At 61.8% G+C, this 56,222-nt stretch carries 52 protein-coding genes (2 of these 52 running past the window's edge); 19 read left to right on the forward strand and 33 right to left on the reverse strand.

Annotated elements, in window-relative coordinates:
• Together ACP7BX_RS25700 and ACP7BX_RS25705 are read right to left on the reverse strand one after the other, a co-directional pair.
• A protein-coding gene (locus tag ACP7BX_RS25700) for a DUF726 domain-containing protein (protein ID WP_426127863.1) crosses the window boundary here: on the reverse strand, positions 1-808 show its 5' portion. Its footprint begins 746 nt before the window's first position; the window shows 808 of its 1,554 coding nt (coding positions 1-808); the start codon lies at positions 806-808; its stop codon lies off the left edge, out of view.
• A 103-nt stretch (positions 809-911) separates the two neighbouring features.
• The gene (locus ACP7BX_RS25705) at positions 912-1,709 is read right to left on the reverse strand and encodes an AraC family transcriptional regulator (protein WP_177110818.1); all 798 of its coding nucleotides are present in this window, start codon (positions 1,707-1,709) and stop codon (positions 912-914) included.
• Positions 1,710-1,816: 107 nt separating this feature from the next.
• Between ACP7BX_RS25705 and ACP7BX_RS25710 the strand changes: the two genes are divergently transcribed.
• The 5 genes from ACP7BX_RS25710 to ACP7BX_RS25730 all read left to right on the forward strand — a co-directional run bounded on the left by ACP7BX_RS25710 (position 1,817) and on the right by ACP7BX_RS25730 (position 7,032).
• On the forward strand, positions 1,817-2,602 hold the full coding sequence (locus ACP7BX_RS25710; protein ID WP_177110817.1) for a crotonase/enoyl-CoA hydratase family protein: 786 nt from the start codon (positions 1,817-1,819) through the stop codon (positions 2,600-2,602).
• 80 nt (positions 2,603-2,682) lie between these two features.
• Positions 2,683-3,642: a diiron oxygenase gene (locus ACP7BX_RS25715; RefSeq protein WP_033901590.1), complete on the forward strand. Its 960-nt coding sequence runs from the start codon at positions 2,683-2,685 to the stop codon at positions 3,640-3,642.
• 45 nt (positions 3,643-3,687) lie between these two features.
• Positions 3,688-5,592, forward strand: a complete 1,905-nt coding sequence (gene asnB / locus ACP7BX_RS25720) for an asparagine synthase (glutamine-hydrolyzing) (RefSeq protein WP_269133733.1) — start codon at positions 3,688-3,690, stop codon at positions 5,590-5,592.
• Positions 5,593-5,645: 53 nt separating this feature from the next.
• The gene (locus ACP7BX_RS25725; protein ID WP_038850783.1) at positions 5,646-6,548 is read left to right on the forward strand and encodes an EamA family transporter; all 903 of its coding nucleotides are present in this window, start codon (positions 5,646-5,648) and stop codon (positions 6,546-6,548) included.
• 82 nt (positions 6,549-6,630) lie between these two features.
• Complete coding sequence (locus tag ACP7BX_RS25730; RefSeq protein WP_426127859.1) at positions 6,631-7,032, forward strand: RidA family protein; 402 nt, start codon at positions 6,631-6,633, stop codon at positions 7,030-7,032.
• On the opposite strand, the gene ACP7BX_RS25735 is transcribed toward ACP7BX_RS25730, so the two are convergent.
• Positions 7,022-7,918 carry a LysR family transcriptional regulator gene (locus ACP7BX_RS25735; RefSeq protein WP_426127857.1) on the reverse strand — a complete coding sequence of 299 codons (897 nt, stop codon included), beginning with the start codon at positions 7,916-7,918 and terminating at the stop codon, positions 7,022-7,024. The genes ACP7BX_RS25730 and ACP7BX_RS25735 overlap by 11 nt on opposite strands.
• A 32-nt stretch (positions 7,919-7,950) precedes the next feature.
• Positions 7,951-8,256: an XRE family transcriptional regulator gene (locus tag ACP7BX_RS25740; protein WP_177076812.1), complete on the reverse strand. Its 306-nt coding sequence runs from the start codon at positions 8,254-8,256 to the stop codon at positions 7,951-7,953.
• A gap of 186 nt (positions 8,257-8,442) precedes the next feature.
• On the opposite strand from ACP7BX_RS25740, the gene ACP7BX_RS25745 reads away from it, so the two are divergent.
• Positions 8,443-10,251, forward strand: coding sequence for a monovalent cation:proton antiporter-2 (CPA2) family protein (locus ACP7BX_RS25745; RefSeq protein WP_177110811.1), 1,809 nt, complete (start codon positions 8,443-8,445; stop codon positions 10,249-10,251).
• Between the two features lie 72 nt (positions 10,252-10,323).
• The gene (locus tag ACP7BX_RS25750) at positions 10,324-10,878 is read left to right on the forward strand and encodes a hypothetical protein (RefSeq protein ID WP_177110810.1); all 555 of its coding nucleotides are present in this window, start codon (positions 10,324-10,326) and stop codon (positions 10,876-10,878) included.
• 11 nt (positions 10,879-10,889) lie between these two features.
• Here the strand turns inward: ACP7BX_RS25750 and ACP7BX_RS25755 are convergent, their stop codons facing one another.
• The 15 genes from ACP7BX_RS25755 to ACP7BX_RS25825 all read right to left on the reverse strand — a co-directional run bounded on the left by ACP7BX_RS25755 (position 10,890) and on the right by ACP7BX_RS25825 (position 25,473).
• Positions 10,890-11,609: an alpha/beta hydrolase gene (locus tag ACP7BX_RS25755; RefSeq protein WP_426127854.1), complete on the reverse strand. Its 720-nt coding sequence runs from the start codon at positions 11,607-11,609 to the stop codon at positions 10,890-10,892.
• Between the two features lie 11 nt (positions 11,610-11,620).
• Positions 11,621-12,376: a precorrin-6A synthase (deacetylating) gene (gene cobF, locus ACP7BX_RS25760; protein ID WP_426127852.1), complete on the reverse strand. Its 756-nt coding sequence runs from the start codon at positions 12,374-12,376 to the stop codon at positions 11,621-11,623.
• A gap of 45 nt (positions 12,377-12,421) precedes the next feature.
• Positions 12,422-12,976, reverse strand: a complete 555-nt coding sequence (locus tag ACP7BX_RS25765) for a histidine phosphatase family protein (RefSeq protein WP_426127850.1) — start codon at positions 12,974-12,976, stop codon at positions 12,422-12,424.
• Positions 12,977-13,080: 104 nt separating this feature from the next.
• Positions 13,081-14,067: a LysR family transcriptional regulator gene (locus ACP7BX_RS25770; protein WP_314532288.1), complete on the reverse strand. Its 987-nt coding sequence runs from the start codon at positions 14,065-14,067 to the stop codon at positions 13,081-13,083.
• A 51-nt stretch (positions 14,068-14,118) separates the two neighbouring features.
• The gene (locus ACP7BX_RS25775) at positions 14,119-15,060 is read right to left on the reverse strand and encodes a peptidylprolyl isomerase (RefSeq protein WP_426127848.1); all 942 of its coding nucleotides are present in this window, start codon (positions 15,058-15,060) and stop codon (positions 14,119-14,121) included.
• A complete protein-coding gene (locus ACP7BX_RS25780; RefSeq protein WP_080642458.1) occupies positions 15,057-15,509 on the reverse strand; it encodes a YbjN domain-containing protein in 453 nt (150 codons plus the stop codon). Before ACP7BX_RS25780 ends, ACP7BX_RS25775 begins: the two co-directional genes overlap by 4 nt.
• 20 nt (positions 15,510-15,529) lie before the next feature.
• On the reverse strand, positions 15,530-16,156 hold the full coding sequence (locus tag ACP7BX_RS25785) for a DNA repair protein (RefSeq protein ID WP_426127846.1): 627 nt from the start codon (positions 16,154-16,156) through the stop codon (positions 15,530-15,532).
• 18 nt (positions 16,157-16,174) lie between these two features.
• A complete protein-coding gene (locus ACP7BX_RS25790) occupies positions 16,175-17,875 on the reverse strand; it encodes a putative porin (protein ID WP_033901607.1) in 1,701 nt (566 codons plus the stop codon).
• Between the two features lie 42 nt (positions 17,876-17,917).
• Entirely contained in the window at positions 17,918-18,622 is a 705-nt protein-coding gene (locus ACP7BX_RS25795) for an energy transducer TonB family protein (protein WP_033901608.1), read from the reverse strand.
• A 3-nt stretch (positions 18,623-18,625) separates the two neighbouring features.
• On the reverse strand, positions 18,626-19,051 hold the full coding sequence (locus tag ACP7BX_RS25800; RefSeq protein WP_016980095.1) for an ExbD/TolR family protein: 426 nt from the start codon (positions 19,049-19,051) through the stop codon (positions 18,626-18,628).
• Between the two features lie 11 nt (positions 19,052-19,062).
• Positions 19,063-20,862, reverse strand: a complete 1,800-nt coding sequence (locus ACP7BX_RS25805; protein ID WP_426127843.1) for a DUF2341 domain-containing protein — start codon at positions 20,860-20,862, stop codon at positions 19,063-19,065.
• A gap of 24 nt (positions 20,863-20,886) precedes the next feature.
• Positions 20,887-22,470 carry a ShlB/FhaC/HecB family hemolysin secretion/activation protein gene (locus tag ACP7BX_RS25810; RefSeq protein ID WP_426127841.1) on the reverse strand — a complete coding sequence of 528 codons (1,584 nt, stop codon included), beginning with the start codon at positions 22,468-22,470 and terminating at the stop codon, positions 20,887-20,889.
• Positions 22,471-22,529: 59 nt separating this feature from the next.
• Positions 22,530-23,123 (reverse strand): transposase, encoded by a 594-nt coding sequence (locus ACP7BX_RS25815; RefSeq protein WP_028619777.1) that lies wholly within the window; start codon positions 23,121-23,123, stop codon positions 22,530-22,532.
• A gap of 464 nt (positions 23,124-23,587) precedes the next feature.
• The gene (locus tag ACP7BX_RS25820) at positions 23,588-24,142 is read right to left on the reverse strand and encodes a UPF0149 family protein (protein WP_426132084.1); all 555 of its coding nucleotides are present in this window, start codon (positions 24,140-24,142) and stop codon (positions 23,588-23,590) included.
• A gap of 74 nt (positions 24,143-24,216) precedes the next feature.
• Positions 24,217-25,473: a chloride channel protein gene (locus ACP7BX_RS25825; RefSeq protein ID WP_426132083.1), complete on the reverse strand. Its 1,257-nt coding sequence runs from the start codon at positions 25,471-25,473 to the stop codon at positions 24,217-24,219.
• Positions 25,474-25,665: 192 nt separating this feature from the next.
• On the opposite strand from ACP7BX_RS25825, the gene ACP7BX_RS25830 reads away from it, so the two are divergent.
• Both ACP7BX_RS25830 and nudC read left to right on the forward strand, forming a co-directional pair.
• Positions 25,666-26,478 (forward strand): crotonase/enoyl-CoA hydratase family protein, encoded by an 813-nt coding sequence (locus tag ACP7BX_RS25830; RefSeq protein ID WP_033898316.1) that lies wholly within the window; start codon positions 25,666-25,668, stop codon positions 26,476-26,478.
• Positions 26,479-26,483: 5 nt separating this feature from the next.
• On the forward strand, positions 26,484-27,317 hold the full coding sequence (nudC, locus tag ACP7BX_RS25835) for an NAD(+) diphosphatase (protein WP_426132082.1): 834 nt from the start codon (positions 26,484-26,486) through the stop codon (positions 27,315-27,317).
• Here nudC and ACP7BX_RS25840 read toward each other — a convergent pair.
• From ACP7BX_RS25840 to ACP7BX_RS25850, 3 genes are all read right to left on the reverse strand, one after another.
• Positions 27,285-28,064 (reverse strand): TSUP family transporter, encoded by a 780-nt coding sequence (locus ACP7BX_RS25840; protein WP_033898325.1) that lies wholly within the window; start codon positions 28,062-28,064, stop codon positions 27,285-27,287. The two genes, nudC and ACP7BX_RS25840, sit on opposite strands and share 33 nt — an antisense overlap.
• Positions 28,065-28,243: 179 nt before the next feature.
• Positions 28,244-28,963 carry a phosphatidylcholine synthase gene (gene pcsA / locus ACP7BX_RS25845; RefSeq protein ID WP_269133981.1) on the reverse strand — a complete coding sequence of 240 codons (720 nt, stop codon included), beginning with the start codon at positions 28,961-28,963 and terminating at the stop codon, positions 28,244-28,246.
• Between the two features lie 149 nt (positions 28,964-29,112).
• A complete protein-coding gene (locus tag ACP7BX_RS25850; RefSeq protein WP_426132081.1) occupies positions 29,113-30,027 on the reverse strand; it encodes a class I SAM-dependent methyltransferase in 915 nt (304 codons plus the stop codon).
• Positions 30,028-30,218: 191 nt separating this feature from the next.
• On the opposite strand from ACP7BX_RS25850, the gene mdeB reads away from it, so the two are divergent.
• Positions 30,219-32,885: an alpha-ketoglutarate dehydrogenase gene (gene mdeB, locus ACP7BX_RS25855; protein WP_426132080.1), complete on the forward strand. Its 2,667-nt coding sequence runs from the start codon at positions 30,219-30,221 to the stop codon at positions 32,883-32,885.
• A 120-nt stretch (positions 32,886-33,005) separates the two neighbouring features.
• Here the strand turns inward: mdeB and ACP7BX_RS25860 are convergent, their stop codons facing one another.
• Positions 33,006-33,494 carry a DUF1289 domain-containing protein gene (locus tag ACP7BX_RS25860; RefSeq protein ID WP_426132079.1) on the reverse strand — a complete coding sequence of 163 codons (489 nt, stop codon included), beginning with the start codon at positions 33,492-33,494 and terminating at the stop codon, positions 33,006-33,008.
• A gap of 53 nt (positions 33,495-33,547) precedes the next feature.
• Positions 33,548-34,798 (reverse strand): ribonucleotide-diphosphate reductase subunit beta, encoded by a 1,251-nt coding sequence (locus ACP7BX_RS25865; RefSeq protein WP_005788524.1) that lies wholly within the window; start codon positions 34,796-34,798, stop codon positions 33,548-33,550.
• Positions 34,799-35,099: 301 nt separating this feature from the next.
• Between ACP7BX_RS25865 and fae the strand changes: the two genes are divergently transcribed.
• From fae to ACP7BX_RS25885, 4 genes are all read left to right on the forward strand, one after another.
• Positions 35,100-35,612, forward strand: coding sequence for a formaldehyde-activating enzyme (fae, locus tag ACP7BX_RS25870; protein WP_033899609.1), 513 nt, complete (start codon positions 35,100-35,102; stop codon positions 35,610-35,612).
• 10 nt (positions 35,613-35,622) lie between these two features.
• Positions 35,623-36,657, forward strand: a complete 1,035-nt coding sequence (locus tag ACP7BX_RS25875; RefSeq protein WP_033899610.1) for an aldo/keto reductase — start codon at positions 35,623-35,625, stop codon at positions 36,655-36,657.
• Positions 36,654-38,087 carry an NAD-dependent succinate-semialdehyde dehydrogenase gene (locus ACP7BX_RS25880; RefSeq protein ID WP_426132078.1) on the forward strand — a complete coding sequence of 478 codons (1,434 nt, stop codon included), beginning with the start codon at positions 36,654-36,656 and terminating at the stop codon, positions 38,085-38,087. Before ACP7BX_RS25875 ends, ACP7BX_RS25880 begins: the two co-directional genes overlap by 4 nt.
• A 73-nt stretch (positions 38,088-38,160) precedes the next feature.
• Entirely contained in the window at positions 38,161-39,537 is a 1,377-nt protein-coding gene (locus ACP7BX_RS25885) for an MFS transporter (RefSeq protein WP_426132077.1), read from the forward strand.
• Here ACP7BX_RS25885 and ACP7BX_RS25890 read toward each other — a convergent pair.
• From ACP7BX_RS25890 to ACP7BX_RS25915, 6 genes are all read right to left on the reverse strand, one after another.
• Complete coding sequence (locus ACP7BX_RS25890) at positions 39,484-40,359, reverse strand: LysR substrate-binding domain-containing protein (RefSeq protein ID WP_426132076.1); 876 nt, start codon at positions 40,357-40,359, stop codon at positions 39,484-39,486. The two genes, ACP7BX_RS25885 and ACP7BX_RS25890, sit on opposite strands and share 54 nt — an antisense overlap.
• 133 nt (positions 40,360-40,492) lie before the next feature.
• The gene (locus tag ACP7BX_RS25895; protein WP_426132075.1) at positions 40,493-41,662 is read right to left on the reverse strand and encodes a hypothetical protein; all 1,170 of its coding nucleotides are present in this window, start codon (positions 41,660-41,662) and stop codon (positions 40,493-40,495) included.
• 84 nt (positions 41,663-41,746) lie between these two features.
• Positions 41,747-43,387, reverse strand: a complete 1,641-nt coding sequence (locus ACP7BX_RS25900; protein ID WP_426132074.1) for a dipeptide ABC transporter ATP-binding protein — start codon at positions 43,385-43,387, stop codon at positions 41,747-41,749.
• 2 nt (positions 43,388-43,389) lie between these two features.
• Entirely contained in the window at positions 43,390-44,226 is an 837-nt protein-coding gene (locus ACP7BX_RS25905; protein ID WP_033899617.1) for an ABC transporter permease, read from the reverse strand.
• Positions 44,223-45,176 carry an ABC transporter permease gene (locus ACP7BX_RS25910; RefSeq protein WP_426132073.1) on the reverse strand — a complete coding sequence of 318 codons (954 nt, stop codon included), beginning with the start codon at positions 45,174-45,176 and terminating at the stop codon, positions 44,223-44,225. Before ACP7BX_RS25910 ends, ACP7BX_RS25905 begins: the two co-directional genes overlap by 4 nt.
• Positions 45,177-45,238: 62 nt before the next feature.
• Positions 45,239-46,882 (reverse strand): ABC transporter substrate-binding protein, encoded by a 1,644-nt coding sequence (locus tag ACP7BX_RS25915; protein WP_426132072.1) that lies wholly within the window; start codon positions 46,880-46,882, stop codon positions 45,239-45,241.
• Between the two features lie 235 nt (positions 46,883-47,117).
• Between ACP7BX_RS25915 and ACP7BX_RS25920 the strand changes: the two genes are divergently transcribed.
• Positions 47,118-48,047: a LysR substrate-binding domain-containing protein gene (locus ACP7BX_RS25920; RefSeq protein ID WP_426132071.1), complete on the forward strand. Its 930-nt coding sequence runs from the start codon at positions 47,118-47,120 to the stop codon at positions 48,045-48,047.
• Between the two features lie 372 nt (positions 48,048-48,419).
• On the opposite strand, the gene ACP7BX_RS25925 is transcribed toward ACP7BX_RS25920, so the two are convergent.
• Entirely contained in the window at positions 48,420-49,724 is a 1,305-nt protein-coding gene (locus ACP7BX_RS25925; RefSeq protein ID WP_426132070.1) for an ATP-binding protein, read from the reverse strand.
• Entirely contained in the window at positions 49,721-50,461 is a 741-nt protein-coding gene (locus ACP7BX_RS25930) for a response regulator (RefSeq protein WP_426132069.1), read from the reverse strand. Before ACP7BX_RS25930 ends, ACP7BX_RS25925 begins: the two co-directional genes overlap by 4 nt.
• Positions 50,462-50,742: 281 nt before the next feature.
• Between ACP7BX_RS25930 and ACP7BX_RS25935 the strand changes: the two genes are divergently transcribed.
• Positions 50,743-52,164, forward strand: coding sequence for a serralysin family metalloprotease (locus ACP7BX_RS25935; RefSeq protein ID WP_426132068.1), 1,422 nt, complete (start codon positions 50,743-50,745; stop codon positions 52,162-52,164).
• A 1-nt stretch (position 52,165) separates the two neighbouring features.
• Here the strand turns inward: ACP7BX_RS25935 and ACP7BX_RS25940 are convergent, their stop codons facing one another.
• Positions 52,166-53,569, reverse strand: coding sequence for a PLP-dependent aminotransferase family protein (locus ACP7BX_RS25940; RefSeq protein ID WP_426132067.1), 1,404 nt, complete (start codon positions 53,567-53,569; stop codon positions 52,166-52,168).
• A 123-nt stretch (positions 53,570-53,692) separates the two neighbouring features.
• On the opposite strand from ACP7BX_RS25940, the gene ACP7BX_RS25945 reads away from it, so the two are divergent.
• The 3 genes from ACP7BX_RS25945 to ACP7BX_RS25955 all read left to right on the forward strand — a co-directional run.
• The gene (locus ACP7BX_RS25945) at positions 53,693-54,325 is read left to right on the forward strand and encodes a LysE family translocator (RefSeq protein WP_426132066.1); all 633 of its coding nucleotides are present in this window, start codon (positions 53,693-53,695) and stop codon (positions 54,323-54,325) included.
• Positions 54,326-54,405: 80 nt separating this feature from the next.
• Positions 54,406-55,464 (forward strand): diguanylate cyclase, encoded by a 1,059-nt coding sequence (locus tag ACP7BX_RS25950; RefSeq protein WP_426132065.1) that lies wholly within the window; start codon positions 54,406-54,408, stop codon positions 55,462-55,464.
• 47 nt (positions 55,465-55,511) lie between these two features.
• Positions 55,512-56,222 carry the 5' portion of a M20/M25/M40 family metallo-hydrolase gene (locus ACP7BX_RS25955; protein WP_426132064.1) on the forward strand. The gene runs 519 nt beyond the window's last position, so only the first 711 of its 1,230 coding nucleotides appear in the window; its start codon is at positions 55,512-55,514; its stop codon lies beyond the right edge, outside the window.

Here is a 56,222-nt window from a genome sequence, read left to right on the forward strand (position 1 = left end):
TGCGCTGGTCGGAGCGGATCATGCCGCGCCGCTCGTGCAGTAGGTCGGTGTACTGCACCACCGTCTGCAGCTGCGGCCAGTAAGCGGCGTGATCGAAAGTTGCCAGGTGCACATTGGTGACCTTGGCCTTGAGCGCCGGCGTTACCGGAATGGCATAGCGGCCGATGCAACGCTCAGTATCCGGTTTCAGGGCCAAGGCCCAGTCTTTGCTGGAGTGGCAATTGATCACACGGCCTTTTAGCGGCGCGGACACGTCATCCCACGGGCTGGACGTGCAGATCGCCCCACCCATCAACAGCAGGTTGTCCAACGGCAGCTCGCGGGCGGTATCAGGGCTGGCCAGCAAACTCTTGACCAGGATGCGCGCACCCAGGGAATGGCCGATCAGGTTGATGCGCCGCACTTCAAGGGATTCACCGTGCAGGTAGGCGGCCAGCTCCGGCAGCAGGCTCCTGGCAACTTCATCTACCCGCGCCTCGACGCTTTTATAGTGGTCGAGAAAGTAGGCAATCGCCTTGCCGACGCCCACGGTAGCCGCGCCCAGGCTGCCGCCGCCGAGCATCGCGCCGATCACGTCCTTGAACGGCGCGAACAGGTTTTCCAGGAAATGCCCCGCTGGCCAGAACAGCATCAGGTTGGTCGAGCCTTCGATGCCCGCCAACTGTGCCTTGAAGCTGCCCAGCTGTTGCCGATTGAAGAACGCCGAATAACCGTGGACATAGAGATTAAGCACATCACCCTGGGGCTCACCACACATCAAGAACGTGGGCTTGCGGGTGCGGTGCATTTCATCCCACTGGTGCTGCATGGGGCAATGACTCCTGGTGACAAGGGACGGCGATAGTAACAAAGGCCGGGGTTCAACGTGGTACCGCTGGGGGAAAAGGCACCGCATTGGCCTCATCATCCTTTCAAAACAGAGAGGCCGCCTTGGACTTGGCCAGGTAGCGCGCCGGTGAATCGCCCAGGTTGCGGCGGAACACTGAAGTGAACGCGCTGGAACTGCTGAACCCCAACTCAAACGCCACATCGGTGATGGACGAGCCATGACTGAGCCGCGCCGTCGCCTCCAACAGGCACACCTGTTGGCGCCAGGACACAAAGGTCATGCCGGTGCATTCACGAAAGTTACGGGTAAAAGTGCGCCGGCTCATGCTCGACCAGTCGGCCATCTCGCCGATGGAGATCTTCTGCGTCGGCGCCTCAAGGAAGCGCTGACAAGAACGGGCCAGACGCGCTTCGGAGGGCAACGGCGCACTGAGGGGCAACTCGGGCATGGCGCCGATTTCATCGATCAACAGGGTCAACACGCAACGGTCACGCACGCTGGGCGAGGCTGATGGCCCAATCGCCAACGCCGCTTCCAGCAGATGGCGCAACAGGGGCGAGACACCAAATACCTGGCAATAGTCCTGCAACCCTGCGCGCTGAGCGGCGTCGTCGTCCAGGTAAGTATTGAGCATCACCACATCGCCGCGCATGTGCATCTCATGGGAAATCCCGCCCGGCACCCAGATGGCGCGCTGCGGCGGTACGACCCAATTACCGAGGTCAGTGAACATTTTCAACGCGCCCGTGGATGCATACGCGAACTGCCCACGACGATGGGTATGACGCGGAAACACCGTACCGGACGGGTACTCGCGCAGCGTCACCACCGCTTCGGGGCTGTCGGGTTCGTAAGGAGAATAGGTAAAGGTCGGCGGCATGGCCCGATTTTGTCAAAGTATGACCTGACATAGCAAGCGGGCCACTACTCTGCCACCTAGAATCGTCGCTCCCCAAGTTGGGTTCATATCGAAGGGATATTCGGAAAATGAGTGTCAAAAACTACTTGGACGTACGAGTAGACGGCGCCGTTCTGATGGTGGGTCTCAACCGCCCGCAGAAGCGAAACGCCATGTCTCTGGAAGTCATGCACGAACTGCGCGACACCTTCACCAACATACCCGAGGGCATTGGTGCCGCCGTGCTCTACAGCACCAGCCAACATTTCTGCACGGGGTTGGACTTGTCGGAAATCCGCGACCAGTCGGTGATCGATAACGTCCAAGCCTTCCGCGAATGGCACAAGACCTTCGAACTGATCCAGTTCGGCAAGGTGCCCGTCGTCGCCGCCATTACCGGTGCCGCCATCGGTGGTGGCCTGGAGATCGCCACCGCTTGCAGCCTGCGCGTGGTGGATGACAGCGCCTTCTTCTCGCTGCCCGAAGCCATGCGCGGCCTGTATGTGGGTGTCGGCGCCTCGGTGCGTTTTCCACGCATCGCCGGCATCGCCCTGATGACCGACATGATGCTCACCGGCCGCACGCTCTACGCCAAGGAAAGCTATGAGCGCGGCGTGGCCCAGTACCTGGTGCCGGTCGGCCAGGCGGTGCTCAAGGCCACCGAGTTGGCGCACAAGATCGCCGGCAACCTGCCCATGACCAACTACGCAGTGACCCACGTGCTGCCGCGTATTGTCGATCAAAGCCAGCAGGACGGCCTGATGACGGAAGCCTTGATTGCCGCCGTGGTGTCTTCCGACATCCGCACACAGGATCGCCTGGCGGACTTCCTGGATCGCAAGAAGGACAAGATCCAAACCGCGCCTGCGGTGTAACTCCCGGTCGTGAACGTTGCCGAGCGCACCTCGGCAAACCATGGATGGCCTTCACAACTCACTCTCAACCCGGTGAAACCATGTTTCAGCACAGCACTCAAGACGATCTTTATCGCAGCAATGACGCGACCGATGAACGATTGATCAAAATCGAACGCAGCTGGCACAAACGCGCACAGATCAAGCTCGATTCCCAGCGCCCGGATATCCAGCTTGACCTGCAGGCGCCGGACTTTCTCGAGGCCCTGTTACCTTTCGCCCATGATCCGCATTACCAGCAATACCCCCACGCCCTGAAGCTGCTGATCCTGTCGGCCGGCTGGGTGATCTACAACCAGAAAACCATCGCCATCGAAACCGAAATCATCTGCCCGTCCTGCATCGACCTGCTGCAGCTCGGCTCGCGCCTGAGCTCCGCCAGCGCCGCGACGATTTCCGAAACCCTGGCGGATGAGGCTTATCACACACTGTTTTCGATCAACATGTGTGAACTGGCCATCACTCAGCGCGGCATGCGCATCAAATGGCCGGAGCTGGAACTGACCCGCCACCTGAGCCAGGCCCAGGCCACCCTGTCCGAGGCGGACTTCAAGATCTACCGCCTGGCCTTCTCGCTGGTCTCGGAGACGTTTATCAGCGACTACCTGGCCGACCTCAGCGACGCGCCAGACATCCAGCCGGTGTTCCGCCACGTGGTGGCCCTGCACAAAAAAGACGAACTGGTGCACAAGCACATCTTCCCGCTGTTCGTGCAGCAGGTGGTCGGTGACTTCACCGCGCAGCAAACCGCCTTGTTCACCCGCGGCATCGCCAACTCGATCCGAATCTTCCCGATGCGAGAGATTTCGGCGTGGCGAATCATCCTGCCGCAACTGCTCGAAGTGTTCGGCGATCAATCGCTGCTGCTACCGACTCAATTTACCGAGACCGGCGAAGCGGACTACTCGGCCATGCCCGAGATCCTCAGCTCCATTGGCATACACCCCGAAGCGGTGCTGCCCGAGCTGCCAGTGATGAGCGAACCGGCCACCACCGTTTAAAACCAGCGTGCTGCTGACCAATACAAATTCAATAGAGTAATTGTCATGTGTGGATACATTGGCGTCTTTGCCAAACAACCTCGTGCGTTCAACCCGAACATGTTCGATGCCGCCCTGCGTGCCATCCACCATCGCGGCCCGGACAGTTCCAGCCAATGGTTCGACCCCAACGGCCAGGCCGCCTTTGGTTATGTGCGCCTGGGCCTGGTAGGCCTGGGTAACGGCACCCAGCCTATCGTGGCCGACGAAGGCGACCTGGTGATGATGGTCAACGGCGAGTTCTATGACTATCAACGCATCCGCGCCGAACTGGAAAGCTATGGATGCCGCTTCAAGACCTCGTCCGACAGCGAAATCGCCATGCACCTGTACCGTCGCCATGGCGTACGTGGCCTCAAGCAACTGCGCGGCGAGTTCACCATCCTGATCTTCGATCGCCTGCGCAAAAAGCTGTTTGCCGTGCGTGACCGGGTGGGCGTCAAGCCGCTGTACTACACCGAGCATGAAGGTGCCTGGTACTTCGCCTCCGAAATCAAAGCCTTGCTCGCCGCCGGCGTGCCCGCACAGTGGGACCACGAAGCCTACGCCAATCGCGGTTTTATCCTGCGTGACCGTACCGTCTTCAACAACATTCGCAGCGTAAAGCCGGGTTGCTGGATCATCGCCGATGAAAGCGGCCTGCAGACCGAGCAGTACTGGGACTGGGACTTCCCGGATGCCCAGGACACCGAACAGCGCAGCGAAGCCGAGATGATCGAGTCCCTGCGCAGCACCATCGAAGAGTCCGTGCGCCTGCGCCTGCATGCCGATGTACCCGTCGGTGTGTGCCTCAGTGGCGGCCTCGATTCATCGGCCATGCTGGGAATTGCCACCGAGCTGACCGGCCAGCCATTGCAGGCATTCCACCTGTCCTTCGAAGGCGAGCAGGCCTACGACGAGCGCCAATTCGCTGAAGTGGCCGCCCGACATAACCGTGCCCACCTCAACGTGCTGTCGGTGAACTCTTCCGACATGGCGGATAACTTCGAAAATGCCCTGTGGCACGCCGAAATGCCCTTCGCCAACGCCCATAGCGTGGCCAAGTACCTGTTGTGCAAATACGTGCAGAACCAGGGCATGCGCGCCGTACTCACTGGCGAAGGTGCCGACGAAGTCTTCGGCGGCTACCCGCACTATCGTCGCGACATGGTGTTGTACAACCACGAAAACCAGGACCCGACGGCGATTGCCGAACTGACCCGGCGCCTGCATGCCAGCGAGGACCGCTACCTGCCCGGCGGCAAAAATGATGTGAAATGGGTGCAGGACGAACTGGGCCACGGCGTGTCCTGGTTGCAAACCCAGTCGGCGTTGTTCGGCCCCCTGGCGCAGTTGTACAGCGATGACTTCCGTGAGCGCTTCAGCAATACCGATGCCTATCGCGAATTCTACGACCGCCTGAGCCCACGGGCGCTCAACGGCTGGGAACCGGTCAACCGTTCGTTGTACATGGTCGCCAAGTCCAGCCTGCCCAACGTGGTGCTCACCTCCCTGGGCGACCGCATGGAAATGGCCGGCAGCCTGGAGGGCCGTCCACCGCTGCTCGATCACCAAGTGATCGAGGCGGCGTGCCGCCTGCCGGTGAACATGAAAGTGCGCGGCGCCACCGAGAAATACGCCTTGCGCGAAGCCATGCGCCCTTACGTGCCGCAGGCTGTACTGGACCGCAAAAAGCAATACTTCCGCGCTCCACCGGCCTCCGAAAGCCCGCAATCGAAGCTGTATGAAATGATCAACGACGTGTTGAGCGGCCCGGCATTGCACAACGTGCCGTTCTTCGATCCGCGTAAAGTACGCGCCTTGCTGGCAACCCTGCCAAGCTTGTCCACCGCCCAACGCGCTTCGGCAGATAACCTGCTGATGGAAATCGCCGGGCTGTGCCTGATGCAAAAACGCTTCGCCTTGAATTGACTTCCCGGCGGCACCTCGCGATTGCGGTGTGCCGCCTGACCCAAGGAGGGTCCATGCTGAAAAAACATCTGTCTCTTGCCGTGCTCGTCACCCTGGTATGGGGGGTCAATTTCCCCATCACCAAGCTCGGCCTGCGTGCCATCGACCCGTTTGTACTCACGGGTATCCGCTTCGCTCTTGCCGCCCTGCCCCTGGTGTTCTTTATCAAGCGCCCCGCCGTCAAATTCAGCTACGTGGCGGCCTATGGCTTTATCTTCGGGCTGGGCATGTGGGGCGTGATCAACTATGGCATCCAAGTGGGCGTGAGCCCCGGTATCGCCTCTTTGATTATCCAGCTCAGCGTGTTCTTCACCATGGGCTGGGGCTTTGTGCTGTTCAAGGAGAAAATCCGTGGCGCGCAAATGCTCGGCGCCGTGCTGGCCTTGATCGGCCTGGCGGGGATCATCTCGACCCAGGAAGGCAACCATGCGGTGCTGGGCGTCATGCTGATCGTCCTCAGCGCGGTGGCCTGGAGCGTGGGCAACGTGATCATCAAGAAATCCGGGGTCAAGGAGATCTTCTCGTTCATGGTGTGGGCCAGCCTGATCCCGCCGATCCCGCTGTTCCTCACGGCCTGGTTGATGCACGGCAGCGCCGCGTTCGAAGGTTTGCAGGCCAGCCTCGACCTGACGGCGGTGTTGTCGATCCTGTTCCAGGTGTACCTGGCCACGCACTTCGCCTACTGGGGCTGGAACTCGTTGCTCAAGCTGTACCCGGTGTCCACCGTGGCGCCGCTGTCGTTGCTGATTCCGGTGTTCGGCATCACCAGCTCGATGCTGATTCTGGATGAGCGCATTTCTACGCCGAACCTGATCTCGATCGGGATCATTATCGTCGGGTTGGCGGTGGGGCTGTACCGCAGACCAGTCAATCTAGCCCCCGTGGAACCGCAGACGATTGTCCATATGGATAGATAGTCATGGCATAAATTCGGGATTTTGTTCGCGTATTGAGTGCTTTAGCCTTCGTCCAGTCCTGTACTGAACCGAAGGAAACACCATGAGCACGCCTGAATTTTTTGTCACCCCCGGCTACGGCGATTACATGCGCGAGCACCTGCATTACTCGCAGGCGGTAAAAGTCGGTAATCGCGTGGAAACCTCAGGCCAAGGGGGCTGGGACGATGAGTTCCAGATCCCCGCCGACCTGGCCGACGAGATCGCCCAGGCGTTCCACAACCTGGAACGCACCCTCGCGACTGCCGGCGCCAGTTGGGAGCACGTGATTCACGTCAACTCCTACCACGTCGGTGGTTTCCCGCCCGAAGTCAACGAGGCGATGGTCAAGCACTACCGCCAGTACATGCCCGACCATGCGCCGATCTGGACGCAAGTCTGCGTCGAGGCTCTGGGGCTGCCGACCATGCGTGTGGAAATCCGCGTGACCGCGATCATTCCCTGACACCGAACCTGCGAATCACCCACTCGACAAACACCTTGAGCCGCGCGCTCTGGTGGCGATTGGGTGGATAGAGGATGTGCAGTGGCGTAGCCGGACGCGACCACTGCGCCAGCACACTGACCAATTGACCGTTGTCCACGTAGTACTGAACGATGGCTTTGAAATGCTGCCCGACGCCCAGGCCGGCGAGCAGCATTTCCTTGAGGCCGTTGCCTTCATTGGTGGAATAGGCACAATCGCCCACTTCGATGCGCCTGTCGCCCTGTTCGAAAATCAGTGGCTCCGCTTTACCTGATCCGGCAAAAAAATAGCCGGCCTTGAGGTGGTTGAGCGCCAGATCCTCCGGGGAAACCGGCACACCTCGGCGCTCCAGGTAATCAGGGGCTGCGCAGGTCAAATATTCCAGGTCGGTCACCTTGCGCCCGATCATCGCCATGTCATCCAGCTTGCCGGCACGGATCACGCAATCCACACCCTCCCCCACAATGTTCACCGCGCGATCACTGATACCCAAGGCTATGGTGATATCGGGATACTCGCGATGAAAATCCACCAGCGCCGGAATCAGCAGGCAATTGGCAAACGACGCCGGTGCATCGACCCGCAGATGCCCGCGGGGCTTGAGGACTTGCCCGCGAATGGCACTGTCCACTTCGTCCAACTCTGCGACCAGGCGCCGGGCATGTTGGTAATACTCCAATCCCTCGGACGTGGGCGCCATAGCCCGCGTTGTGCGGTGCATCAGCTTGATGCCCAGGTGTTTCTCAAGGTCGGTGATCAGCTTGCTCACGGTGGAGCGCGGGAGTGCCAACTGGTCGGATGCACGACTGAATGAGCTGGTTTCGACGACGCGAACAAAGGCACGCATGGCGAGAAGTTGGTTCACAAGGATGACCTTCTGGATAGCTACAAGCGCTTTCAGTAAGCAAAGTTGTCGATCTTGACCTGACCATCGGGAAACGTCGCAATAATCTCCAACTCGCCGCCCATCGCGCGGATATAGTCGCGCAACGTGCTGATGTACATGTCGGTGCGCCGCTCCATTTTGGAGACGGCCGCCTGGTTGATGTTCAGTGCTTTGGCCAGACTCGCCTGGCTTAGCTGCTGAGCTTTGCGCAACTCATGCAGTGGCATTTCCTGCAGGTGCTGCTGAAACAACAGCTTGGCTTCGGCACGGGACTCCGGTGTCATGCGTGCTTGCAGTTCAGCGAATTTCTTAGCCATGGTGACGGCCCTCCCAACCAGAATTCGACCCTGCAAAATATTCCACCAAAGGAATAAAAAATTCAACCTGTCAAAAAGCGTTTTACCTGAGTCTCTACCCACCCCGCTCAAAAACACAATTTTCGAAATGTAAAAAGCGCTCTAATACCCCCCTGTTGATTAGTTTTAAAGATCCTGGAGTTCGCAATGCCCCATGAAGGCAACCTGTTACAAGCAGCCGTGGTGTTCCTGCTCGCCGCCGTGCTGACCGTGCCCCTGGCCAAGCGCCTGCAACTGGGCGCGGTGCTGGGCTATCTGTTCGCTGGCGTGATCATCGGCCCGTCGGTGCTCGGTTTGGTCGGCAACCCGCAAAGCGTCGCGCAATTTTCCGAGCTGGGCGTGGTGTTGCTGCTGTTCATCATTGGCCTGGAACTGTCGCCCAAGCGGTTGTGGGTGATGCGCAAGGCGGTATTTGGCGTCGGCCTCGCGCAGGTGCTGCTCACGGGCCTGGTGATGGGCGTGGTGGCGTTGTGGCTGTTTGGCCAGTCGTGGAACAGTGCGATCGTGCTCGGTCTGGGCCTGGCGCTGTCGTCCACCGCGTTTGGCCTGCAAAGCCTGGCCGAGCGCAAGGAACTGAACCAACCCCACGGCCGCCTGGCCTTTGCGATTCTGCTGTTCCAGGACATCGCCGCGATCCCGCTGATCGCCATGGTGCCGTTGCTGGCCGGCAGCGATCACCCGACCACCGAAGCGCAGGGCCTGCAGCATGTGTTGCAGATTCTCGGCAGCATTGCCGTGGTGATCATCGGCGGCCGTTACCTGTTGCGACCGGTGTTCCGCATCGTCGCCAAGACCGGCCTGCGCGAAGTGTCCACCGCCACCGCACTGTTGGTGGTGATTGGCACGGCCTGGTTGATGGAGTTGGTGGGCGTGTCCATGGCCCTTGGCGCCTTCCTCGCCGGCCTGCTGCTGGCGGACTCGGAATACCGCCACGAACTGGAATCCCAGATTGAACCGTTCAAGGGCCTGCTGCTGGGCCTGTTCTTTATCAGCGTGGGCATGGGCGCCAACCTCAGCCTGTTGCTCAGCTCGCCGCTGGTGGTGATCGGCCTGACGCTGCTGCTGATCGGCTTGAAGCTGCCCTTGCTCTACGCCGTAGGCCGGCTGGTGGGCGACCTCAATCGCGAAAGTGCCCTGCGCCTGGGCGTGGTGCTGGCGGCGGGTGGTGAATTCGCCTTCGTGGTGTTCAAGATCGGTCGCGACCAAGGCCTGTTCGAACCGCATCTGTACGACATCCTGGTCCTGACCATCACCCTCTCCATGGCCGTGACACCGCTGCTGTTGCTGGTGTGCCCGAAGCTGTTCAAGCCCAAGGTCAAGCCGGTGGAAATCCCCGAGGAATACCGCACCATCGAAAGCGATGCGCCCCGCGTGGTCATCGCCGGCATGGGCCGTATGGGGCAGATCGTCGCGCGGATCCTGCGTGCGCAGAACATCTCGTTCATTGCCCTGGACACCTCGGTGGAAACCATCGAACTGACCCGCAGCTTCGGCGGCATGCCGGTGTTCTATGGCGACCCGCAACGCCCCGAGATCCTGCACGCGGCCAAAGTCGACCAGGCGGAGTTCTTCGTGATCGCCATGGACGACCCGGAGATCAACATCAAGACCGCCGAGCTGGTGCGCAACCTCTATCCGCACATGAAGATCATCGCCCGCGCCCGTAACCGTCAGCACGTGCACCGCCTGGTGGACCTGGACGCCTCACCGATTCGCGAGACCTTCTACTCCAGCCTGGAAATGAGCCGCCGCACCCTGGTCGGCCTGGGGTTAAGCCAGGCCCAGGCCGATGCGCGCATCACTCGCTTCAAGAACCACGATTTGCAACTGCTCGCCGCCCAGCACGCTGTATACGACGACGCCGCCAAAGTGATGCAAACCGCCCAGGAAGCCCGGGCAGAACTGGCGCGGCTGTTTGAGATGGACCGACTTGAGGAAGAGTCCGACAAGGTGTGAGGCTATGGATGAACGATTTTGCGAAAATTCTGACAGAATACGGCGCAATTTCGTTCACCCCTGGAGCGCTTCATGGCCACTTTCACCAAGACCGCCGTCCTGCTGGCCATCGCGCTGGCCGCTGGCAGCGCATTCGCCGCTTCCAAACCGACCACGCAAACCATCTCCACCTTGGGTGGCAAATTCACCTTCAACCTGCCCAAGGCCTACGCCGCCGACACCCTGCCGGCTGGCAAGGCTGAAGATGGCACGGCCGATACCCAAGGCACGATGTACGCCAACCAGACCACGAAAAGTGTGGTGATCGTCGCCGAAACCGTGCGTAACGATGGGGTAACCATCGGCGATAACGACGCGCAATTCCTAGATGGCGCCGTGGCCGGGTTCGTCAAGGACCAGAGCGCAGCACTGCCTGACTTCAAGAAACAGAGCGAGAAGAAACTGACGTTCAAGGGCCTGGGCCTGCGCCAGGTGGACAGCACCGCCACCCAAGGCGGCGGCAAGACGCTGAACTCCACGTTCCTCGGTGGTTCGGGTAATCACCTGCTGGTGATCCAGGCGATTTCGCGGGCGGATGATGCCAAGGGGCATGCGGCGTTGGTCAAACAGATTACCGGCGGCAAATAACCTTACGGCGGTCAGTTCAGGCTCTTTTCCAACCAGGCTTTCAGGTCCTGCACTTCCGCCTCGCTGATGGTATGCGGCATGCCGGGGTACCCATGGAACTCCGGCTGCAACCCCAACCCCGTCAGCACCTCATTGGCCCGCGTACCCGACGCATACGGCAGCGCCTGATCCAAGGTGCCATGGCCGATAAAGATCGCCAGCTTGCCCAATGACGCATCCGGCTTCAGCTCTGCCTTGAGCACCGGCAACACGCTGCCGCTCAATGCCGCAATGCCACGCAGCAGCTCCGGCCGGCGCAGGCCCACCTCGTAGGACATGATCGCGCCCTGGCTAAAACCCACCAGGAACACCCGATCCGGCTGAGTGTGATATTTGGCGGTGGCTTTGCCGACAAAATCTTCGATCAGCTTCGCGCTGCGTTGCAGGTCGGCGGTTTCGCCGTCGTAATCGCCGTCACCGGGCGTCTTGGTAAACCAGCGATAGCCGTGCGGGTCCACCGGCATAGGCGCACGGGCCGACAGGTACGTCCAGGTCGAGGGCAGCGCGTCCTTGATGCCAAACAGGTCCTCCTCGTTGCTGCCAAACCCGTGCAGGAAAATCACCAGCGGCTGGTTGCGCGCGTCGCCCTGGGTTTGTTCCAGGTACGAGAGCGGCAAATCGGTGTGCAGCGTGTCGTCGGCATGGGCGGTGCCGACGACCAGCGTCAGCGCCAGGGCAAACAATTTGAGCATCGGACGTCCCCTCAGGGTTTGCGTAACAGATAAGTGTCCATGATCCAGCCATTTTCCAGGCGCGCGGCCTTGCGCATCCGTTCGATTTCTTCTGCGACTTCACTGACTTTGCCGCTGATCAGGATCTCGTCCGGTGTGCCCAGGTAGGCGCCCCAGTAAATGTCCAGGTCTTGGTCCGCCACGCTGCGGTAGGAGTCTTCGGCGTCGAGCATCACCACCAACGTGTCGGCGTCACTCGCCTGCCCCGCCGCCAAACGGCGCCCGGTAGTGATCTCGATGGACTTGCCGATACGGTTAAGCGGCACTTTGTGCTGGGCCGCCAGGGCCTGCACGCTGGTGATACCAGGGATCACTTCGAACTCGAACTCACTGCGACCGCTGGCAAGAATCGCCTGCAAGATGCGAATGGTGCTGTCGTACAGCGCTGGATCACCCCAGGCGAGGAAAGCGCCCACTTCACCGTCAGCCATTTCTTCGTTGATCATGCGTTCGAAGGTCTGCTGCTTGTCGCGGTTGAGGTCCTGCACTGCGGTGGTGTAGTCGATCTCGCCGCGCACGCGCTCGGGGCAATCGGCCTCGACGAAACGGTAGCCGGGCTCGGTGATGTAGGTTTCGCAGATCTCGCGACGCAGGTCGATCAACTTGTCTTTGCTCTGGCCCTTGTCCATCAGGAAAAACACGTCGGTGCGGTTGAGCGCCTTCACGGCCTGCATCGTGATGTAGTCAGGGTTGCCGGCGCCAATGCCGATGATCAGGATGCGTTTCATGGGTTGCTCTCATTGCGGGGCGTGGATTTTGCCATGTTCACGTGCCTAGGCGTGAGTTTCCAGGCGCAGGCGCCAGACATTGTTGAAGCGCAGCTCGGTGGCGGACAGCGGTTCGACGTCGATCCGGTAGAACATCGACACCGGAAACTGCATGACGTGCCACATCGCGGCACGGATCACAAAGGGATGGGTGATGGCCACGACATGGCCGGGCTGGGATTCGAGGGTTTTCATCCACTCAGCCACCCGCTGGCAGATCTGCTCCACCGACTCGCCGCCGTGGGGCGCGCACGTGGCGTCGGTGAGCCAGGTGTTCAGCTGGTCACTCTCCAGTTGACCGACGTCCTGGCCCCTCCACTGCCCGAAATCAGCGTCGCGCAACGCGGCGTCGATCACCCCGTCAGCGCCGAACAAGCCTGCCGTCTGCCGAGCCCTGGCCTCCGGACCACATAACAGTCGCCGGGTTTTCTTGTAGCGACCAGCCAGCGACAACGCCTTGCCCTGCCAATCCATCGCCACCGCCTCGTCATCGGGAAAACGCCCCTGTTTTTGCAGGGGCGTGATGGCATGGCAAATGAGCGTCAAACGAGTGGTGTGCATTGCAGAGTGCTTGAGACCAAGAAGATAAGTCTCCAAGACTGGCGCAGTTAACGCTGGGGCGCAACACTGAAATCAGGTTGCCAGTCTGCTTTTCTGTGGGAGCGTTAGACCTGAAAATCAAACCATTCACGACGGCCTTCAAACGTGCCAATGATCAACTCCACAATCATCCGCACCGCCTCCACATCCTCCACCTGCGCATTCACCGCCAGCCACACCTGCCGCTGCATGCTCTCGCCCAACAGCCCCGGCAACGCCACCAGGCCCCGGTCAAAACTGCTCATGTAATGGGGCAGCAAGCCGATGCACGCGCCACAGCGGATCATCTCCAGCATCAACGAATACGCGTGCACCTGCACCACCGCCGCCAGGCGCTGCTGCACCACCTGATTCCATGCCTGCAACGCGCCCACCTGCGCATCAGGTTGCCACTGCACCAGCATGTAGTCGTCAAGGTCTTCCACGCTGTCCGGCCGTGTGGTCAACCGCGAATAACGCTTGGCGATATGCGGCAAGTACTGCAAGCGTGCCAGGGCCTGTGGTGGCTCGGTGGCGAAGCTCGGGCCAGGCACCGGGCCGTCGGCGTCCGACAGCCACAGCACCACATCCACATCCACCGCTTGCAGCGACAACTGGCTGTCGATGGAAATGATCTCCAGGCGCACGCTGGCGTTGCGCCGCAACAAGGCGATCAGGTCGCGGCCAAGGATGTCGTGCAGGATCGGTTCGGCCACTGCCAGCCGAATCAACGGCTGCTCCGTAACCGGCAACCGCCGTTCATGGGCCAGGGCAATCAATTGGGCCTGCAACTGCTGGCCATCGCGACTGAGCACCAAACCACTGCCCTGGTAACTGAACAGCGAATGCCGCAGATGCTCTTCAAGCTGCGCCAGGCGCTTGCGCAACAGCGTCGCCTTGATGTTCAGGCTGCGCGCCGCCTGCATGAAGCAGCCGCAGCGCGCACTCACCAGAAAGTAGCGCGCCACCTCCGGGTCGATCTCCTGGGCCAGGGCCAGCCAGCTACTGCGCCCCTCGGTCGGGGCGCGATAAGAGGACGGCCCCTGGGGGGCGGACGGTTCTAGAAATGCCATGGGAGACTCCCTGTCTTGTTGGTCTGTGCATCCAATGCGGGTTGACGCGGGTTACTCCAGCACCTTGTTCAACTCGGCGCCGTCGATACTCAGGGTTGCGGTGTTAAGCATGCCTTCGAGGTAAGCCTTGGCGATCTGCTCTTGGCGCTGGGCACGCAGGGCCTGGGTCAGGCGCTCACGCAGTTCGTCGAGGGTCGCGGTACGCGCCGGTTGCTGGCCGGTGAGCTTGAGCACATGAAACCCCGCCGCGCTCTGCACCACGTCCGACACGGCGCCGACTTTGAGGCGCGACACGACACTGCGGACTTCCGGCACCAGCTGTTGCAAAGGCTGCATGCCCGAGTCGCCACCGCGTGCGGCGGAGTCGGTGTCCTGGGAAAACTGCGTGGCCAGGGCGGCGAAATCACCCGGCGCAGCCTGGGCACGACGGCTCAGTTCCTGGGCCTGGCGGCGCACGTTGTCGACGGTTTGCGGGTCATTGGTCGCCAGGAAAATCTGGCTCACCCGGTACAACGGCGGTGTCACCCATTGCGCCTTGCCACTGTCGTAGGCCTGCTGCAACTCCGCCGCACTCGGGTAATCGGCCGGCACCTGGCTGACCGAGAGCATGTAGTCGCGGAACACGATCTGCTCGGCGGCGGCGCGGGTCTGCTGCTCCACGTCCGGGCGCTGGCGCCAACCCTGGGCGTCGGCCTGTTCAAGCACGGCCTTTTGTGCCAGGCGTGAACGAATCCAGGTTTCCAACGCGCCACGGTTACCGCGCAACTGCTCACGGGACTCGGCAGGCAGGCTGGCCAGTACGGTTTTCAGTTCCGTCAGGTCGATCTGCTGATTGCCCAGGCGGGCCACCGCCGGGCCGCCCGATACAGGATTGATCACCGGCGCCGGTTGCTGCGCCGCCACCGGGTCACTGCCCGGCCGCAGGCTCAAGCCCACCGCCACCACCAGCAAGGCCAGCGCACCCGCGCCGACCATCAGGGTTGGTTTCTTCACAATACCGGCGCCTCGGCTTCAGCCTGCAACTGCGCGGCCTGCTGGCTGTATTCACGCAGGTAGACGATGAATTCCTGCAACAGACGATCCCACAGCTCCAACTGGCTGCGCAGGTGCGTGGCGCCAACGCCGGCTACCACCACGTCCATCTCCATCAACAAAAACTCGCCCTGCACCGACAACCGCGCAAAACGTCGCGATGCGTTCCACACCTGGGCCAGGCCTTCGGGCAATTCGCCCTGGATGCGCAGCGCGCAGCTGTAGGTGAAATCCACATACGTACCCTGCTCCGCCGCCGGGTTGCCAAAGCGCACGGCAAAACCGATGCCCTGGCTGGCACTGAGCAATTGCACGATGCCATTTTGTTCAGTCTGGTTGACCCGGTAACCGGCTTCCTGCAACAGCTCGGTGAGGCTCTGGGTGGTGACGCTGGTGATCAATTCGCTCATGGTGATTTCTTCCCTGTCGATCAATGATTGGCGGTTGCCTGGGGCGCATCGAAACGGCTCTTGTACAAATCATCGCCAAAGCCCTGGGCCAGTTCCTCGAACTTGACCCGCGCGCTGCTGGCGAAGGGCTGGCGAATACTCATCACCTCGGCCACATCGATTTTTTCGTAGGCCGCGAGCAACTGCTGGGCCACGCCGTACATCTGTTGATTCTTGACTGAACATTGCTGCACTTGTGTGTCACGGTCGCTCAGTTGTGCCTGCAAGCGCGCACGCTCGGCCTCTTTGCCCTTGGCCAGCACCAGCAGTTCGTCATAGGCCTTCTTGAACTTGCCGATCTGCTCGTTGCTGGCCGCCACCTGGGCCTGTGCCTGGCTGTGCAGGCTCTGTTGCTGGCCGGCCATTTGCTCGGCCACGCCACGGGCCTGGGCGAGTTCGGCGGTCAATTGCTTGATTTGCGCCTGGGCCTGCTTGGCCTGGTTTTCCGCCGCAATCCGCGCGGCGCTGGCCTGGGCCTGTTCGCTTTGCAGGGCCTGCAATTTCTGGGTGGTGCTGCGCAGTTGCGTACGCAGGCGTTCCTCCATGCCTTCAGCCGACGCGCCGGTGGTGACCAGCAGCAACAACAGCCCGCAGATTCGCGTGTTCATGTGGCATCTCCGTGCGCATCAAAAGCGCGTGTTGAGTTCCAGTTGCATCACATCGACTTCGAACGGCGCGCCGTACACTTCGGACGCGCTCAACCAACGCGCACTGGCGTAGATGTTCTTTTCGATGCCGTAGTTGGCGCCAATGAAATAACCCTTGGCGTTGGTGCCGCCCAGGTGGAACGACGAGTCGTTGAAGCCGTCAGGCAAGGCGTCAGGCTGGATGTATTTGTAGCCAGCCAACACGTTCCAATCGCCGCGCTTGCGCATTTCCAGCGCGCTGCCGAGGGTGAACGAGACCATCAGCGCATTGCCGCCACTTTCAAACTGGCCCTTGCTGTTGATGTTGTTGACGATCTCGCCTTCGCTGCGCTTGAGCATCTCGCCCTTGTCGTAGGCCAGGTTGTGGATGAAGTTGCCTTGGGTGCGCAGCTTGAAATCGCTGGGCAGCTCGGCATCCCAGGCCAGGTTCAGGTCGAGCACGTCGAACTTGGATGCCAGACCGACGAACTGCGGTTGCGGGGTCAGGCCCGGAGTGGCCGGATTCGGCGTGATGTCGCGCAGCAGGAACACACTGTTGCCCTTCTGCATGAAGGCCAGGCGCGAGCCGTCGCTGTCACACGCCGGCTGGCCGGACCACGGCTGGCAGGCGCCGGAGCGCTTACCTTCGATATCGTCAAAGTGGTAGTAGGCCACTGCGCCCTTCAGGCTGTTCTCGCGGTTGATCTTCCAGTTGGCGCCGATCTGCCCGCCAAACAGCCACTTGGTCTCGCTGTCTTCCTTGTCGAAGCCGTTGCTGCTGGCTGAGTCGGAGGTGTACTCCACCGGGAACGCACCCAAGGTGCCGAACAGGCCCCACTGGCTGTTCAGGGCGTGGTTGAAATTGGCGGCAATACCGTCGAAGTTCAGGTCGCCCGAATACATCATGTCCGTGGAGTAGAACGGGTTGGCGAAACGGCCGGCGGTGAGGGTCACGTCCGGGGTGGCCTTCCAGCTCAGGTAGCCCTGGTCGAGCCAGATGTCTTTCTTGCCAAAGCCGCCGCCCAGGGTCTGGGTGGTGGACACCGGGTTGTTGTCGGAACCGGTGCCCACACGGATGCCGGCCGTCCAGTCGGGTGACAGCACCGCTTTCATGCCCAGGCGTGCGCGCAGGCGGAACAGGTTTTCGCGGTCCTTGGTGGTATTGAGCAACGGCGGCAGCTTGGTGTTGGTGTCCTTGTTGGTGTCGTACGGGCCGCTTTCATTGAGCTTGGCGTAGTCGACGATCTCGTTGCTGTTGTTGCCCGAGAAGTAACGCGACTCGTCCCGCAGGCGGATATCACCATCAAAGCTGATGCGCGAGACCCAGTCCGGGAAGGTGTTGGGCTGGGCCCAGTTTTCCTGCTTGGCGGTGGCCATGACTTCAGCCTTGACCTGGTCGCGGATCTGATCCTTCACCGCCTGCGGCACGTATTGCACACGCACGTCACCCGGCGCTGCAGCCGGACCTGCGGCCACCACCGGCGCGGCATTGGCCTGGCGTGCCTGCTGGGCCTCTTTTTCGGCCTGGGCGATCAGCCCGTTGGCGGTGTCCTGGGTCAACACGCCTTGCTGCACCAACAGGCGGATCAGGTTGATGGTGACGTTTTCCGAGGGCGCGACCGGGGCTGCAGCCGCCTGGCCGACCAGGGTCGCGATGACCATGCCGACCGCCAGGGTCAGTCGATTCACGGGGGAAATCATGTGTACGCAACTCCTGTAAAAAACCGTTGAAATAGGGTGTGTTCAATCCGGACGCCGGCCCTTGAGCGACAGGCGCATGGGCAGCGTCAACGACGCCGGCGGTTTCTGTGTGGCGCGCGGCGCCTGGATCAAGGCGAGCATCTGCGCGTCGGTCTCGGCATCCCCGCTGGACTTGGCCACCAAAGCTTTGGTGACCTGGCCCTCGGCGCCCAACCACAGGTCTATCTGTATCGAAAACGCCTTCTTGCGCAGCTCAGGGTCTTCGCGCATCAGCCGCTGATAAGTGCCGGCCAGGTACTGCTTGTAGGTGCCCGTCCCCAACCCGCCGCCGCCACTGCCGGCCATGCCGCCGCCCTTGCCGGCGCCGATGTTGAAACCGTCATTACCGGACTGCGCGTCGCCGTCGATCTGCATCGGGTTGGCCAAGTCTTCGTTAGGCGAAGGCGGCGCTTCCTCAGCCGGCTTGACCTCCTCGGGTTCGGGGCTTGGCACCGGTTCCGGGATTTTTTCTTCGACCTGGGGCTCAGGTTCCTTGGGCTTTTCCGGCGGTGGTGGCGGTGGCGGCGGCAACGGGATGATCGTCGGCACCTTCGGCGCTTCGCGGCGCACGCCGCTCATGTCATTGGCCCATTGCCACAAGCACCAGGCCGCCACGGCGCCCAGCAACAGGCCGGCACCCCACTTCAATGGGCGCAACGGTGGCTTCTTTTTCACGGGCAAGGGCGCAATCGGGATCTGTGCAGTCATGACTCAGCCCTGGCTCGGTTTGCCGGTAACCAACCCGACCTGGGACAGTTCCAGTCGACGCAGCAGGTCGAGTACTTCAATCACCTTCTGGTACTGCACCATCGCATCGCCACGCACGATCACCGGGAAGTCCGGGTTCAGCGCTTTCTCGATGCGCAGGCGTTCTTCCAGCTCACCGAGGGTCACCGGGTAGGCGTCGAGGAACACCTGGCCACCGTCGTTCACGGAGATGGCCTTGGTCTTGGCCTCCGACAACGACACCGAAGCGCTGGCCTTGGGCAGGTGAATCTGGATGCCCGAGACCTGGGCGGTGGCGGTGAGGATAAACATCACCAGCACCACCATCAGCACGTCCACCAGGGGCGTGATGTTGATGCTGTCGACGGCGGCATCATCGTCATCGTCGTGGGAGGTATTTACGGAAGCCATGGCGGTTCTCCTCAGGCCGGAACAGCGGCGTGATGGTCACGACGATGCGCCGCTTCACTGTGCTGGCTCTGGCCGTGCATCTCCGCCAGGCGGGTGATGAACTCGTCGACAAACACACGCATGTCCGCGCTGACTTCCTTGTTGCGCGTGATCAGGCGGTTGTAGCCAAACAACGCCGGGATCGCGACAAACAGGCCCATGGCCGTGGCCAGCAACGCCGCCGCCATACCGGGGGCAATCGCGTTGATGTTCACATCGCCGGCCATGGCCGTGCCGAGGAACACCACCATGATCCCCAGCACCGTGCCGAGCAGGCCGATATAAGGGCCGCCGGCGATAGCGTTGGACAGGGTCGAAAGTTTGGAACTGAGCGCCTGGTTTTCGCGGGTGCGCACGCCGTCCATCGAGCAGCGGATGGCTTCGATGGTCGCGGCCGAGACCGACGAGGTGTCCGCGCCCTGGGCACGGCGGGTGCGGATCTCCTTGACCGCCACCAGGTACAGGCGCCAGAGCGAAGAATGGGCCAGGCGTTCACCCAACTGGGCGTCGTCGGCGTACATCTCCAAGCGTGTGCCGATCTGCGCAAAATGCTCGCGGAACACCTCGTTGGCGCTGCTCACACGGCTGACCTGGCGGTTCTTGCGCAGCATGATCACCCACGATTGGAACATCATCGCCACCAGCACCAGGATGATCACCCAGGCATCCACCGGCACCGCGTTGAGCAAGAAGCCCAAGCTGCCGAAACCGAAGCCGGACTGTTCTTCATCGACGCCATAGGCCACCAGTTTCGACTCGGCGCCCTGGGCGCTGGCATCGGCCAGCAACAGTGCCGCCGGACGCGCTACCTTGGACAGACGCAGCTCATCGATGGCTCCGGCGAATGGCAAGTGCGTGCTGCCCGCTTCCGGCAGATCGGCACCGATGGCCAACTGAGAATTGAACGCCGGCAAGGCAACGGCCAGGATGGCGGTTTCACGGCCATTCACATACAGCGAGACCTTGTCACCCTCGGCGGTGAACGCCAGGTGCTGCCATTGGCCGGGGTTCAGCGGTTGGCTCGACACGGCGCGCTGGCCGTCGATTTCCACGAACGGCATGCCTTGGTTCAAGCCCAGCAACAGGCTATGGGGGCCATCGCGGCGGGCAAGCACGACTTGTTCGCCACTGGCCTGGTCCAGGCGCAACCAGGCACTGAAGGTGAACGCGCCACCCGCCGCGTGTTGCAGCGAAGGGCTGGCCGGCAACATCAGGGGTTGACCACTGAGCTGCAAGGCACGGCCGATCACACCGTCGATGCTGGCACCGGTGGCGTTCAACGCGGTGTTGGCGTAGGCCGTGGTGTCGCGGGCCGGTGTGCCGTTGGCCCCGTCAAAATGGTAGAGCGCGGTGTAGTTCGGGTCGAACGTCAGCTGGCCGTTGGCGGTGGCCGGGGCCTTCTGGTTGCCGTAGTACATCCACAGGTCCTGGCGCTGACCGCCTTCGACTTTGGGCACATCGACCCAGATCAGCGCCATGCCCATCAATGGGTCGAAGCTCTCGATCTGGTGATTGAACACGGTTTTGTCATCGGCGCTCACAAAACGCAGGTCGGCGCCGTCATCCTTGACCCCGTCAAAGGTGAAGTTACCGGTGTGCAAGCGCACCAGCAGCGCGGTACGGCCCAGGGCCTGGTTGATCGCGGCGCCTTGGGCGGTGGTGTCCACCGAAATCTGTTTGCGGTAGTGCCAGTCGTCCTGCCACCAGGCATGGGCGGTGGCCGGGAGCGTGAAGCCCAGGCAGATCAACAGGCTCAGGAATAGGCGTTGCATGGGTGAAGTCTCCGGAAGAAAAAGTCAGAAAGTCGCCTGCACACTGAAGTGCAGTCGCGAGTCCTGTTTCTGGGTGTTCGGTCCATCGAGCAGCGGGTAGCCCCAATCCAGGCTGCCGGACAACCATTTGCTCAAACTGGCGCGGGTGCCCAAGCCAACGCTGGCCAGGCTGTATTCGTCTTCTTGCTCGGGCAGCGGATCGTGCAGGCGCATGCGCGCGCCTTCGGCGAACGCGTAGAAGCGCCACTCCTGCACATAACTGCCAAGGAACTTGGCCAGGGACGGCGTGCGCAGTTCCTGGGAGAGCAAGTACCCCTCATCCCCGGTGCGCTCCGCCGCGAGGTAACCGCGCACCGATGTGGCGCCGCCTGCGGAATACTGCTCGTTGGACACAAGCGGCCCCGACGCCAGCTGGAAGCCGCCCTTGGTTGCCGACTGCCAGTCGTTGGCGAAGGTGTAGGTGTAATTCAGGTCGCCCTTGAGCACGGCAAAACTGGCGCTGGCCTTGTAGCGTTTGTACTCGAACTCTTCGGCATCGCTGCCGTAGCCGAAGAACGCGCGAGTACCCACCACCAGGTTCAAACCCAGGCCCAACTGCGCTTGTTCGGTGTAGCGAAAACCGTTGTAGCCGAATGTGAATGGCGCGTATTTGAGGGGCACCTGGTCGCTGCTGGAGCCGAACTTCATCTGTTCGTCGAAGTCCTTGAAGTCCACGCCAAACGAGAACGAGTTGGCCCAGTTGCCCGCCGCTGGCAGGTTGTAGATGGCCGATACACCGTAGGAATGACCCTTGCCCAGCACGTTGCTGCCGCCGATGGTGGCGATGTTGCTGTCGGACTGGTAACCGGAGAACTGCAAGGTCCAGCGCTCATCCAATGGCGCGCTGTAGGAGCCCGACCAGACCTTGGCATTTTCGGTGTCCTGGGGCGCGGTGAAGTAGGTCAGGGAAATGCTGTGACCCAGTTGCCAAAGGTTGTCGTACCCCAGGGTCGCCACCGAGCGCAGCTTTTCGGTGTCGGCGCTGTAGTCGTTGTTCAGGCCGATACTGGCGTGCCAGGGGTTCTGGTCTTCCACCTGCAAATCCACATCCATGGTGCCGGGGCGTTGGCCCTCGCGCACCAGCGGCGTGACCTGGCGCCCAGCGCCGCGATTGAGGCCCGCCAACTGGGTTTGCACCGTGGCAAAGTCCGGCACCGCGCCCTCCTCCAGAGCCGGCACCTGCTCGCGGATTTCCACCGGCGAATAGTGCTTGGCACCGACCACGCGCACACGGCCGACCTTGGTCTCGCTGACCTGCAGGTAGACGATACCGTCATCGACCTTCTGCTCCGGCAGCTCGACAAACACCGACTGATAGCCACGCGACTGGTAGATCTTCTGCAACGCATCGCGCGCGCCTTCGATATCGCCCAAGGTCTTTTGCGGCCCCAGGAACGGATACACCGCCTCCTCGATCGTCGCCGCATCCAGCACCGTATTGCCGCGCACGAAGTACTCGTTGACGTCGACCTTACGCGCGCCCTCTTCCTCCTCGGCCAACACCGGTTGCGCCAGGCTCCCCAGCGTCACGCAACACAGCGCCAACGTTAATTTGAACAGATGCTCCACACCGCCCCCTGACTGTCTGATTTTTTGCGCCGTCGCCGGATGCCCGGCGTGCGGCCTGCTCAATTGCTGGTGATCGAAGTGCTGCCGTGGCGTGCCAGCCAGGTGTGCAACAGGGCGAAGTTCAACGAGAACTCCGGCATGTGCAGCAAGGCGCCACAAAACACGTCACCGATGATTTTTTGGATGAGTTGCACCGCACGCGGGTTGTTCAGCAGCGTGGCGATGTCGCGGGTCAGTACGTGAATGCTCCAGACCTTTTGGTTGAGGTCCAGGCCGACGAACCAGCGGAACAGCAGGTTGTAGTTCAGCTGTTCATGCAGCTGTTGTTCGCTGGGCACCGAGTACAGCAGTTGCAGCAGCAGGATCTGCAGCACGGTGTGCGGGGCGATCGACATCGCGGGTTCGGCGGTGAGCCAGTCACGGTGCTGGTCGAGCACTTCGTCGATCTGTGGGCGCAGCAGCACCAGGGAATGGCCTGCCGGGATGTAGCTGGAGACTTCCTTGCGAGCGCCTTGCCAGTCTTCCTGGGAGACGATCCAGACCCAGGGTGCGCCGTAGCGATAGACCGACACCGGCTTCTTGCGCGCGGCTTCGACGATCTTCGACAGGCGCTGGTCGAGCTCCTGCATGCCGACTTTCGAGTAACGTTCCATAGTTCCCATCGCCCCACTCCTGGCATCCTGCTTGCGGCTGAAAAGCCCAACGTTCTGGTGGGCTCAAGCGCGTTACACAGAGGAGACGGGAGTGGCCATGGGCTACCGAACTTTTGTCATGAAAGCTTCATTTTGGATTGGGTGGGGGGCATTTTTTATGGTGTACATATCCGTTATTTAGGTAACGGCTACTTATGGTTCCGCTCTTACAGCGGCTCACTTTTGGAAAGGCCCAAAAGTAAGCAAAAGGCCTTCGCCCCAACACTCGGTACCTCGCCTAGGCTCGGTATGCCCGTAATCCGACAGTGATTTGGGGGGCCGCCGCCACGCGCCATCCATGGCGCGGGGCGGCTAAACCGGCATCCCTGCCGGTTTACCCCCCAAATCCCTGCCGAATTCCGGCCAGCGTGTTTGACGGGGCGCTTAAGATCAAGATCAAAAACCAGAGCAGGGCAAAAGCTGAATTATCGTTTTGCCAACCAGTAATCATGCAGCTCCCGCGCTGCCGGTTCGATTTCGCTGACGCGTTGCTGGTGTGCTTGCACATCCAGGTCGGCCGGGAGTTCGAAGTTGTCTTGTTCGGCGCACCAGGAGATTTTTTCCAGCAGTGCAGCTTGTTCTGCCGGCAGTTCCGGCCAGTTGCCGATGGCAGCGCCGCGGATGTAGCCAAAGCACCATTCTTCGGCGAGGGTCACGGGGTGGCCTTGGTGTTCGGTTTCGTCGAAGCGGGCGTTGAAGCTGTTGGCGTCGCTGGACAGTTGTGCGGCCAGGGTGTTGAGGTGGCGCACGCACAGTTCGAGGAAGCTTTGCGCTTCGTCCATGTTGTCCCATTCCGGGTTCTGGCCGCCCCAGATCGCGGGGAACCACTCGGCCACGTCCACCTGGACCGGGCTGGAGACCAGCGCGGTGAAGTAGCCGTCGAGTTCGGCCAGGTTCAGCACCGAGTGGTCGTCGCCGTACTTGAGCAGGGTGTTTTCGATGAACTCGAATTCGGCGGGGGTGAGGGGTTGGGCGTGCATGGGGCATATCCTTTAAACGTCGAACGCCGCGAATGGGCGGCTTAAAGCGCGAAGGATGGCGTGTGTGCGGGGTTTTATCCAGCATTTTCCCAGTGGTTGCACAGCTTGCTGACGCACATCGAGCCGACTACTGCGAGGATGATCGGCACCAGGAAGTCATGGTCGATGCGGGTGAATTCCGCCACCAGCACAATCGCGGTCAACGGCATGCTCATGCTGGCGGCCAGGAAGGCGGCGGCGCCGATGATTGCGAATGCGCCCAGCGGCACGCCAGGCCACACCAGGCTCCAGGCGCCGCCGAGGAGGGTCGCCAGCAAGGCGCCGTTGGCCAGGCCGGGGGTGAGCAAGCCGCCTTCGGCGCCGGCGCGCAGGCTGCTGGTGGTGATCAGGACTTTAACCACTAGCAACAATGCCGCTAGCCCAATCGTCAGTTCATTGTCGAAACCCAGCTGCGCCGGGCCTTTGCCATTGCCGAGGATTTGCGGCAATACCATCGCCAAGCCGCCGATGATCGTGAAGTTGATCAATGACAGCACTGGCAGGCGCCAGCCCCTGGCGGCATTCGCCCGCGCCTTGCCAGTGAGCTGCATGAAAGCGTACGCCGCCACGCCGAAGACCGGGCCGCAGACCACCGCCCAGGCGATCAGGGCAGGGTTCAACCCAAAGTGCGGGACCCCATATTGCGATTGCGCACCCAACCCGATCCACGCCACCGACGCTGCAATCGCCGAGGTCGCCAACGCAATCACCGCCGCTGGCCAACTGAATGCGCCCACCAGCACTTCCAGCACAAACACCGCGCCACCCAACGGCACGTTGTACACCGCCGCCAGGCCCGCACCGGCGCCACAGGCGACGATCAAGCGATGCATCTGCGGGTCGAGTCGCGCGCGCTGGGATAACCAGGTGGCGACCAACGCACCGACTTCCCGTGGTGCCACTTCACGGCCCAGGGGCGAACCCAGGGCCACGGTGATGATCTGCAGCAAGGCGTGGGCGAGGGTGGTCTTGGGCGGCATGATCGGCATCTTTTCCGACACCGCTTGCTTGATGCTCACCAATGGCCGGCCATAGCGATAAATCACCCACCAGCCCACTCCCGCGACCAGGCCGCATATCACCAGCACCAACAGCCGTCGCTCAGGTGCCACCGCCGTCACACCCAGCAGGAAGGTTTCATGGCTGACCAGGCTGTCCAGGCTATAACCGTAGGCCAGGTGCTGAATGCCATGCAGCAGCAACGCCAGCAACATCCCGCCCAACCCGGCGCCGATGCCGGTCAGCACGACCACCAGGGCGAGGATCAAGGATGAGCGAAACGGGGTCGGCATAGGCGGCTCCAGGCAATGGCCCTGATTGTATAGCCGATAAATCGACGGCCCTGGATGAAATGTATCGGCGCTGCATGAACCGCGCGGCCACAACATTCCATTACCTTTGCCCGTCCCGTTTTTGGCCGATGTGCCGTCGCGTTCCCTTGTTATAGTTCGGGCCTTATCACTCGCCAGTCAGGGATCACTGCCATGTCCGAATACCAAGCTTTCGTCGTCGAACTCACCGGCAACGTTGCCCATGTGCAGATCAACCGCCCGGAAAAGATCAACGCGATGAACGCGGTGTTCTGGACCGAAATCATTGACATCTTCCAGTGGGTCGAAGACACCGACGCCGTACGCGCCGTGGTGCTCAGCGGTGCCGGCAAGCATTTCTCTTCCGGCATCGACCTGATGATGCTGGCCTCGGTGGCCAATGAATTCGGCAAGGACGTGGGCCGCAACGCGCGCTTGCTGCGGCGCAAGATCCTGGAGCTGCAAGCCTCGTTCAATGCCGTCGACAACTGCCGCAAGCCGGTGTTGGCGGCGATCCAGGGTTACTGCATCGGCGGTGCCATCGACCTGATCAGCGCCTGCGATATGCGCTACGCCGCCGAGGGCGCGCAATTTTCCATCAAGGAAATCGACATCGGCATGGCCGCTGACGTCGGCACTTTGCAACGCCTGCCGCGCATCATCGGTGACGGCATGCTGCGGGAGCTGGCTTACACCGGCCGTCAGTTTGGCGCTGAAGAGGCGCGCAGCATCGGCCTGGTCAATCGGGTCTATCCCGATCAGGACAGCCTGTTGGCCGGGGTCATGGACATCGCCCATGAAATCGCCGCCAAATCGCCGATTGCGGTCACCGGCACCAAGGCCATGATCAGCTACATGCGTGACCACACAGTCAATGATGGCTTGGAATACGTTGCCACCTGGAACTCGGCTATGTTGCAATCCAACGACCTGCGCGTGGCCATCGCGGCCCACATGAGTAAGCAGAAACCCGAATTCGTGGATTGACTGACATGACCCCAGGCTGGATTACCACAACGCTGCTGGACAACGACACCCCCGGCGGCTGGGCCGTCGCCCGCAGCCGCGACGGCTTTTTGCATGACACCAACGGCCCGCTGTTCCCCCGGGAATGGCTCAAGCGCCAGAATTTGTCGGTGTTCGCCGAACACGGCATCGGCCACCTCGACGGCGAGCCGGTGTACCTGCTGGAACTCAATGCTTCTACTGAAGTGCCGGGTTGCAGCTGGCAGGGGCTGCGCGGCTTCATGCTGCAAGGCGATCACACCCTTTACAAGGTGCTGGGCTACGCGGCGCAGATCGGCACCTGGGCGCGGGAACACCGGTTTTGTGGGAGTTGCGGCCAGGCCATGGTCCAGGTACCACGTGAGCGTGCGATGCATTGCCAGGCCTGCGATTTGCGCAGCTATCCGCGTATTTCGCCCAGCATGATCGTGCTGGTGACCCGTGGCGACGAGATCCTGCTGGCGCGTTCGCCGCGCTTTGTCACGGGGGTGTACAGCACGTTGGCGGGGTTTGCCGAGCCGGGCGAGTCGGCCGAAGACTGCCTGATCCGCGAGGTGCGCGAGGAAGTGCAGGTGGAGGTCAAGAACATCCAGTACATGGGTAGCCAGTGCTGGCCGTTCCCGCATTCGATGATGCTGGGCTTCCATGCCGAGTACGCCGGCGGTGATATCGTGCCCCAGGCCGACGAGATCGAAGACGCGCAGTGGTTCAACATCCACGACTTGCCGCCGCTGCCGGCGTCACGGTCGATTGCGCGTTACCTGATCGACCTCTACCTGGCCCGTCGTCTAGGCCACGCTGAACCAGTGCTGCCAGGCTAAGCGCACGGTCAGGCCAAGGACCACGGTGATGAACACCGGGCGAATGAATTTGGCGCCGCCGCTGATTGCGCTGCGTGCGCCAAAGAACGCGCCACACATCACCGACACGCCCATGGCCAGGCCGACGATCCAGTCCACCGAACCGTTGATGATGAACACCGTCAGCGCCGCCGCGTTGCTGACGAAGTTCATGCTGCGCGCCACGCCGCTGGCTTTCACCAGGTCGATGGGGTGCAACAACATCGTGCTCACGGTCCAGAACGCCCCGGTGCCGGGGCCGGCCACGCCATCGTAGAAGCCCAGGCCGAAGCCTTGGGTGGATTGCCATTTCTTCTTGATCGGCGCATCGGCGTCCAGCGGCGCCTTGGGCGTGCCACCGAACAACAGGTACACACCGCAGGCGAACACAATCACCGGCAGCATCTTGTTCAGGGTTTCAGCGGGCAGGTAATGGGCGACCACGGCGCCGGTCAACGCACCGATCAACGTGCCGACGATGGCATGCACCCACTGGCGCGGATGGAATAGCTTGCGCCGATAGAAGGTGAAACTGGCGGTGGCCGAGCCAAAGGTGGAACTGAGCTTGTTGGTGCCCAGTACCAGGTGCGGCGGCATGCCAGCGGTGAGCAGCGCAGGGGTGGTGAGCAAACCGCCACCGCCGGCGATGGCGTCGATGAAACCGGCGATAAAGGCGACAACCGCCAGGATGGCCAGGGTGGTGAGGTCTACGCTGAGTTCGAAGGGCATGGGCAGGGCTTATTATTGGCAGGGTGCGCAGCGAAGGGGCTGGGCGAAAGGCCGCCATCTTACTCGCCCGCCATACGCAAATCCAAATGTGGGAGCGGGCTTGCTCGCGAATGCGGTGTATCAGTACCCAATGTACCGACTGACAATCAGCATTCGCGAGCAAGCCCGCTCCCACATTTTTAACCGTGACGCTTCTCCAGCCACTCCAACGCCGTCCGCCAGATACAAATCCCCAGGAAATACGCCGACATCACTGACCACAAGCCAAACGTCCACGGGTTGGTGTTCGGGTAATCCATCACCATCAAGAAGCTGCACAGCAGCCAGATCGTGGTTACTGCGATGTTGATCGGCATGAACCGTTTCACCCGGAACGGGTGCAGGAATTTCATCGGCGTCACAGTCAGCAGGGCCAGGCCGATCACGGTGAGCAAGGTGACCCAGGCTTCCGGCTGGATGATATAGACGCACAAGGCCACCACATTCCATGCGGCGGGGAAGCCGACGAAGTAGTTGTCCTTGCTCTTCATGTTGACGTTGCAGAAGCAGAACAGCGACGACACCAGGATCACCGACACCGTGAAGAGATGGGTAAAGTCCGGCAGGTCGATATAGCGATAGATAAACAGAGCGGGGATGAACACGTAGGTGAGGTAATCGATCACCAGGTCCAGCACCGAGCCGTCGAAGCTCGGCAGCACCGTGCTGACATTCACCCGTCGCGCCAGTGAGCCATCAACCCCGTCCACCACCAATGCCAGGCCCAGCCACAGCAGGCAAGCCTTGGGAGAGTTTTCCAGCAGCGCCAGGGTGGCCAGGAAGGCCAATACCACACCGGTGGCGGTAAAGCCGTGGGCGCCCCAGGCTTTGAGTCTGGCTACATGCAGGGTCGATATCACGGGCGGTTCTCCAAAAGGTGAAACAGGGCAGCCGACGACGTGACGCCGTCGAGTCTGGCCGGGGAATGCAGGTATCGACCGGGAAGGGGGTAAGAAGGTTCACCACCCCGGTGTATCACTTAGCGTAGCAAGCGTAAGACGTTTCGGCATCAGCCCTGGCGGAACACCAATGCCTTTAAGCCACTTCGCACGTCAATATCAGGAAATTCCGGCGGGTTTTGCAGGCGCTCGACAAAACGCAGGCCCGGTGCCTCGCGGGTGACACCGTCGATCAGGAAGTCTTCGCCGAAGGCCGGGTCATTCATGCACGCCAATACGGTGCCCTGTGGCGTGAGCAGGTCCGGCAGGCGGCGCAGCACGCGCTGGTAGTCCTTGGTCAGCAGGAAGCTGCCTTTCTGGAAGGAGGGCGGATCAATGATCACCAGGTCGTAGGGGCCGTTGTTGGTAACTTTGGCCCAGGACTTGAACAGGTCATGGCCGAGGAAGCTGACGTTGCTCAGGTCATGACCATTCAGTCGATGGTTGTCGCGACCCCGGCTCAGGGCGCCACGGGCCATGTCCAGGTTCACCACGTGGTCGGCGCCGCCTTCGATGGCCGCCACCGAGAAGCCACAGGTGTAGGCAAACAGGTTGAGAACGCGCTGGCCCTTGGCCTGCTCGCGTACCCAGTTGCGGCCGTAACGCATGTCGAGGAACAGTCCGCTGTTCTGTTTTTTACCCAGGTCGATCAGGTAGCGCAGGCCGCCTTCGGTGATGGTCAACTCGTCGACAGGGTCGCCCGACAGCCATTCGGTGGTGCTTTGCGGCAGGTAACGGTGTTGCAGGGCGATGGTGTACGTACCGAACTCGGTTTGCAGCAAGTGCTTCAAGGCGTCCAGCTGCGCAGCGTCCGGCTCCTTGAACAACGCCACCAGCAGCACGCCTTGCAACCAGTCCACCGTCAGTTGCTCCAGGCCCGGCCAGCAACGGCCACGGCCGTGGAACAGGCGGCGGGTTTCAGCCGGTGGGGCTGCCAGGGCGGTGAGCAGGTGGGTGTGCAGGGTGGCGAGTGCGTCTGGGGTCATCGTTAAACGTCGGTCGTTGAGCGGGCGGCATTTTAAACACAATTGCGGGCTATCGTCCTGCTTGAGCATAACGTGCTGGCAAAAACACGATTGGCAGTGATTCATGCTCAAAATTCAACGGCGTGCGCCTGATAACAGGCAAAAAATCCTCCCGCACCGACATAAACTGGAAAAAAAGCCCGGAGGTGCCCATGAACGGTTTCACGAATGCGGTGATGGATCAGCAAGAGTTGGATGAGTGGCGCGACGCCCTGGCGTCCCTGGTCACTCACGCCGGCCCCGCGCGGGCGCGGCAGATTCTCGACCTGCTGGCCCAGGACGCCAGTGCGCCGCCCATCGACTGGAAACCGCGCCATGGCACGCCCTACATCAACAGCATCAGCGTGGCGCAGCAACCGGCATTTCCCGGCGACCTGGCTACCGAAGAGCGTCTGGCCTCGTTGGTGCGCTGGAACGCCTTGGCCATGGTGGTGCGGGCCAACCAGGCCTACGGCGAGCTGGGTGGTCATATCGCCAGCTACGCCAGCGCGGCGGACTTGTTCGAAGTCGGTTTCAACCACTTTTTTCGCGCCCGCAACGAGGGCTTCGGCGGAGATCTGGTGTTCTATCAGCCGCATTCCGCGCCCGGCATCTATGCACGAGCCTTCCTTGAAGGCCGTTTGAGCGAAAACGACCTGGCCCACTATCGCCAGGAAATAGGTGGGCCCAAGCAGGGCGCACGCGGCCTGTCCAGCTACCCGCACCCGTGGCTGATGCCGGATTTCTGGCAGTTCCCCACCGGTTCCATGGGCATTGGCCCCATCAGTTCGATCTTCCAGGCGCGCTTCATGCGCTACTTGCAGCACCGCAACTTGCAGGACACCACCGACCGCCACGTGTGGGGCGTCTTCGGCGACGGCGAGATGGACGAGCCGGAAAGCATGTCGGCCCTGACCCTGGCCGCCCGCGAAGGCCTGGACAACCTGACTTGGGTGGTCAACTGCAACCTGCAACGCCTCGACGGCCCGGTGCGTGGCAACGGGCGCATCATTGATGAGCTGGAGGCGTTGTTTGCCGGTGCGGGCTGGAACGTGATCAAACTGGTGTGGGGCTCGGACTGGGATGCGTTGCTGGCCAAGGACGCTGACGGTTCGCTGGTCAACACCTTGTCCAACACGGTTGACGGTCAATTCCAGACCTTCGCCGCCAAGGACGGCGCCTACAACCGCGAGCACTTCTTCGGCCAGAGCGAGTCCCTGGCCCGGCTGGTCGACGGCATGAGCGATGAGCAGATCGACCGCCTCAAGCGCGGCGGCCACGACATGGTCAAGATCCACGCCGCCTACCATGCCGCACGGCGGGTCAAAGGCAAACCCACGGTGATCCTGGCCCAGACCAAGAAAGGCTTCGGCATGGGCGAAGCCGGGCAGGGCAAGATGACCACCCACCAGCAGAAGAAGTTGGACCGCGATGCGTTGATCGCCTTCCGCAATCGCTTCCAGTTGCCGCTGACCGATGAACAGACCGAATCCCTGAGCTTTTTCAAACCGTCCGAGGACAGCCTGGAGTTGCGCTATCTGCACCAGCGCCGCACAGCGTTGGGCGGCTACGTGCCCAGTCGCAGCCAGGTCGCCGCCCCGGTCAGCGTGCCGGCCGTATCGGGTTACGCCGGCTTCGCCACGGCAGCCGACGGCAAGGAAATGTCCACCACCATGGCGTTCGTGCGCATGTTGACCAACCTGCTCAAGGACAAAGCGCTGGGGCCGCGCATCGTGCCGATCGTGGCGGATGAAGCGCGCACGTTTGGCATGGCCAACCTGTTCAAGCAGATTGGCATCTACTCCAGTGTCGGCCAGCGTTACGAGCCGGAAGACATCGGCTCGATCCTCAGCTACCGCGAAGCCACCGACGGGCAGATTCTGGAGGAGGGCATCAGTGAAGCCAGCGCCATCAGTTCCTGGGTCGCGGCGGCCACCAGTTATTCGGTGCATGGCCTGCGCATGTTGCCGTTCTACATCTATTACTCGATGTTCGGCTTCCAGCGCGTCGGCGACCTGATCTGGGCCGCCGCCGACCAACGTGCGCGTGGCTTCCTGCTTGGCGCCACCGCCGGGCGCACCACCCTGGGTGGCGAAGGCTTGCAGCATCAGGACGGCAGCAGCCATCTCACCGCGGCCACCGTGCCCAACTGCCGCGCCTACGACCCGGCGTTCGCCGGGGAATTCGCGGTGATCCTCGACCACGGCATGCGCCAGATGCTGGAACAGGATGTGGACGAGTTCTACTACGTGACCCTGATGAACGAAAACTACCCGCAGCCAAGCCTGCCGGAAGGGGTTGAAACGGCGATTATCAAAGGTATGTACCGCCTGCAAGGCACGACCAATGCCCAGGTGCGCCTGCTCGGGTCCGGCACGTTGGTACGCGAGGCGCAAGCGGCGGCACAGTTGCTGGCGGACGATTGGCAGGTGACGAGTGAAGTGTTCAGTGTGACCAGTTTCAGCGAGCTGGCGCGGGATGCGCGGGAGGTGGAACGCTGGAGCCGGCTGCACCCGCAGGCCGCTGCGCGGATCAGCCATGTGCAGGAATGCTTGCCCAAAGGCGCACCGGTGATTGCGGTGTCCGACTATGTGCGGGCCGTGCCGCAGATGATTGGCTCTTACCTGGATTCCAACTACACCGTGCTGGGCACCGACGGCTTTGGGCGCAGCGATACACGGGCGGCGTTGCGGGATTTTTTTGAGGTGGACCGCCATCACATCGTGCTGGCGGCGCTGACGGCGTTGGTAGAGCAGGGCCGTCTGGAGGCGCGGGTGTGCCAGGAGGCGATTGAACTGTACGACTTGCAGACGGAGCGTGATCCGTCTTGGATCGCCTGAACACAGAGATCAACTGTGGGAGCTGGCTTGCCTGCGATAGCGGAGTGTCAGTCAACCAATGTTCGGTTGATACATCGCTATCGCAGGCAAGCCAGCTCCCACATTGTTAAGGGTTGTTAGTTATACGGTGGCGATCAGGGCCGGGCCGAATGCTTCCTTTAAGAACCCCGGCGCGATATACCGCTCGTAATGCGCCTCGGACAGCAGGAAAAACTCCCGGTCAATCGCATCCCGCAGATCCGCCAGGCTGCGCTCGCGAAACTCCGGCAGCAACGCCAGCCCGTACGCGTCCAGCTTGGAAATCACCCGCGCCCCCCGGGCAATCAGCTGATACGCCCAGCAATACGCCGACTGGTGCGGCATGAAGCGGATCTTGCGCGTCTCAAGTTGCTGACGCAGCAACTGCGCATCAAACACCTCCAACTTGCTGGCCATGACCTGCACCAGCAATTGCTCCAGGCGCAGCCACACCGCCTGTTTCTCGTCGGAGTTGTAGCCGTTCCACTGGATCACCTCATGGTGATAACGCTTGCAGCCCCGGCAGACCAGGTCCCCGTAAACGGTGGAGCACAGGCCGACGCAGGGGGTCTTGATGGTTTGATTGGGCATAAAAAAACATCGACAGGTGAAACAACACGGCCCCAGAAGGGGCCGTCTTTATATCAATCCCAGCTCAGCGCGCCGCCAGTCTGGTACTCGATCACACGGGTCTCGAAGAAGTTTTTCTCTTTCTTCAAGTCCATGATCTCGCTCATCCACGGGAACGGGTTAGTCGTCCCTGGGTATTCTTCTTTCAGACCAATCTGCGACAGGCGACGGTTAGCGATGAACTTGAGGTAGTCCTCCATCATCGCCGCGTTCATACCCAGCACACCGCGCGGCATGGTATCGCGCGCATATTCAATCTCCAGCTGAGTCCCTTGCAGGATCATCTGGGTCGCTTCTTCCTTCATCTCGGCATCCCACAGGTGTGGGTTTTCGATTTTGATCTGGTTGATCACGTCGATACCGAAGTTCAGGTGCATCGACTCGTCACGCAGGATGTACTGGAACTGCTCCGCCACGCCGGTCATTTTGTTGCGACGGCCCATGGACAGGATCTGGGTGAAGCCGCAGTAGAAGAAGATGCCTTCCAGCACGCAGTAGTAGGCGACCAGGTTGCGCAGCAGCTCTTTGTCGGTCTCGACGGTGCCGGTTTCGAACTTCGGATCGGAGATCGAACGGGTGTATTTCAGGCCCCAGGCGGCTTTTTTCGCGACCGATGGGATCTCGTGGTACATGTTGAAGATCTCGCCTTCATCCATGGCCAACGATTCGATGCAGTACTGGTAGGCGTGGGTGTGGATCGCTTCTTCGAAGGCCTGGCGCAGGATGTACTGGCGGCACTCCGGGTTGGTGATCAGGCGGTACACGGCCAGCACCAGGTTGTTGGCCACCAGGGAGTCGGCGGTGGAGAAGAAGCCCAGGTTGCGCATGACGATGCGACGTTCGTCGTCGGTCAGGCCTTCGGGGTTTTTCCACAGGGCGATGTCGGCGGTCATGTTGACCTCTTGCGGCATCCAGTGGTTGGCACAGCCGTCGAGGTACTTCTGCCAGGCCCAGTCGTACTTGAAGGGTACGAGTTGGTTGAGGTCGGCGCGGCAGTTGATCATGCGTTTTTCGTCAACGGCGACGCGGGCGGCGGAGCCTTCAAGCTCGGCGAGGCCTTCGGCGACGTCGAGTTTGTCGAGGGCGGCCTTGGCGCGGATGATCGCGGCGGAGTCGTTGGCGGTCACGTTACGGGCTTCCAGCGCGGCGGCGGCGCCGGCACCGTCGAGACGGTCCATGTTGGCTTCGCTGGCGTGGCCGGCGTTGGCGCCCTTGATCACCGCTGCACCGGTGTCTTCGTTGTCGACTTCATCCCAACTCAGCATGGAAATGCTCCTTCCTGGTATTCGAAAAATAAGTGTTTTTGCAGGCTTCAAGGCATTGAAATACTGCGCATAGTGTGGTCGGTAAATACCGATACTGCACACTATGTAGTGGTCTGTTTTGTTTGTGGGCACACTATATGGTGTGTAATAACGATGGTCAACGCACAAGACGACCGCCATCGTCGCAGGGGGTATGAGCAAAACTCACCGCCCCATGACTTTTAATGGTTACGGCCGCTTTCCTACCCAGTGCTAAAAATTCGCCAACCAGCTCCCCATAACAACAACGAGCGTTTGCGCAATGAAAACACTGGATCTCTACATCGGCGAAGGTTTCGAAGGCCCGGGCGTCAACGCGGCCCACATCAACATCCTGATCGGCCCACGCAACGGCCCGGCGGGCCAGGCGTTCGCCAATAGCCTCGCGTCACCAAGCCAGGGCCACTGCCCGTTCATGGTGATTGCCCAACCGAACATCCCGGTCAAGCCCATGACCCTGTACGTCAACAAGGCTGAAATCAGCAGCGATTTGCACGGCAACGCCACCTGGGGCGCGTCCCAGGCCGGTATCGCCAAGGCGGTGCTGGAAGCCCTGCTCGACGGCACCTTGCCGCCGGAAGCCGAAGACGAGTGGGCCATCGTCACCGCGAACTGGGTCAACCCAGGCTGCGATGACCTGGATGCCGTGTACCTGAACAACTACAACGCCTGCCGCACCGCGATCCGCGCCGCCCTGACCGGCACGCCGTTCACCGCGCAATTGGCCGACGTGGTCAACCACATCAGCAACCCTTTCTACACGCCAAAGGCCTGAGGAGATTCCCATGCAATACACTCGATTGGGCAACTCCGGCCTGCAAGTCTCGCGCCTGTGCCTGGGCACCATGAACATGGGCACCCCGGACTGGAAACCGTGGATCTTCGACGAAAAGCAAAGCGAGCCCATCGTCGCCCACGCCCTGGCTAACGGCGTCAACTTCATCGACCTGGCCGACTTCTATTCCGCCGGCGTCGGCGAAGAAGTGGTGGGGCGCATCCTCAAGCGCGTGGCACGGCGTGACGAGATCGTGGTCACCACCAAGGTCGGCTACGGCACCCGCAGCGGCATCAACGCCAGCGGTCATTCGCGCAAGCACATCATGGACAGCATCGACGCCTCCCTCAGCCGCCTCGGCATGGATTATGTGGACGTGTTCATGCTGCATTACTTCGACGTGAACACTCCGGTCGAAGAAACCATGAACGCATTGAACGACATCGTGCGCTCCGGCAAGGCCCGCTACATCGGCGTGTCGACCATGCTCACAGGACAGCTCGCAAAAATTCTCATGGCCTGCGAGCGCAACGGCTGGGTCAAGCCGATCAACATGCAACTGCAACTGAACTGCGCCTACCGCGAGGAAGAACGCGAGATGATCCCGTTCTGCCGCGATCAGGGCCTGGGCGTCTCGGTGTTCAGCCCGCTGGCCCGTGGCTTGCTCACCGGCGAAGTGCAGTCGACCCGCAACCAGACCGACTTCTTCACCCAGCAGATGTACAGCGACCAGGCGTCGTTTGACATCGCCCACTCGGTGCAACGCGTGGCCCGCGCCCGTGGCGTGTCCAACGCGCAGATCGCCCAGGCCTGGGTCGCCAACCACCCCGGCGTCGACGTGATGCTGGTGGGCGCCGACACCACCGAACAATTCGATAGCGCACTGGCCGCCTTGGACACCCCATTGGATGCCGAGGAACTCCACGAACTGGAGCGCAACTACACCCCGTGCGATGTGATCAACGACTACACCGCCGGCAAGCGCATCCTGCGTGCGGCCCGTCCGGGCCTGGACCGTTTCAACCTGATCGAGGCCGTGGCATGAACCCGCTGATCCGCAAGGGCAACTACATCGATGGTCAATGGTCCAGCGGTGGGCCGACCTACCCGGTGCTCAACCCGGCCAATGGCGCGCTGATCGCTGATGTACAGCGCGCCGCCGGCGAAGAAACCAACCTGGCCATCGACGCCGCCCACCGCGCCTTGCCGGCCTGGCGCAAGCTCACCGCCAAGGAGCGCAGCCAACGCCTCAAGCGCTGGAGTGAGCTGATGCTCAGCAACCAGAAAGACCTGGCGCAACTGCTCAGCCTGGAGCAAGGCAAACCCCTGGCCGAAGCCATGGGCGAAGTGGTCTACGCCGCGAGCTTCCTGGAATGGTTTGGTGAAGAAGCCAAGCGCGCCTACGGTGATGTAATCCCAAGCCACAAGGCAGATGCACGGATCATCGTGGTCAAGGAAGCCATCGGTGTGGTCGCGGCGATCACACCGTGGAACTTCCCCCTGGCCATGGTCACCCGCAAGGTCGGCCCGGCGCTGGCGGCGGGGTGCACGATGATCCTCAAGCCTTCGGAAGAAACCCCGCTGTCGGCGTTTGCCCTGGCGGTGCTGGCCGAGCAGGCGGGGATTCCGGCGGGGGTGTTCAACATTGTCTCCGGCGATGCCGTGGCGATTGGCGGTGCACTGCAAGCCTCCAGTGTGGTGCGCAAGCTGTCGTTTACCGGCTCGACCCGCACCGGCAAGCTGCTGATGCGCCAGGCGGCGGACACCCTGAAAAAGGTCTCTCTGGAACTGGGCGGCAACGCGCCGTTCATTGTGTTCGACGATGCCGACCTGGATGCCGCCGTCAAAGGCGCCATGGCCTCCAAGTTCCGCAACACCGGGCAGACCTGTGTGTGCGTCAACCGTTTCTTTATCCAGGACGGCGTGTACGACGCCTTCACCCGCAAACTGGCCGAAGCCGTCAGCGCCATGCGCGTTGGCAGTGCCTTGGACGGCGAAACCGAACAGGGCCCGCTGATCAACGTCGCTGCGTTGGCCAAGGTCGAAGCCCACGTCGGTGATGCCCTGGAGAAGGGCGCCACGCTGTTGTGCGGCGGCCGTCGCCATGCACTGGGCGGCACCTTCTTTGAACCGACCATCCTCACCGAAGCCCACGGCGACATGCTGATCGCCCAGGAAGAAACCTTCGGACCGGTGGCCGCGTGTTTCCGCTTCAAGGACGAGGCTGAAGTGCTGCAACGCGCCAATGACACGCCGTTCGGCTTGTCCGCCTACTTCTACAGCCGCGACATCGGCCGCGTGTGGCGCATGGCCGAAGGCCTGGAAGCCGGCATGGTGGGGATCAACGAAGGGATCATCTCCACCGAAGTCGCGCCATTCGGAGGCATCAAGGAATCGGGCCTGGGCCGTGAAGGTTCCAAGTACGGGCTGGAGGATTACCTGGAGATCAAATACCTGTTGATGGGGGGGCTCTAACCCCAGCTGCAAACCGGTGCCTGCGAGGGCACCGGCTGTTACTCCGTCAAGAACAACAATATGGAGAACACCCATGACCGCTCAATCCGTAAAAATCGACGACCTGCCGATCGGCCGCTTTCATCTGAAAATCGCCGGCCTGACGTTCGGCGCGCATTTCACCGACGGCTACATCCTCGGCCTGATCGGTATCGCCTTCACCCTGCTCAGTCCACAGATGCAACTCGATGCGTTCTGGCAAGGCTTGATCGGCGCTTCCGCCCTGATCGGCCTGTTCCTGGGCAGCCTGTTCTTCGGCTGGATCTCCGACACCCTCGGTCGGCAGAAAATCTTCCTGGTCAGCTTTGTGCTGATCACCGTGGCCTCGGTGATGCAGTTCTATGCCGAGACAGCCATGGGCTTGTTGCTGTGCCGCATCCTGATCGGCATTGGCCTGGGCGGTGATTTCAGTGTGGGCCACGCCATGCTCGCGGAGTTTTCGCCGAAGAAACATCGCGGCGTGTTGCTCGGCTCTTTCAGCGTGATCTGGACCTTCGGTTACGTGGCGGCGACCTTTGTCGGCACTGCGATGCTCAGCCTGGGCGACGATGCCTGGCGCTGGATGCTGGCGTCGTCGGCTATCCCGGCCGGCTTGATCCTGATTGCGCGTATCGGCACGCCGGAGTCGCCGCGCTGGCTGGTCAACCGTGGACGCATTGCCGAAGCCCGCGCCATCGTCAAGAAACACCTGGGCGAGCATGTGGTGCTGGACGAAGAACCGTCCGCGCAAACCCGCTCCGGCTACGGCGTGCTGTTCAGCCGTGAGTATCGCAAGCGCACCGCGTTCAACTGCCTGTTCTTTGTGTGCATCGTGATGCCGTACTTTGCGATCTACACCTTTTTGCCGTCGATCCTGCAAAAGATGGGCTTGTCCCAGGGCTTTGGCACCGAGCTGCTGCTTAATCTGCTGCTGATTATCGGTGCGTTGATCGGCATCTGGTGCACGGTGAAGTTTTCGCGCCGGGGCTTCTTGATCAACTCGTTCATCATCCTGGCCGCCGCGTTGTTCTTGCTCGCGGTGTTGCCGGGCAGCCTGGCGTGGTTGATGGTGCTGACCTTCGGCGTGTTCACCCTGGTGCTGTCGGCGGTGAGCAATCTGGTCGGCGTGTTCCCGGCGGAAAGCTTCCCCACCGAAGTGCGCGCCAGCGGTATTGGCCTGGCTACGGCTGTGAGTCGCTTGGGCTCGGCCATCAGCACCTTCCTGTTGCCGGTCAGCGTGGCTGGGATCGGCTTGAGCCCGACCATGGGCATTCTTGCTGCGATCCTGGTGTTTGGCGCGATCATCTCCTGGGCCTGGGCCCCGGAAACCAAGGCATTGACCTTGAGCCAGGCGTGCAAGGCCGAGGCGCCGCCGGTGTCAGGGGTTGCTGACCTGGCCCAGCCACTGCGTAAACAACCGCACCTTGGATAAACCCTGTTTGTCCGTCGCCACATCCAGCCAATAGCCATAAGGGCCGATCACTTCCACGGGGGTGATCGGCAACAGGCTGCCGTTGGCCAACTCTCGTTCGATCATTTGCCGGTCGATCACCGCCAAGCCACCGCCTGCCAGGGTGGTGTGGATCACCTGGTCCAGGGTGCTGAATTCCAGGCCCTGGTCGGCATCGATGTCCTCACGGCCCATGGCCGCCAGCCAGTTTTCCCAGACCTTCAAGCGTTTGCCGTCGTGCAGGATATGCAGCAGCGGAAATCGCCGCAGGTCCGGCGGTTGGCCGTCGCTGAACAACTCCGGACTGGCGACCGCGATGTGCCGCTCCATCACCAGCAGCTCACTGCTGCAATGCGCCGCCGGTTCCAGGCCGAAACGGATCTGGCAGTCGATTTCCGCGAGGTTGTCGTGGGTCGCCTGGTGGGTGACGCTGAGATTGATGTCTGGGTAACGCTCGCAGAAGCGCCGCAAATGCGCGGACAGCCAACGCGTGGCCCAGGTCGGCGGCGCGACGATGCGCAGGCGCTGGCGCAGGTTGGGCACGCGCACGGCGTGCAGGGCGCGTTCGATATGGTCGAAGGCGTCGCTCAAGTGTGGCGAGAGGGCAAAACCGGCTTCGGTCAGGGACAGGCCTTGGGGCGTGCGGATAAAGAGGGCAACGCCAAGGTAGTCCTCCAGTTGCTTGATCTGACGGCTGACTGCGCCCTGGGTGACGTTGAGGCCTACGGCGGCCTGGCTGAAGCTGCGGTGGCGGGCGACTTCCTCGAAGACGCGGAGCATGTTGAGGGCGGGGAGGTGGCGCATGGTTCGGGTTCCACACATTGTTTTTATGGTGTTTGTGCTGGCTTCTTCGCGGGCAAGCCCGCTCCCACAGGGGAATGCATTCAAACTGTGGGAGCGGGCTTGCCCGCGAAAGCGTCAGAACTGACGACGCCTATTAGAAGTAATACCCAATGTTCATGTACAGCTGATTCACCCACTGGTTGCTGCCCCCAGCCCCCAGGCTCTGGGTGTAGCTGCTGCCACCGATGTACGGGTCATTCTTGCCAATCAACCACTCCGTCGCAATCCACAACTTACTGAACGAAAACGACGTACCGAGGATCACCCGCTGCGAGGTCTTGAACTCGTCGGCGGACTTGTCGAAGGCGCTGTAGTTGGCATACAGCTTCACCCCACTGACCTGATCCCACAGGTACTTGCCGCCCACGTCATAACTCAGGTCTGCCACATACAGGTTGCCGCGGCTGGCGACGTTGAAGGTGCCGTCATAACCGCCCAGGGTCACCACTTCGTCGGTGCCGGCGTTGCGCGGCGACATCTGTTGGCGCGCCGCCTGCAATTGCAGGCCCCACGGGCCGTTTTTGCCCAGGTAGTGGAGGGCCACGGCGTTGCGTCGGCCATCGTTGCCGGTGTCTTTGTTTTCCAGGGTGGAGGTGAGGCCGGACAGGCCGACTTCGGATTTCCAGTCGCCCAGGTCCAGGGCCTTGGCCACGCGCAGCACCACGGTGTTGCGTTCCTGGTTGTCGCTGCCGTCGGCGACGTAACTGTCGGCGCCGGAGACCACGCTGGAATAGGTCACGCCCTTGCTGGTGCCCTTGCCTTGCCACGCCGGGCGCAGGTAGTAGCCGGCCTGGATATTCCAGTCGCCGGTCTGCTGCACGTATTTGGCGCCGACCTGCTGCACGTCTTCCAGGCCGATCACGTTGCCCAGGGTTTCGTAGAAGGTGCTGCCGAAGTAGGGCTGCAAGCCGAATGGCACGGTGTTCAGGCCCACTTGCACTTGTTGCTCGGGGTTGAACTTGTAGCCGACCCAGGCGAACTTGGCGAACTGGATGTCGCCGTAGTTCTTGGTGTACTGGTAGGGGTACGAACGCCCGTAGAAACGGTACTGCGCCTCGCCGATCCAGCTGTCGGAGTTGTACTTGGCGCTGAGGAACACGGTGTCCAGGCCGAACTTCTGGATGTCGCGGTCCGGGTCGTAGTCCCAGCGCGCGCGGATGGCGCCGCCGAGGTCGAGGTTGTCGGTGACCTGCACGGCCATGGCCGGCGCTGCGAGGGCGCCGAGCACAGGGATGAGGGTGAAGTAGCGCATCGTTGGTCGCATGGTTTTACTCTCGTTTTTAGTTTTTTTGGGCAACAGCAGCCCGTTGCCGCAGCGAACGCTGCGACGCAGGGAAAAGGGTTGAACTCAGTGAGCCGTGGGGCGGATCAGCCGCAAGGGCGGCCCGGCGGCGGGCAGTTCGGACGCGCCCGGTGCGGCCGCCAACAGTGCCTGGGTGTAGGCGTTTTGTGGGCGCAACAGCACCTGTTCGGCGGTGCCGTACTCCACCACTTCACCCTGGCGCATCACGGCGATGTGGTCGCTGATCTGCGCGGCCACCCGCAGGTCATGGGTGATGAACAGGATGCTCAGGTTCAGCTGCTTCTGCAGGTCGGCCAGCAATTCCAGCACCTGTTTCTGCACCGACACGTCCAGCGCCGACACGCTTTCATCGGCGATCAGCACTTCCGGTCGCATCGCCAGGGCACGGGCGATGCCGATGCGTTGGCGCTGGCCGCCGGAGAACTGCCGGGGTTTGCGCTGCAATGCATCACGCTTGAGGCCGACCTGCTCCAGTAAATCACCGGCCTCGGCCCAGGCATCCTTGGCCGACAACCCACGCAATTGCGCGGCGCGAGCGATGATGTCGCCGACACGGTGGCGCGGGTTCAACGAACCGTAGGGGTCCTGGAAAATCATCTGGATACGCCGCCGATTGGCCGCCAACGCCGAGCCATTCAAGGTCAGGAAGTCGGTATCGCCCACCCACACATGCCCACTGTCACTGTCCACCAAGCGTATCGCCGCCTTGACCAGGGTGCTTTTGCCCGAGCCGGACTCGCCGACAATCGCCAGGGTTTTGCCCCGTGGCAGGTTCAGCGACACATTGCGCAGCGCCGCCACCGAGCTGCCGCCGACGGTGTAGGTCTTGGTCAGGTGCTCGATACGCAGCGCCATTTCGCCGTCGGCACTCGGCGCATGCAGCTCCGGGTGCAGCGCCGGTACGGCGGCGATCAGCTTGCGCGTGTAGGCGTGGGCCGGTGCGCTCAGCACTTGGTCACGCTCGCCGATCTCTACCAGGCGGCCGCCTTCCATGACCGCAATGCGGTCGGCGATCTGCGCCACCACGCCAAAGTCGTGGGTGATAAACAGGATGCCGTGTTGCCCTCGGCCGCGCAGGTCGCGCACCAGCTTCAGCACCTGGGCCTGGGTGGTCACGTCAAGGGCGGTGGTGGGCTCGTCGGCGATCAGCAAGTCCGGGTTCATCGCCAAGGCCATGGCGATCACTACGCGCTGGCATTGGCCGCCGGAAAGCTGATGGGGAAAGCTGTTGGCGATGCGCGGCGGGTCCGGCAGTTGGGTGGACTCCAGCAGCGCAAGCATGCGTTCACGGCGCTCGGCGGCGGGCATCTGCGGGGCGTGGATATCGAAGATTTCCTCGACCTGCTTGCCGATGCGAATCGCCGGGTTCAGCGCCGCCATGGGCTCCTGGAAGATCATCGCGATGCGGTTGCCACGCAGGGCGCGCAAGCGGGCTTCGTCGAGGGTACAGATGTCGTCGCCGAGAAAGTCGATCACGCCGCCGGCATGTCGCAGGCCTTTGGCGTAGTCGCCCATGATCGCCGCCGACAGCACGGATTTGCCAGAGCCCGACTCACCGATCACGCAGAGGATTTCGCCCTTGCGCACTTCCAGGCTGATGCCCTGCACGGCGTGGCTACGGTCGGCGCCCTTGGGCAGTTCGACGCTGAGGTTGTCGACCCGCAATACGGTTTGCTGGCTGTTCATGCTCAACTCCTTGCGCCTTGCTGCGCGTGTTCATCCAGCCCGTCGGCGAGCAGGCTCAGGCCCAGCATCAGGGTGGAGATGGCGATGCAGGGGAAGATCACCAGGTGCGGGAAGGAAATGGCCATGGCGCGGCCGTCGTTGATCATGCCGCCCCAGTCCGGCGTAGGCGGCGGCAGGCCGAGGCCGAGGAAGCCCAAGGCGCCGATCATGATCGCGGTGTAGCCGATGCGCAGGCAGAAATCGACGATCAGCGGCCCGCCGCAGTTGGGCAATATTTCCACCAGCATGATGCGCAGCGAGCCTTCGCCCTGGGTGATGGCGCTGAGCACGTAGTCGCGCGAGCGGATGTCGATGGTCAGCGCGCGCATGATGCGAAAGATCGCCGGGGCGCTGGTGAAGGTCACCGCAATCAGGATATTCAGCGCCGAGGCGCCGAGGGCGATGATGATCACGATGTACAGCACCAGCACCGGGAACGACAGCACGGTATCGGCCACGTAGGACAGCGCCGCGTCCACCCAACCGTTGAAGTAACCGGCGCACAGCCCCATGGCAATGCCCACGGCAAACGCGGTGAGGGTGGCGAGGATCGACCAGAACAGCACGGTGCGCGTGCCCCAGATCAGGCGCGAAAGGATGTCGCGGCCGATCATGTCGGTGCCGAGCAAGAAGCGTGCGCCGTCATCGCCGGCGGTCATCGGCGTGAGCAACGGCGTGAAGCTTTCCAGCGGATCATGGGGCGCCAGCCACGGCGCGCACAGGGCGATCAGCACCCAGCCGCCGACCAGCAGCAGGCCGAGCAGGGCCAGGGGATGTTTGAAGGCGTTGAGCAGGTTCATTGGCGGCCTCCGCCGAGACTGTGCAGGGTGATGCGCGGGTTGAGCCAGGTGTAGGCCAGGTCCGAGAAGATCTTGCTGATGCCCACCACCACGCCGCTGATCATTGCGCAAGCTTCGATCAGGTAGACGTCATGGTTGAGCGACGCGGTGTACAGCAGCGAGCCGAAGCCCTTGTAGGCGAAAAACACCTCCACCACGATGACGTTCGACAGCAGCCACGGGATGTACAGCATGATCACCGTGACCGGCGCGATCAGCACGTTGCGCAGCGCATGGCGCAGCACAATGCGCGCAGTGGACGCGCCTTTGAGCCGTGCGGTGCGGATATACGGCGCTTGCATCACTTCCACCATCGATGCGCGGGTAATGCGCGCCAGGTAGCCAATGCCGAACAGGCACAGCACCATCAGCGGCAGCACCAGTTCCACGGCACTGAAGCCATCGCTCATGCTGCTTACGCCGGGCAGCCAGTTGAGCCAGAACACGAAGATTGCCGAGACGAACACCGCACTGGCGAAGTCCGGGATCGAGGTGGTGACGATCGACAGGAACGACACCAGCCGGTCGATCAAAGAGCCCTGGCGAATCCCGGCGAGGATGCCCAGGGTCAACGCCACCGGCACCATGACCAGCAAGGCCAGCCCAGCCAGAGTCAGGGTTTGCCACAGGTTGGGCAGCAGCAGTTTCAACACCGGCTCGCGAAAGTACACCGAGGTGCCCCAGTCGCCGGTCACGAAGTCCTTGAGCCACACCAGGTAGCGCCACACGAAGGGTTGGTTGTAGCCGTGTTCCAGCAGCCACGCCGCGCGCTGGTCGGCGGCGGAGTAGGGGCCGAGGACGTTGATCGCCACGTCCTCGATGTTCAGCTCCAGGGCCAGGAACACGATCAGCGACACCGACAGCAGTGTCGCCAACAGCATCAGCAGTTTGCGCAATAGAAAATGAGCCATCCGGTGCATGCTCCGACGGGTAATGGGAAGGGTGTCGCGCCTCAGCTCTGTCACTCAGAAGCTCAAGCGCTCAGCCAGACATTGCCCATGGGGTAGAAGTCGGAAGGGTGCACCTGGAAGCCCTGCACCTTTTTGCTCACGGCGGTGAACTTGTCGCCCCAAAACGGCTGCACGATCACGCAGGCGTCCTGCAGGATCTGCTCGACGCTCTGCATTGCCACCGCGCGTTGTTTCGGGTCAATGATGCCCATGGCCTTGTCCAGCGCCGCGTCGAAGGCCGGGTCGCTGTAGTGGCTTTCGTTCCAGGCGCCACCGCCACGGTAGGCCAATTCCAGGGACATCACGCCGAGCGGGCGATGGGCCCAGTAGGTCAGGCTGAACGCGGCCTTGTCCCAGATCGGCCAGTACTGGGCGGCCGGGACCACTTTGAGATTGATGCGGATGCCGGCTTCCAGGCAGTTCTGTTGCAGGATCTGCGCGCAGTCCTGTTCATAGCGGCCTTGGGTGTTGCCGACGATCAGGTCGATGTCCAAGCCATTGGCGAAACCGGCCTCGGCCAGCAGTTTTTTCGCCGCCGCCACATCGCGTGCGCGCTTGGGCAGTGGGAAATATTCGGGGTGGGAAGGGGCCACATGATGGTCCTCGCCCAGGGTGCCCATGCCGCGATAGGCGACCTTGAGCATCTGCGCGTTGTCGGCGCAGAGCACCACCGCTTTACGCACGCGCACATCGGTGAAGGGCTTCTGGTCGCAGGCCATGCGCATCACCACGGTCTGCGCCGATTTGCAACTGAGCAGTTGCGCGCCGGGCAGGCGCTTGGCCAGGTCCAGTTCGGCCACGGTGACGCGGTACAGCACGTCGACCTGGCCGGCTTGCAGGGCGGCGAGGTGGGTGGACACGTCGGTGCCCATGTCGATGTAGCGCAGTTCGTCGAGGTTGGCCGGCTTGCCCCAATAGTCGGTGCGCTTGGCGAAGGTCGCTTGCTTGTTCACGGCAAACGACACCAGCTTGAACGGCCCGGTGGCCAACGGGTTTTTCGCCCAGTCATCGCCGGCCTTGAAGCTGCGGTGCACCAGGGCGCAGGTGAAGGCGTTGAGCATTTCCGGGATCGCCAGGATCGGCCGCTTGAGTTGCAGGCGGAACTGGTAGTCGCTGACTTTTTCGAAGGCCTTGATGTCCTGGAACGCGGTGCGGTTGACCGACTTGGAGTCGGCGGCAATCCAGCGCTGGATATTGTGCTGCACGTCATCGGCGTTGAAGCTGTCGCCGTTGCTCCACTTCACGTCCTGGCGCAGGTTGAAGGTCCAGGTGGTGAGATCCTCCGATGGGCTCCAGCTTTCGGCGAGGTACGGGTGGGTGATGTTATCGGCGTCGACCCAGGTCAGGTATTCCAGGGAGTTGCGCAACAGGTTCGAGGCTTCGATCCAGGTGATCAGCATCGGGTCCTGGATTTCCTGGATGGCGCAGGCAAACCGCAGGCTGCCGCCTTGGCGGGCGGGCGTGCCGTCGGCGGCCTGGGCGTCGCTGCCGAGCAAGGCTGAACCGATGAAGGTGGAGGCACTGGCTGCGGTGATGCCGAGCAGCGCGGCGGTGCGCAGGAATTGGCGGCGGTTGATCTCGCCGCGCTGCACTTGGTTGCACAGTGCGTCGACAGCGGGGTGCGGCGCGTTACCGTCCAGGGTCGCTAGAACGTTGGAGTCGGACATGGGGCTGCTCTCATGTTGTTTTTATTAGAGATGCCCGCAGTTTTGTGATTTGCGCAAAGATCGACAAACGATAAATTCAGCCGTTAAACGTTCATTAAACGCATGTTAGTCCGCGTCAGGGCGCCAAGGTGTGGAGATAGACGGGCTGGCAGATACAAAAAATCATGTTGGCTAGGAAACCTCCTACGGATCGTGGGATGCTTGGGGCCTCGTCAGTCGTCTTCGAGTGCCCTTCATGAAACGCAAAATGCCCGGTCTCAATGCCCTCAAGGCTTTCGAGGTGGCCGGCAGCACCGGCAGTTTTACCCGGGCTGCGGAGCTGTTGAACGTGACCCAGAGCGCGGTCAGCCGCCAGGTCCGGCAGTTGGAAGAACAGTTGGGCGAGAACCTGCTGGAGCGGCGTCATCACCACTTGGAGCTGACCAGCGCCGGGCGCGTATTGCTGCGTGCGCTGCATCAATCCTTCGACAAGATCGAGTTGACGGTGCGCAGTATCCAGCAGAAAACCCACTCCAATCGCCTGCACGTCAATGCGCCGCCGACCTTTACCAGTCGCTGGTTGATGCCGCGCCTGGGGCGCCTGCGTGAGGCCCACCCGGAGCTGGAGTTGAGCATCACGACGTGCTTGCAGGACAGCCTGGCGCAGACCAGTACGCTCGATTGTGCGATTCGTTTTGGCAATGGTGAATGGGATGGCTTGGACAGCTCGTTGTTGATTCAGGAGCGGCATATTGCGGTGTGTGCGCCGTCGCTGTATGCCCGTGAGTGCAGCGATGGGGTGGACTTGAATCGCATGACCTTGCTGCATGTGTTGGCCAGTGAGGATCAGCGGTATCTCACGTGGAAACATTGGTTGGATGCGGCGCGGATCCAGGGGGTGGATACCCAGGGTGGGTATGAGTTCGATCTGTTGGATCTGGCTATTCGGGCGGCTACGGATGGGCTGGGGATTACCATTGCTGACTGGCATATGGTGGCGGCGGAATTGGCGTCTGGGCAGTTGACTCAGGTGCTGAATGTGCATGTGGAGGGGCATCAGTCGTATTGGCTGGTGACTCGGCCGGAGCAGACGGATATGCCGCAGTTGCAGGTGTTTGGGCAGTGGTTGCAGGAGGAGATCTGGTTGGCGCAGCGGCAGTTGGAGCCTTCTACGGCGGCTAGTTGATTGGGTAGGGGGACATATCCGTTATTTGGGTAACGGCGGGTATTGGTTCCGCCCTTACGGCGGGTCACTTTTGGAAAAGAGCCCCAAGAGTAACCAAAAGGGCTCTTGCCCCAACACTCGGCACCTCGCCTAGGCTCGGTGTGACCTCACTCCGGCTTGAATCCGTGGGCCGCCGCCACGCGCCATCCATGGCGCGGGGCGGCTAACCCGGCGTCCTGCCGGGTTACCCACGGATTCAAGCCTGCGTTCGGCCAGCGTGTTTGACGGGGCGCCTAGGATCAAGATCAAAAGCAAAAGCACAGCGGCCTGACAGCCGGCTTGAGTGGTGTGGAGCGAAAGCAAGGGCGAACCAGCGGTTCGGTTCTGGTGAGGCTACAGGCTGATCTTGATCTGCGCACACAACCCACCTTCCGGCCGGTTGCTCAAGGTCAGCGTGCCGCCAATCGCTACCACCAATTGCTGGGCGATCGCCAAACCCAGGCCGGTGCCGCCGGTGCCGCGGTTGCGGGAGCTTTCCACGCGGTAGAACGGTTGCATCACCTGGATCAGTTCGTCTTCGGCGATGCCGGGGCCGTTGTCCAGGACCTTGATCGACAGTTCGCCATTGGCCGTGGAGCCAACTTCCAGTTGCGCAGCGCCGGCAAATTTGAGGGCGTTGTCCACCAGGTTCACCAGTACCCGGCGCAGGGCGTGGGGGCGGGTGTCGAGGACCACGGCGCTTTTGCCGCTGAGGCTGACCTGTTTGTGCATGTCCTGGTAATCAAATACCAGGCTGTCGAGGAAGGCGTCGAGGTTGATGCGATGGCTGGCTTCGGTGGCGCCGTGGACGCTGCGCGCGTAGGCCACGCCTTCGCGCACCAGGTGTTCCATCTCGCCCAGGTCGCTCCAGAGTTTGTCGCGTTCGGCGCAGTCCTCCATGAATTCGGCGCGAAGTTTCATGCGGGTGATCGGGGTTTGCAGGTCGTGAGAAATCGCCGCGAGGATCTGCATGCGTTCCTTGAGGTATTCGGCGATGCGTTTTTGCATTTCGTTGAACGCGGCGGCGGCGTGGGCGACTTCGGTGGGGCCGTTTTCGTCCAGCGGCGTGGGGTGGGCGTTGGGGTCGAGGGTTTCCACGGCGCGGGCCAGGCGGGTCAATGGGCGGATGGCCAAGCGCACGGCGAACCAGGTGCAACCCAGCAACAACGCGAGTTGCAGCACCAGCACCACCGGCAGCCAATAGGCGACAGGCAGCATGGTGGGGCGCACGTCGATAGTGATCGGGCTGCCGTCGGCGAGGGTCAGGTGCGCCTGGAAGTGTTTCTGCATGCCGGGGATGTCGCGGAAGGTCAGCGCGTAGTGTTCGCCCAGGGCATCCGCGATGGAGGTGGCGGCCATGGGCACATCATCGCTGCTCATCGGTTCGCCGGTTTCGCCGGCATTAAGCAGGTAGCGGTAGTTCTGACGGTCGAGACGCGGCAACCAGCTGGTGCGTTCGTTGGCCGGCAGGCGGTCGAGAATGGCCACCGAGGTGGACACATCGTTTTCCAGGTTGCCCAGCATGGCCGTGCGCGCACTGATGTAGCGCTCGTAGAACTGCGCGCTGAAGGACAAGCCATGGGCGCACACCAGGCTGATCAGGAAGATCAGCGACAACTGTGACGCCAGGGTACGCGGCCAGCCAAACCTTAAGCTCATTGTTCGGCCCCGAGGATTTCCACCGGCAGCGAGAACACGTAGCCCTCGCTGCGCACGGTCTTGATGTAGGCCGGTTCGCGGGCATCATCCAGCAGGCGTTGGCGCAGGCGGCTCACCAGCAGGTCGATGGAACGGTCGAACAGGTCGGCATCGCGCCCTTGGGTCAGGTTGAGCAACTGGTCGCGGTTGAGCACGCGTTGCGGGTGGTCGAGGAATACCCGCAGCAGCCGGTATTCGGCACCGCTCAGGGCCACCAGGGTGTCGTCTTCGTCGAGCAGGTGGCGGGCGGTGGTGTCCAGGCGCCAGCGGCCGAAGCGGATCAGCCGGCCGGTTTCGCTGACCACCAGGTTCGGTGGAAGCATCCGTGTGCGGCGCAATACGGCGTTGATACGCGCCAGCAATTCACGGGCGGCGAAGGGTTTGACCAGGTAGTCGTCGGCGCCCATTTCCAGGCCGATGATGCGGTCGGTTTCATCGTTGCGCGCGGTGAGCATCAGCACCGGCGTAGCCTTGTGCTTGCCCACCCGCAGTTCGCGGCACAGCTGCAAGCCATCGTCGCCGGGCATCATGATGTCCAGCACGATCAGGTCCACTAGCGTGGTGTCGAGGAAGCTGCGCATCTGGCGGCCGTCGGCGACCACGGTGGTGCGCATGCCGTTTTTCTTCAGGTAGTTGCCTACCAGCTCGCGGATCTCCCGGTCGTCATCGACGATCAGGATGTGATCGACATGATCCATGCTGCTTTCCTCGTTAATTACTCATTGGGGCGCAGTCTAGCCACTGTCGCTGCCTTTGCCTTGTGCCCTTTGTATTGCAGTGTATCTGGCGTTAGGGAGATACACGATGAAGCAAAATTGCGGGTTTGATGCGCCAAGATCGGGGTGAGGTCCTACGCCAGTCGGGAACAACGCTAGAGGTTCGCATGGCCTGAGTCGCAGGCATTCCCGGCTTAAACGCACATCCGACTGGGTACTCAAGGCCAGAAGATCAGGTTTTATTGCCTGATGAGAGTGCATTCATGACAGCCGTTACTTCGCGAGCCAGCACCACGTTTCAGACGATTGAACAGTTTCAGCACCGAGATGATCGCGGTGCTGGCATCCAGCACAATGGATTACCGTCCAAGACGCCTGAAGAGGCCACACAAATGCTCTGGCGTGGGAGTGCAGGCTGGCCGGACAAGAACGGCGACGGTCATTATGAGGTGACCTATGAGTTTCGAGAGCCTCCCAAAGACAAGGATCAACGACAGCGCAATAAGTCCGGGTTCACCCACATCCTCGAAAACCAGAGGCAGCAGGTGCGACGCAGCCTGCAATCCATTTCGGATGTGGCCAACGTGAGGTTTACCGAGGGGCCGAAAACAGCGACCAGCGAAGGTCACATTACCCTCGGGAACTACGGCCATTTGTTCAACAAGAACGGCCAGTCCGTTACTGCTTATCCTCAGACTTCCTTGCCAAACCCCAAGGACTCATTCAGCGGCGATGTGTGGTTCCTGGATACCAAAGACGATCAGAGTGTTCCCCATGCATCCCAGGGTGATGCAGGTCGCTTTACCCTGGTGCATGAGCTGGGCCATGCCTTGGGGCTGAGTCATCCGAGTCATTACAACGCCAGTACCGGAGCCGCAAAAGCAGGTTATATCGAAGACTCCGAAAGCCATACCCATATGAGTTACCTGGGCGAACGTCACGGCTATATGAATCACGGCGGCACCCGCGCGTCCGCACCGCAACTGGACGATATCAGCGCTTATCAGCAGAAATACGGCGCCAACCACGAAACCCGCAAGGACGACACTACCTACGGCTTCAACTCCAATACCGACCGCGACTTCCTCAGCGTCAAGACCGACAAGGACAAGATGGTCGCTGCCATTTGGGACGGCGGCGGCACCGATACGTTGGACTTTTCCGGTTATAAGCAGGACCAACAGATCAGCCTCAAGGCCGGGACTTTCTCGGATGTCGGCGGCCTCAAGGGCAATGTCTCGATTGCCTATGGCGTGACCATCGAAAACGCTGTCGGCGGCTCCGGCAACGATTTGCTGGTGGGCAATGAAGCTGCCAACACGCTCAAAGGTGGGGAGGGTAACGACCGGTTATATGGTGCAGGCGGGGCGGACCTTCTGTGGGGGGGTAAGGGCAACGATGTCTTTGTCTACGGGAAAACCAGCGAGTCGACCCACGACGCCCCCGATCAGATCATGGACTTCGTCAGCGGCGAGGACCGGGTGGATGTGTCCGGGATCAGCGCGGCATTGGGTAACCAGCCGTTGAAGTTTGTCAGTGCATTTTCTGGCGCCAGTGACGAAGCGATGGTGACCTATGACCCCGCACTTCAGATGAGCACCTTGCAAATCAGCGGCAAGCCTGGCGAGCCGGCCTTCGTCCTGCTGGTCCACGGCAAACTGCAACAGGGCGACATCGTCAGTTGATTCAGCCGGCGTTTCGCAACAGCGTCTCAAACAATCGTTGCACCTGGGGTTCATCAGTGTGGGCCACGTTGAAACGCATCGAGTCACGCTGCGCCAGATCGTAGCCAAACAGCGCGCCGGGCGCCAGCACCATGCCCTGCTTTAACGCTGCCTGGGCCAATAGTTCGCCGTTGACCCCAGGCGGCAGGCGCGCCCAGATAAACATCCCGCCTTCGTAACCCATCGGCAACTCGCAGCCGCAACGCTTGAGCCACTGTTCCACGCGTCCGCCGGCCTCCATCAAGCGCTGCACCATGCGTTTGCGGTGCTTGGCGTAGCTGCCTTCGCCGAGCATGCGGTACACGATCTGTTCGAACAGTTCGGAGGTTACGCCGCCGCTCATCAGCTTCATGTTGGTGAGGTTGGCCGCCAGTTGCGGCGCGGCCACCACGAAGCTGACGCGGGCGTTGGCGCTGAGGATCTTGGAAAAGCCCGACAGGTAGGTGACCTGGTCGAGGCCGGCGAGGGCGGCCAGGCGCGGCGGCGGGTTGGGGTGCAGGTCGCCGTAGAGGTCGTCCTCGACGATATGGCAGTGGTACTGCTGGGTCAGTTGCAGCAGGCGGAACGCCTGGCCGGGGCTGAACGAGTGGCCGGTGGGGTTGTGCAACACGCTGGTGGTCAGGTACAGGCTGGGGCGATGCTCGGCCAGCAGGTGTTCGAGGGCCGTGAAGTCAAAACCGTCGGGACGCCGCGGGATCGTCACCACCTTGACCCCATGCAGCGCCAGGTTGGCGTGGAAGTTGAAATAACACGGTGCATCGAGCAGGACCGTATCGCCGGGACGTGCCAGCAGGCGCATCAGCATGTCCAGGCCTTGCACGGTGTTGGGGGTGGTGATGATCTGTTCCACCGACACCGACAGGCCCTCGCCGTGCAGCTTCTGTTGCAGGGCTTGGCGCAACGGCAGCAACCCGGCCGGTGTGCCCAGGCTGGCGATGCGCAGTGACGGCGCACGCACCACGCTGCGCAGGGTTTGGCGCAGGGCTTCACTGTCCAGCCAGGTTTCCGGCAGGTGGCCGCCGCCAGGGCGCAGGTCGCCGTAGGCGGTGGCGAGAGGGCGGCGCAATACGCTGAGCAGGTCCTGAGGCAGCAGATCAACCCAGTTCGAAGTTGTCGGCCTTGGGTGGTCTATCGCCACAAAATAGCCACGGCCTTGACTGGACGTGAGCAGGTTGCGGCCGCGCAGGCGGTCGAGGGCCTCATTGAGGGTGAACTTGCTCACGCCCAGGGTCTCGGTCAGTGCGCGAACCGAGGGCAATTTGCTGCCTGGCGCCCATTCGCCGTTTTCGATGGCCTGGCTGAACGCCTCGACGATCTGTTGCACCTTGGGGGCACCTTCTACAAAGGCGATGGCCGATACGAACACGCGACTTCCTTATCTTTGCTGGTGATTTTACCGGTAAAGTCTGGGCGAATTAGGCATTACTTTACCTGCCTTGCGCAATGCCAACTGCCTAGACTGCGGGCTCCATTCTCCAGGTCCCCGGCCATGACAAGCGCGTTAACCCTTTCCTCGTTCCTGTATTTCCTGCTGTTTTGCGCCACCATGACCTTCAGCCCCGGCCCCATGACCCTGCTGCTATTAAGCCTGGGCGTGCGCGACGGGCTGCGCCGTTCGATCCCGGCACAGATCGGCGCCAGTGTGGCGTACCTGATCTCGATCCTGATTTTTGCCGTGGGCTTTTCCGAGTTGATCAAGGGCTACCCGGTGATCACCCAAGGCATCCAGGTGGTCGGCGTGGCGTACATCCTGCACCTTGCCTACAAACAGTGGACCAGCAGCGGCGTGGTGATCGAACGGATCGGCCATGTGGAAGCGGCGCGCAACCTGTTCGGCAAGGGTTTGCTGACCGGATTTTCCAACCCCAAGACCCTCATTATGTTCAGCGCGGTGTTCCCCCAGTTCGCCGGGACTGGGGAGAGCCGTTCGACGGTGGACATTGCCCTCCTCGGGCTGACCTTCCTGTTGCTGCAATTCGCCAGCGGCTGCCTGTATTGCTATTTCGGTCAGCGCATCAAGCACGTGCTGGAAAACCCCAAGCGCCGGGTGGTGTTGCAGCGCATCACGGCCCTGTTGCTGGTGGGCGTTGCCTTGATGCTGGGGCGGGGCTTTGCCCACTGAGTGTTGAGCTTATGAGCGGTAGTGGCGATCTGCCGTTGCCCTGATAGACTCCAGGCATTCCTCCAGGATCTCACCCCACCATGTCAGCTGCAGAAGGCACCGGACTTCCGCTCGCTTCACGGCTGTACAAATCCCGTACCCTCGGGCTGACGCTCGGTTTTGTGTGTGTGGTGTTCGGGATGTATCCCTTGGAACCCGCGTGGTGGGTGTGGGCCTGGATGGTGATCAACGCCTTTGCCTGGCCGCATATGGCTTTTCAGTTGACGCTGCGCAGCAACAACGCACTGCGCAGCGAGCGGCGCAACCTGTTGTTCGATTCCTTTTGTGGTGGGTTCTGGGTCGGTGCGATGCACTTCAACCCGCTGCCCAGCGTGACCACCTTGTCGATGATGACCATGAACAACGTGGCCATCGGCGGACCGCGCTTCATGCTGGCGGGCTGGGTGGTGCAGGCGCTGGGTATCGGTACGGCGCTGCTGATTTTTACTCCGGCATTCATCGCCGTCACCTCTCAGGCACAACTCTACGCCTGCCTGCCGATCCTGATGGTTTATCCGCTGGCATTGGGCTGGATCTGCTACCGGCAGGCGGTGACGCTGGCGCGGCACAAACGTGAATTGCTGGCGCTGAGCCGCACCGACAGCTTGTCTGGCCTGCTCAACCACGGCGCCTGGAAGGACCACCTGGAAATCGAATTCCAACGCTGCCGCCGAGGTCCTGCTGGCGCCGCCATCGCGCTGATCGACATCGACCATTTCAAGACCATCAACGACACCTACGGTCATGTCACCGGCGATATCGTCCTGCGCCAGCTCAGCAAAGTGCTGCGCCAGAACTTGCGCGCCACCGACCTGGCCGGGCGTTACGGTGGCGACGAATTCTGCGTGATCCTGCCGGACATGGCGCTCAACCGAGCCACTGAAGTGATGGACGCCCTGCGTGACCGTTTCAACGCCCTGGCCTACGCCCAGGACCCGACCTTGCGCGCCAGCTTGAGCATCGGCCTGGCGCCGTATCAACCGACCCATGCCGACTCCACGCAGTGGCTGAACGACGCGGACCAGGCGCTGTACGAAGCCAAGAGCAGCGGGCGCAACCGCGTCAGTTCAGTACAGGGGAGTTGGTTGCGATCGATCTAGTGGAGTAGGGTGGGGCGGCACCTTTCAACAAAAACAAGGATCGGTTCATGCTCTTCACTTTCTCCCGTACCCTCCTGGCCGCCACCCTGGCCCTGTCCTTCGCCCTGCCGGCCTACAGCGCCGAACCCCATAAACAGATCCAGGCGCAGTCCGAACAGTACAAGGCCGAAGCCCTGAAACTGCTGGAGCGCCTGGTGAATATCGACTCGGGTTCAGGTTATGAACCGGGCCTGACCCAAGTGCGCGACATTGCCGTGGATGAGCTGAAACAGCTGGGTTTCTCCATCGAACTGGTGCCGGACAAAGCGGCCAACAACAGTCACGTGGTCGCCACCCTCAAGGGCACTGGCAAAGCCAAGATCCTGCTGATGGCCCACATGGACACGGTGTTCAAGGAAGGTTCGGCCGCTGAGCGTCCGTTCCATATCAAGGACGGCCGCGCCTACGGTCCCGGCGTGATGGATGACAAGGGCGGCATCGTCGCCGGCATCTACGCGCTCAAAGTCCTCAAGGACCAGGGCGTCAAGGACTACGCGCAGATCACCTTCCTGCTCGACGCCAGCGAGGAAACCGGCTCCGACGCCGCCTCCGACCTTATCCGCAAAACCGCCAAGGGCCACGACGTGACCCTCAACCTCGAACCCGGCCGCCCCGCCGACGGCCTGGTGGTGTGGCGCAAAGGCAGCGCCACCGCCGTGGTCGAAGTCAAAGGCAAAGCCGCCCACGCCGGCGTCGCCCCGGAACTTGGCCGCAACGCC

The sequence above is a fragment of the Pseudomonas sp. DWP3-1-3b3 genome (assembly GCF_049896305.1).
Lineage (GTDB): Bacteria > Pseudomonadota > Gammaproteobacteria > Pseudomonadales > Pseudomonadaceae > Aquipseudomonas > Aquipseudomonas azotoformans_A.

Excerpts from the sequence above, each read along its gene's own strand:
- ACP7BX_RS25705 (WP_177110818.1), bottom strand. The coding sequence starts at position 1,709 with ATGCCGCCGACCTTTACCTATTCTCCTTACGAACCCGACAGCCCCGAA.
- ACP7BX_RS25710 (WP_177110817.1), top strand. The coding sequence starts at position 1,817 with ATGAGTGTCAAAAACTACTTGGACGTACGAGTAGACGGCGCCGTTCTG.
- ACP7BX_RS25715 (WP_033901590.1), top strand. The coding sequence starts at position 2,683 with ATGTTTCAGCACAGCACTCAAGACGATCTTTATCGCAGCAATGACGCG.
- asnB (WP_269133733.1), top strand. The coding sequence starts at position 3,688 with ATGTGTGGATACATTGGCGTCTTTGCCAAACAACCTCGTGCGTTCAAC.
- ACP7BX_RS25725 (WP_038850783.1), top strand. The coding sequence starts at position 5,646 with ATGCTGAAAAAACATCTGTCTCTTGCCGTGCTCGTCACCCTGGTATGG.
- ACP7BX_RS25730 (WP_426127859.1), top strand. The coding sequence starts at position 6,631 with ATGAGCACGCCTGAATTTTTTGTCACCCCCGGCTACGGCGATTACATG.
- ACP7BX_RS25740 (WP_177076812.1), bottom strand. The coding sequence starts at position 8,256 with ATGGCTAAGAAATTCGCTGAACTGCAAGCACGCATGACACCGGAGTCC.
- ACP7BX_RS25745 (WP_177110811.1), top strand. The coding sequence starts at position 8,443 with ATGCCCCATGAAGGCAACCTGTTACAAGCAGCCGTGGTGTTCCTGCTC.
- ACP7BX_RS25750 (WP_177110810.1), top strand. The coding sequence starts at position 10,324 with ATGGCCACTTTCACCAAGACCGCCGTCCTGCTGGCCATCGCGCTGGCC.
- ACP7BX_RS25755 (WP_426127854.1), bottom strand. The coding sequence starts at position 11,609 with ATGCTCAAATTGTTTGCCCTGGCGCTGACGCTGGTCGTCGGCACCGCC.
- cobF (WP_426127852.1), bottom strand. The coding sequence starts at position 12,376 with ATGAAACGCATCCTGATCATCGGCATTGGCGCCGGCAACCCTGACTAC.
- ACP7BX_RS25765 (WP_426127850.1), bottom strand. The coding sequence starts at position 12,976 with ATGCACACCACTCGTTTGACGCTCATTTGCCATGCCATCACGCCCCTG.
- ACP7BX_RS25770 (WP_314532288.1), bottom strand. The coding sequence starts at position 14,067 with ATGGCATTTCTAGAACCGTCCGCCCCCCAGGGGCCGTCCTCTTATCGC.
- ACP7BX_RS25780 (WP_080642458.1), bottom strand. The coding sequence starts at position 15,509 with ATGAGCGAATTGATCACCAGCGTCACCACCCAGAGCCTCACCGAGCTG.
- ACP7BX_RS25785 (WP_426127846.1), bottom strand. The coding sequence starts at position 16,156 with ATGAACACGCGAATCTGCGGGCTGTTGTTGCTGCTGGTCACCACCGGC.
- ACP7BX_RS25790 (WP_033901607.1), bottom strand. The coding sequence starts at position 17,875 with ATGATTTCCCCCGTGAATCGACTGACCCTGGCGGTCGGCATGGTCATC.
- ACP7BX_RS25795 (WP_033901608.1), bottom strand. The coding sequence starts at position 18,622 with ATGACTGCACAGATCCCGATTGCGCCCTTGCCCGTGAAAAAGAAGCCA.
- ACP7BX_RS25800 (WP_016980095.1), bottom strand. The coding sequence starts at position 19,051 with ATGGCTTCCGTAAATACCTCCCACGACGATGACGATGATGCCGCCGTC.
- ACP7BX_RS25805 (WP_426127843.1), bottom strand. The coding sequence starts at position 20,862 with ATGCAACGCCTATTCCTGAGCCTGTTGATCTGCCTGGGCTTCACGCTC.
- ACP7BX_RS25815 (WP_028619777.1), bottom strand. The coding sequence starts at position 23,123 with ATGGAACGTTACTCGAAAGTCGGCATGCAGGAGCTCGACCAGCGCCTG.
- ACP7BX_RS25820 (WP_426132084.1), bottom strand. The coding sequence starts at position 24,142 with ATGCACGCCCAACCCCTCACCCCCGCCGAATTCGAGTTCATCGAAAAC.
- ACP7BX_RS25825 (WP_426132083.1), bottom strand. The coding sequence starts at position 25,473 with ATGCCGACCCCGTTTCGCTCATCCTTGATCCTCGCCCTGGTGGTCGTG.
- ACP7BX_RS25830 (WP_033898316.1), top strand. The coding sequence starts at position 25,666 with ATGTCCGAATACCAAGCTTTCGTCGTCGAACTCACCGGCAACGTTGCC.
- nudC (WP_426132082.1), top strand. The coding sequence starts at position 26,484 with ATGACCCCAGGCTGGATTACCACAACGCTGCTGGACAACGACACCCCC.
- ACP7BX_RS25840 (WP_033898325.1), bottom strand. The coding sequence starts at position 28,064 with ATGCCCTTCGAACTCAGCGTAGACCTCACCACCCTGGCCATCCTGGCG.
- ACP7BX_RS25850 (WP_426132081.1), bottom strand. The coding sequence starts at position 30,027 with ATGACCCCAGACGCACTCGCCACCCTGCACACCCACCTGCTCACCGCC.
- mdeB (WP_426132080.1), top strand. The coding sequence starts at position 30,219 with ATGAACGGTTTCACGAATGCGGTGATGGATCAGCAAGAGTTGGATGAG.
- ACP7BX_RS25860 (WP_426132079.1), bottom strand. The coding sequence starts at position 33,494 with ATGCCCAATCAAACCATCAAGACCCCCTGCGTCGGCCTGTGCTCCACC.
- ACP7BX_RS25865 (WP_005788524.1), bottom strand. The coding sequence starts at position 34,798 with ATGCTGAGTTGGGATGAAGTCGACAACGAAGACACCGGTGCAGCGGTG.
- fae (WP_033899609.1), top strand. The coding sequence starts at position 35,100 with ATGAAAACACTGGATCTCTACATCGGCGAAGGTTTCGAAGGCCCGGGC.
- ACP7BX_RS25875 (WP_033899610.1), top strand. The coding sequence starts at position 35,623 with ATGCAATACACTCGATTGGGCAACTCCGGCCTGCAAGTCTCGCGCCTG.
- ACP7BX_RS25880 (WP_426132078.1), top strand. The coding sequence starts at position 36,654 with ATGAACCCGCTGATCCGCAAGGGCAACTACATCGATGGTCAATGGTCC.
- ACP7BX_RS25885 (WP_426132077.1), top strand. The coding sequence starts at position 38,161 with ATGACCGCTCAATCCGTAAAAATCGACGACCTGCCGATCGGCCGCTTT.
- ACP7BX_RS25890 (WP_426132076.1), bottom strand. The coding sequence starts at position 40,359 with ATGCGCCACCTCCCCGCCCTCAACATGCTCCGCGTCTTCGAGGAAGTC.
- ACP7BX_RS25895 (WP_426132075.1), bottom strand. The coding sequence starts at position 41,662 with ATGCGACCAACGATGCGCTACTTCACCCTCATCCCTGTGCTCGGCGCC.
- ACP7BX_RS25900 (WP_426132074.1), bottom strand. The coding sequence starts at position 43,387 with ATGAACAGCCAGCAAACCGTATTGCGGGTCGACAACCTCAGCGTCGAA.
- ACP7BX_RS25905 (WP_033899617.1), bottom strand. The coding sequence starts at position 44,226 with ATGAACCTGCTCAACGCCTTCAAACATCCCCTGGCCCTGCTCGGCCTG.
- ACP7BX_RS25910 (WP_426132073.1), bottom strand. The coding sequence starts at position 45,176 with ATGGCTCATTTTCTATTGCGCAAACTGCTGATGCTGTTGGCGACACTG.
- ACP7BX_RS25915 (WP_426132072.1), bottom strand. The coding sequence starts at position 46,882 with ATGTCCGACTCCAACGTTCTAGCGACCCTGGACGGTAACGCGCCGCAC.
- ACP7BX_RS25920 (WP_426132071.1), top strand. The coding sequence starts at position 47,118 with ATGAAACGCAAAATGCCCGGTCTCAATGCCCTCAAGGCTTTCGAGGTG.
- ACP7BX_RS25925 (WP_426132070.1), bottom strand. The coding sequence starts at position 49,724 with ATGAGCTTAAGGTTTGGCTGGCCGCGTACCCTGGCGTCACAGTTGTCG.
- ACP7BX_RS25930 (WP_426132069.1), bottom strand. The coding sequence starts at position 50,461 with ATGGATCATGTCGATCACATCCTGATCGTCGATGACGACCGGGAGATC.
- ACP7BX_RS25935 (WP_426132068.1), top strand. The coding sequence starts at position 50,743 with ATGACAGCCGTTACTTCGCGAGCCAGCACCACGTTTCAGACGATTGAA.
- ACP7BX_RS25945 (WP_426132066.1), top strand. The coding sequence starts at position 53,693 with ATGACAAGCGCGTTAACCCTTTCCTCGTTCCTGTATTTCCTGCTGTTT.
- ACP7BX_RS25950 (WP_426132065.1), top strand. The coding sequence starts at position 54,406 with ATGTCAGCTGCAGAAGGCACCGGACTTCCGCTCGCTTCACGGCTGTAC.